The sequence below is a fragment of the Actinopolymorpha singaporensis genome, assembly GCF_900104745.1.
GTDB lineage: Bacteria > Actinomycetota > Actinomycetes > Propionibacteriales > Actinopolymorphaceae > Actinopolymorpha > Actinopolymorpha singaporensis.
Window position 1 is genome coordinate 1,254,846 of the sequence record NZ_LT629732.1, and the last position, 57,671, is coordinate 1,312,516.

Genomic DNA, 57,671 nt, shown 5'->3' on the forward strand with positions numbered 1-57,671 from the left:
TTCGACAGCGAGCCGAGCAGCGCGACCCGAGCCGGGTCGGTTCCCTGCAGCGTCCCCACCGGCCGGCGGTCGTAGCGGAACTCCGCGTCGTAGTCGTCCTCGAGCACGATCCCGTCGACCTGCCGAGCCCACGCCAGCAGCGCGGCCCGGCGGCGCGGCCCGAGCACCACCCCGGCGGGGAACTGGTGGGCCGGCGTGACCACCACCGCACGCACCCGAGGATCCCCGGCGAGCTCGTCCACCCGCAGGCCGTCGGCGTCGACGGGGATCCCGACGGGTTCCAGACCAACCCGCTCCAGGGCCTCCCGCAGCCGTGTCCAGCCCGGGTCCTCAACGCCGATGTGGGTGTGCCCCTCGGCGCGGAGCAGCCGGCCCAGCTGGGTCACCCCGTCGGTGACGCCCGCGGTGATCAGCAGGTCGCCGGTCCGCGGATGCGCGCCGCGGCAGCGGCGGAGGTAGTCGGCGAGTACCTGACGCAGTTGGGGGGCGCCGCCCGGCGGCGGATAGCCGAGATCGGTGTACGACACGGTGGCCAGCTGGGTGCGTACGGCCTCGGCCCACCGGCGGCGGGGGAACTCACGCAGGTCGGGCAGACCCGGAGCCAGGTCGTAGGGCGTGCCGACCGAGGCTCTCGCCGGCCCGGTCGCGTGACCCTGACCGCCCGGCCGGACGGTCGGCGGCTGGGCTGTTCGGTTGCCGTACGGGCGGGCTCCGTTCGACCCGGCCGATCCGCTCGATGTGCCGCCCCGCGTACCGTCCCCCGTGCCGTCCCGCGTGTCGCCCGGCGTACCGGCGGGCGCGTCCGTGCGGACGACGGTGGCCGAGCCGGTCCGGGCGGTGAGGTAGCCCTCCGCGACGAGTTGTTCGTACGCCTGGGTGACCACCCACCGCGAGCAACCGAGGTCGACCGCGAGGGCCCGGCTGGGTGGCAGCGCACTGCCGGGGCCGAGCCGCCCGGTCCGGATCGCGTGCCGCAGGGCCCGGGTCAGGCGTTCGTGCAGCGGGCCGGTGCCCTCGACGTCCAGGAGGGTGTGCCAGGCGAGTTTGGCTCGGGTGATCGCCATGATCAGGGATCGTACGCCCGAACCAATCTGCGGGCGATCCGCAGGCGGTCGGCGGCCGGGCCACTCGTCCCCGCAGCCGCCATCAACCGATCGGTTGATCGCAGGTCTGGCCGGTCGGGTGATTCGCCCGGCCCCGCACGACGGCCAGACTCGAAACCGCCAGAACCTCCCGCGGAACGATCCCGCGGACCCACCCGGCCGAGCGTCCGGCCTCCTACGACGAAGGGCGGCGCCATGCCGGTCATCGAGGTGTCCCACCTGCACAAGCGGTACGGCGACAAGGTCGCGGTCGACGACGTGTCGCTGACGGTGGAGGCCGGTGAGATCTTCGGCATCCTCGGCCCCAACGGGGCGGGCAAGACGACGACCGTCGAGTGTGTGAGCGGGTTGCGGACCGCCGACGCCGGTGAGCTGCGGGTGCTGGGGCTCGACCCGCGCCGCGACCGCGATCGCGCCGCTCTCCGCGAACGCCTCGGCTGTCAGCTTCAGGAGAGCGAGCTGCCCGATCGGCTGCGGGTGCGGGAGGCACTGGAGCTGTACGCCTCCTTCTATCGAGCCCCGGCGGACTGGCGGGAGCTGACCGAACGGCTCGGCCTGGCCGGCCAGCGCGACACGGCGTTCGCGAAGCTGTCCGGCGGGCAGAAGCAGCGGGTCTCCATCGCGCTTGCCCTGATCGGCAACCCGGAGGTCGCCATCCTCGACGAGCTGACCACCGGTCTGGACCCACAGGCGCGCCGGGACACCTGGAGCCTGATCGAGCAGGTCCGCGACAGCGGCGTCACGATCGTGCTGGTCACCCACTTCATGGCCGAGGCCGAACGCCTCTGCGATCGGCTGGCGGTGATCGACTCGGGCCGGGTGGTCGCGGTGGACACCCCCGCCGGCCTGGTGGCCCGCACAGGTGGCGAGCAGCGGATCAGGTTCCGGCCGTCGACGAAACTGCCCGACGACGTCTTCGCGGACCTGCCCGAGGTGACCGGTGTGAGCCGGACGGGCGACCTGGTGGTCGTCACCGGGACCGGTGACGTTCTGGCCGCCGTCACCTCCGCCCTGGCCCGGCAGCAGGTCCTCGCCCACGACCTCCGGGTGGAGCAGGCCAGCCTGGACGACGCGTTCGTCGAGCTCACCGGCCGGACCCTGTCGAACTGACCGTCAAGAGACAACGGAAAGAAAGAGGAACCATGTCCGTCCTGTCCGGCCTGGCCAAGCTCACCGCTGTGGAGGCCAAGCTGTTCCTCCGCGAGACCGGGATGGCGGTCCTGACCATCGCCTTCCCCACGCTGCTCCTCGTCGTCCTCGGCCTGATCCCCGCCCTGCGCAGGCCGGACGAACTGTTCGGCGGCATGCGCTTCGTGGACGTGTTCATGCCCTCGCTGATCGTTCTGGTGCTCGCCCTGCTCGGGGTGAACACGATGCCGACCCGGCTGGCGGGCTACCGGGAGAAGGGCATCCTGCGCCGGCTGTCGACCACGCCGGTGCACCCGCGCAACCTGCTCGCCGCCCAGCTCGTGGTGAACGCCGTCGTCGCGCTGGTCGCCGTCGGCCTGCTGATGCTCGTCGGGTACCTCGCCTTCGACGTGCCGATGCCGCGCCACCCGCTCGGCTTCGCCGCCGCCCTGCTGGTCGGCGGGGGCTCGATGTTCGCGCTGGGGACGCTGGCGGCGGCCACCGCGCCGACGACCCGCGCGGTCGCCGCGATCGCGATGCCGATCTACTTCGTGTGCATGTTCCTCGGCGGGGTGTTCCTGCCGCGGTACCTGCTGCCCGACCTGGTGGTGACGCTCGGTCGGTACGCCCCTCCGGGGGTGCAGGCGCTGCAGGACGCCTGGACCGGCGGCGGCCCGCAGGTGCTCCAGCTGGCGATAATGGCGGCGATCGCCGCGGTCGCGGCCGCGGTCGCCGCCCGGTTGTTCCGGTGGGAGTGACCCCGGCGACGCTCGCGGGAGCGCGGCGAGCGCGTAGGGCCGGTGGATCCCCCAGCGGCAGCGCCGTGATCAGGGAAGGAGGCGGTCCGATGGCCTCGTGGCGGTCCAGCCTCCGGTCGTGGGAGCGCTTGGAGAGCCCGGTCTACTCCGCTCTTCCGTACGTCCTGCTGGCCGTGTCCCTGGTGCCCACTGCCATCCAGGCAGGCGGCTCGTGGCCGACGTTGCGGATCTCGGTCGGCCTCGCCGTCCTGGCCGCCGCGTGGGTGTACGTGTGGCTGACCCGGCGGCCCACCCTGGCCGAGCGCCCGGCGTACGGCCGCATCTACTTCGCCGGCTTCCTCGTCCTGGCTGCCGCGCTGGTGGTGCAGAGCCCGTGGTTCGGGATCTTCGTCTGGGTCGGATACGTGCACGCGGGCGCGTTCCTGCGTGGCCGGTGGAGGTACGCCGGGATCGCCGCGACCGGGCTGCTCGCCGCGGCCTCCCAGGCCGGCGGCGGGCTGCCCACGCTGGACCCGGAGTACCTCGCGGCGGTCGGCGTGCTCCTGGTGGTCAACGTCGGTATCGCCGGCACGGTCACCTTCTTCGCCCTGGTCAACGAACGCGAGCACGAGGAACGCCGGCGGACCGTCGCCGAGCTGGCCGAGGCCAACCAGCGGCTGCAGGACGCCCTCGCCGAGAACGCCGGTCTGCACACCCAGCTGCTCACCCAGGCGCGCGAGGCCGGGATCCTGGACGAACGCCAGCGGATGGCCCGGGAGATCCACGACACCCTCGCCCAGGGGCTGACCGGCATCATCACCCAGCTCGAGGCGGCGGCCCTGGCGGGACCGGGCGACGCGGGTGCCGGTGCGCGTGCCGGTGCCGACGTCGAGGCGTGGCGGCGGCACCTGGACAACGCCACCCGGCTGGCCCGGGAGAGCCTGTCGGAGGCTCGGCGTTCGGTGCGGGCGATCCGGCCGGAGGCGCTGGAGACCGCCCGGCTGCCCGAGGCCCTCGCCGAGGTCGCCGGGCGCTGGTCGGCCCTGCACGGCGTGACCGCCGAGGTCACCACGACCGGCACCGCCCGCCCCCTGCACCCGGAGGTGGAGGTGGCGTTGCTGCGGACCGCGCAGGAGGCGCTGGCGAACGTCGCCAAGCACGCCCGGGCGACGCGGGTCGGGCTGACCCTGTCCTACATGGAGGACGTCGTGTCGCTGGACGTCCGCGACGACGGGATCGGGTTCGTCCCGGACCAGTTCGCCGGTCAGCTGCCGGTGGCCGTGCCGGCGCAGGTCGGCGGCCCGGTGCCGGACCGAACCAGCGTGCCCGCCACGAACGGCGAGGCCCCCTCCGGCGCCGACCCCGACACCGACCCCGACACCGACCCCGGCCCGGGCCACTACGGCCTGACCGCGATGCGGCAACGCATACAACGGCTGGCCGGACGGTTCGAGGTGGAGTCCGAGCCGGGCGCCGGCACCGCCCTGTCCGCCGTCGTACCCGCGATCGACGCAGGTGGTACGCCATGACGACCCGGCCCGCGCCGGCCCCGCCGCCGACACCCTCTGATCCGATCCGGGTGCTGATCGTGGACGACCATCCCGTCGTCCGCGACGGCCTGCACGGGATGTTCGGCGCCGATCCGAGGTTCGAGGTGCTGGGCGAAGCCGCCGACGGCGCCGAGGCGGTGCGCCTGGTGGCGCAGCTGCGGCCGGACGTCGTCCTGATGGACCTGCGGATGCCGGTGATGGACGGGGTCACGGCGATCACCCGGCTGGCCGAGACCGGTACGCCGGCCCGGGTGCTGGTGCTCACGACGTACGACACCGACAGCGACGTGGTGACCGCGATCGAGGCGGGCGCGACCGGATACCTCCTCAAGGACGCGCCCCGCGAGGAACTGTTCCGCGCGGTGGTGGCGGCCGCGCGCGGGGAGGCGGTGCTGTCCCCGGCGGTGGCGACGCGGCTGCTCGGCCAGGTCCGCCGTCCGACCGTGGAGCCGTTGAGTCAGCGGGAGCTGGAGGTGCTCGGCCTGATCGCGCGCGGCTCGACCAACCGCGAGGCGGCCGCCAGGCTGTTCATCAGCGAGGCGACCGTCAAGACGCACCTGCTGCACATCTACGGCAAGCTCGGGGTGAACGACCGGGCCGCCGCCGTGGCAGTCGCGTTCGACCGAGGACTACTCGGGCGTGTCACGCCCCCCGGGCGAAGCTGAGCGAGCGCCAGTTCGGCGGCCGTTCTCGCGCTGGCCATCGTCACCTCGCCGAGCATGCCCGGCGCGGCCACCTGGTCGCCGACGAGGAAGACGCCGTCGCCGCGGTCGATCGCCGGCCGGTCCCGCCAACTGGTCCCGGGCAGGTCCACCGCGCCCGTACGCCCGGACGCCACCGCGTCGCGGCGCCACGTCACCCGCTCCCGCCAGCCGGGCAGGGCCAGGTCGAGCGTCGACTCCAGCCGGGCGAGGCCGGCCGCCTTCGACTCACCCGGCCGCAGCGGCAGCTGGGCCTGGACCAGGGAGTGTCCGGCCGGGGCGAGGGAGGGGTCGGGGACGGTGACGCGTTCGACGAAGCCCGCCTCGTCCAGGTCGAACACGATGAACGGGTCACCTCGCCGATCACGCAGGCCCAGGTCGAGCAGCACCGCCCGGCCACTCTCCCAGGTCAGCGCGGGGTCGCGGAGCAGCCGCCGGGCCGCGGCCAGCGAGGTGGCCACGATCACCGGTGTCTTCGTCGGTACGGCGTCGACCCGGGCGCCGGTCTCGATGGCGACGCCCAGGTCACGGGCCCTCGCCGCGAGCCGGTCGACCAGTGCCTGCCAGCCGCCGACAACGTAGCGCGCGGCGGGCCGGCCGGGCCGGACGAGTCGCTGGAACCGTTCCCAGACGTACGCCGCGGACAGCCTCCCCGGATCGAAGTCGTACACCGTCACGCCGGTGGCGGCAGCCACCGCGGCCGCGGCCCGGTCACCGAACCGGCCGGTCGCCCAGCTGGTGAAGTCCTGGTCGACGGGTGCCCGTAGGCGCCGGTGGGCCGCGGCCGCGAGTACGCCCCGGGGCGGAAGCGCGCGCAGCCTGCCGTCGTGGCGAAACCGCAGCCGGAACGTCGCACCCAGCGGCGCCGGGCGAGCCGTGTCGGTCAGCCCGCGTTCGGCCAGCCAGGACCACTGGAGGCCGTCGCGGTAGAGGGCGTGCGGGCCGTCGTTCGCGACGTACGGCTCGTCCGTCGAACGCGCCCGGCCGCCCAGCGTGCGGTGGGCCTCGAGGAGCCGGACCCGGGCACCCTCCTCCGCCGCCGCGACCGCGGCCACCAGCCCGCCCAGTCCGCCACCGATCACGGTGAGGTCCGCGAGCTCGGCGCGGTCGGTCCGGTGCGTCATGGTTCCCCCTTCGTTGAGGTGCCGCCCGCGTGGCTTCGCGGGCGGACACCAGCACGACGGGGTACGCCGGCCGGACGTGACACGCCTCGTCAGGGCCAGAGGCCGACCGGGTCGCCGACCCGCACGATGTCGTGCAGGCCGTGCAGTTTGTCCGGGTTGACCTGCACGTGGATTGTGCTTACCCGGCCGTCCACGACGTCCAGCGAGAACACGCTGTGCGGCTCCCCGCGCGAGGTGACCACCAGCGCCAACCGCCCGTTGACGGATGCGAGGTAGGTGCGCGGCTCGGGTGGCGGCTTCTGGGCGATGCCGGCCAGGAAGCGGGCCACCTTGTCCGCGCCCTCGATGACGCGCAGGGCCGCCTTGGCAACGCCGCCGCCGTCGCTGTGCAGGGTGACGTCGGGGGCGAGGAGGTCCATCAGGCCGGCCAGGTCGCCGGAGTTGGCGGCCGCCAGGAAACGTTCGGTCGCGTCCCGCTGGGTGCTCCGATCTGTCTCGAACCTCGGCCGGCGGGCCTCCACGTGCTGACGGGCCCGCCGGGCGAGCTGGCGTACGGCATCCTCCGACCGGCCGAGCGTGCCGGCGATCTCGGCGTGGGAGAACCCGAACGCCTCCCGCAGCACGAACACCGCGCGCTCCAGCGGGGACAGCGTTTCCAGCACCACCAGCATCCCGAACGACACCGAGTCGGCCAGCGCCACGTCGTCGGCGATGTCGGGTGCGGTGAGGATCGGCTCGGGCAGCCACGGCCCGACGTAGGTCTCCCGCCGGTGCTGGGCGCTGCGCAGCCGGTCGACGGCGAGGTGGGTCACCACGCGGACGAGGTACGCGCGGGGATCCCGCACACTCGCGTGGTCCACCTCGCGCCACCGCAGCCAGGCGTCCTGGACCACGTCCTCCGCGTCGACCGCCCGGCCGAGCACGCGGTAGGCGACCCCGAACAGCAGGTCCCGCTGCTCGTCGAAGACCGCCGTCGGGTCGCCGGCGTCGACCGGATTCCCCGCCTGGGATTCGGTCTCGCCGGGAGGTCCGGGCTCGTGCGCCGTGGTCATGGCCATCTCTCCTGTCAGCAATCCCGCGCCGCCGCGCGTCGCGCGCCCGCGAGTTCGACCGTAGACGAGTCCGGTCCGGCGTTCGTGACATGCCGGCGGATCGGTCGCGGCGTTCGGCAGGTTGGCGTCCTGCGGTTTGATGGGGGTACGGCGGGAGCCACCTCGACGGAAGGACCACGCGTGAGCATCTACGACACCCCCGTACGAACGCTGGCCGGTGCACCCGGATCCCTGGCAGACCTGGCCGGGCGTGCCCTGCTGGTCGTCAACGTCGCGTCCAAGTGCGGCCTGACTCCGCAGTACACCGGTTTGGAGCGGCTGCACGAGCAGTACGCCGACCGCGGGTTCGCGGTCGTCGGTTTCCCGTGCAACCAGTTCGGCGGGCAGGAGCCCGGCACCGCCGAGGAGATCCAGGAGTTCTGCTCGACGACGTACGGCGTGACGTTCCCGATGTACGAGAAGGTCGAGGTCAACGGACCCAACCGGCACCCGATCTACGACGAGCTGACCGCCGTGCCCGACGCCGAGGGCGAGGCCGGCGACATCCAGTGGAACTTCGAGAAGTTCGTGATCTCACCGGACGGCAAGATCGTCGCGCGGTTCCGCCCCGGCACCGAGCCGGACGACCCCAAGCTGGTGGAGACGATCGAGCAGAACCTGCCGAGGTAGCCGCCGGGAGGGGGCGGGATGCCCGACTACGGACGGGATCTGGCGTTCGGGTACTTCCTGGTCCCGAACGCCGCCGACCCGCTGCTGGACACCGCCCGGGAGCTGGAGCGGGCCGGTTTCGACTGCATCGGAGTCCAGGACCACCCGTACCAGCGCCGGTACGTCGAGACCTGGACGCTGCTGGCGATGATCGCCGCCCGCACCGAGCGGATCCGGGTCTTCCCGGACGTGGCCAACCTCGCCCTGCGCCCACCGGCGGTGCTGGCCAAGGCCGCGGCCAGCCTGGACGTGCTCAGCGGCGGGCGGTGCGAGCTCGGCCTCGGCAGCGGTGCGTTCTGGGACGCGATCGAGGCGTACGGCGGCACGCGGCGCACCCCCGGCGAGGCGATCACCGGCCTCGGCGAGGCGATCGAGGTGATCCGGCTGCTGTGGAGCGGGCAGCGCGACCTGCGCTTCGAGGGCCGGTTCCACCGGCTCGCCGGGGCGACCTCAGGTCCGGTGCCCGCGCATCCGATCGGCATCTGGCTCGGTGCCCACGGTCCCCGTGCGCTCAGGTTGACCGGCCGGTCCGCCGACGGGTGGCTGCCCTCCCTCCGTGACGGTGACGTCGGCGCGCTGGTCGAGGGCGCGGCCCGGATCGACGAGGCCGCGCTGGCCGCGGGGCGCCGCCCGGCCGACGTACGCCGGGTGCTCAACGTCGCCGGAACGCTCACCGGCGGCCGGTCGGAGGGTCTTCTGCGCGGGCCCGCCGACCAGTGGGTGGACGAGCTCACCGACCTCGCCGTGGGGCTCGGCTTCGACACGTTCGTGTTGTGGGCGGAGGAACCGGAGCAGTGGCGGAGGTTCGCCGCGGAGGTGATCCCCGGCGTCCGCGCCCAGGTCGCGGCCGAACGCGCCTGAGCCCGGTCGCCACGGGGTGACGGTGGCTCCCCCGTTCGGGTGAACCTGCCTCCCCTCTCCGTCCAAGCACGCTCTCACCCCGGACGGCCGGCGTTACGTTGGCGGCTGTTGGCCACCGTGGCGGTCGTGGTGCCGGGCAGCCGTGCGCGGCTCGGGCGCCCCGCTCGGCGAGGGGAGCGGTATGGGCCTTCGAGACATCTCGGACCCGGCGTGGAGGCGTGGCCTGGGACCTCGGCTGAGGTGGACGCTGCGGCCGATGCTCGCGCCGTTCGGGCCGGGCCGGCGTACGCGGCGGGCGGTCGGCGCGGCGGCCATCCTGGCGGTGGCGGCGTTCACCGCGGTGGTGATCAGCCCGACGAACGGCGAACTGTCCTCGAACGGTCCCACCTGGCCGATGGCCGCGCACCCCACCACGGACAACCCCGTCTCGCGTACCAACGGTTTCTACGTCGACCCGCACGGCCAGCCCACGGCCTGGGTGCGCGACAACCCGCACGACCCGCGCCGGTCCCTGATCGCGGAGGGGATCGCGCAGCGCCCGGTCGCCAGGTGGTTCCTGGGCGGCTGGGACGACGCCACCTCGGCGCGGGAGTACGCCACGGCCGCCGCACGGACACACCGGCTGCCGATCCTGGTGGCGTACAACATCCCGCGCCGCGACTGCGGCGGTTACAGCGCGGGCGGCGCGCCCACCCCGGCGGCGTACCGCTCCTGGATCGACGGGCTGGCAGCCGGGATCGGCTCCCGGCCCGCGGTCGTGGTCCTCGAACCCGACGCGCTCGCCGGGCTGACCTGCCTCCCGGCGGCGTGGCAGCGGGAGTACGACCGGCTGATCGCGTACGGCGTGGACCGGTTCCGCGCGGCGTCACCCGGGACCTGGGTGTACGTCGACGCCGGGCACGCGGCCTGGGTACCGCCGGAGGAGATGGCCGAGCGGCTGCGCCGGGCGCACGTGGCGAACGCCCGCGGCTTCGCCCTGAACGTCTCCAACTACCGGTCCACGGACGCGAACGTCGAGTACGGCCACGCGGTCGCCGACGCGCTCGCTGAGAAGGGGATCTCGTCGCGGTTCCTCGTCGACACCAGCCGCAACGGCCGGCCGACGGAGGACGCGCAGTGGTGCAATCCACCCGGTCAGCGGGTCGGTCAGGTGCCGCGCCTCGGCGGCGCGAACGGGCTGGACATGCAGGTGTGGGCACGGCCACCCGGCGAGTCCGACGGGCAGTGTGGAGTCGGCGCGACCCTGCGGGCGGGCGAGTTCAGCCCTGCCCTCGCGTACTCGCTGCTCACCGAATCCGATCCGCCCGGCTGGCGGCCCGGCCTGGCGCTCGGTCTTCGCCGCGGGGCCGACCTGTGGGCGGTCCTGCGTACCAGTTGAGCCGGCTCTGCTCCCCGGCCCCCGGCCCCCGGCTGCCGAAAACCGGTCGTGGTCGCGAGCGCGGCCCCCTATCTTGTGCGCCGTGGCAACCCTGGGGCCCAGACCCGACCCGGAGTGTGATCCGAAGGAGGTCGTACGTCGCGGGTACGACGCGATCTCGTACGCCTACCGCGGTGACCATGGCGACGACCCGCGGTACGCGCAGTGGATCAGCGCGCTGACGGCCCGTGTCCCGGGTGGCGGCGCGGTGCTCGACCTGGGCTGCGGGTGCGGGGTGCCGGTGTCCAGGACGTTGAGCGAGGCGGGGTACGCGGTCACCGGTGTCGACCTCAGCGACGTCCAGATCGAGCGGGCGCGAGCCCTCGTTCCCGGCGCGACGTTCCTGCGGGCCGACGCGTCGGTGGTGGAGTTCCCACCCGGGTCCTTCGACGCGATCGTCTCCCTCTACGCGCTCATCCACATCCCGGTCGACGAGCAGCCGGCGCTGCTGGCCCGAATCGCGTCGTGGCTGCGGCCCGGCGGCTGGTTCCTCGCCACGACGGGCCACACTGCCTGGACCGGCTCGGAGGAGAACTGGCTCGGCGCACCCATGTGGTGGAGCCACGCCGACGCCGCTACGTACCGCGCGTGGCTGTCGCGGGCGGGGCTCACCGTCACCCGCGAGGAGTTCGTGTCCGAGGGCGACGGCGGGCACAGCCTGTTCTGGGCGCAGCGGACCTGACCGGCGTCCCCGGCCCCCGCCGGATTCTTCCGCGGAAGAATCCGCGCTCGCGACCAGGAACCCGCAGCACCGGTCAGCCGGACCGGGTGGGCAGGCCGGCGGCGGCCCAGGCGACGAAGCCGCCCTCGACGTCGGTGGCGCGGTGCAGGCCGAGATCCTGCAGCGCCGCCGCCGCGAGGCTGGACGTGTAGCCCTCCGAGCAGAGGACGAGAACCTCGACGTCGTACCCCGTCGCCTGCGGCAGCCGGGCCTCACTGGCCGGGTCGAACCGCCACTCCAGGACGTTCCGCTCGACCACCAGCGCGCCCGGCACCGCACCCTCGACGTGGCCCTCCCGCGCGCGCTGCTCGCCGGGGCGGATGTCGACCAGCACCGCGCCGGCCCGCACCCGGTCGTACGCCTGCTGCGGGCTGAGGCGGGTCAGCCGGGCGCGCGCCTGCGCGAGTACGTCGTCGATCGTGCGGCGGACGGGCGCGGCCCGCTCGGGCGTCGGGCGTACGGATGTGGTCACCAGTCGACTCCTGCGCGGTCGGAGGAAAGGACGGTCAGCCGCCGGTCCACCACGGCGTACCTCGTCATGGCGGTGAGTTCGGGCGCGTACGCGTGGATGCTGACGGCGGGCACGGCGCCGGAGTTGGCGACGTCATGGACATGCTCGTACCCGAAGCCGCGGACCTGACCCGCGGCGAAGTGCCGGCGGGTGGGACGTACGACGGTGCCGGGGCGGATCCCGCCACCGGCCGTCCCGCCACCGACCGTCGTGCCGCCGGCCGGGGTGACGGTGGCCGGGGTGACGGAGGTCTCGGTCAGCACGCCGCGCACCACCGTGAACGCGCCGAGCGCCTCGCCGTGGTCGTGCAGGCCGGTGCCCTGCCCGGGCAGCCAGCCGATCAGCCACACCTCGTGGTCGGGGTCGACGTCGAGGCGGGCGTACCAGCGTTCGTCGCCGTGACCGAACCGCAGCCGGTCCTGCCACAGTCGCGGCTCGGCGGCGATCCGGCGTACCAGCGCGGCGGCGGAGGCGACGCTGGGTACGTCGACGGTGAACCGCCCGCCCGCGTGGCGGCCGGCGGTGAAGGGGACGGAGGTGAAGGGGACGGAGGTGTCGCTGAAGTTCAGAGATGTCGCGGACATGGGTGTCTCCGGAGAACGAGTCGAGCCGACGGTGGGTTGCTCGAACCGCTGGTCCCACGCCCGTGCCGGGCACGTGCCTTTCGGTCAGGTCAGCAGGGTGGACCAGCGGCGCACCGACACCGCTGGTCGAAGTGGTCGCCCCGGCGCCCGTTCCAGAAGACGTCGAGCAGGGGCAGCAGGCGGCCGGTCACGGCCGGGCCTCGCGCTCGCACGGCGACGCGCCGCCGGTACCGGCGAACCCGCCCAGGGAGGTGATGCCGTCGGGACCGTCCGCCGTCACGCCCGCCCACTCCGGCACCGGCCGGGGATCGCCCACCGGCTCCCAGCGCCCGTCGACCACGGCGTACTCCCACCGCGACCCGGCCACCAGAAGGTTCTCGACCGCGTCGGCGAGCCGGTCGACGTCGGCCAGCGTGGTGCCCACGCCGAAGCTAGCCCGCAGCGTCCCGTCGGGAGCCCCCAGCCGGGACAGCAGCGGGTGCGCGCAGAACTTCCCGTCGCGGACGCCGATGCCGTGCTCGGCGGACAGGTACGCCGCGACGAGTCCGGGGTGGTGGCCGTCGACGCTGAACGCCACCACGCCGATCGCGTCCGGGCTGTCCCGCCAGATCCGGTGCCGGCGGACGCCGGGCAGGGCGTCCAGCCGGTCGACCAGGCGGGCCCGCAGCGCCTCCTCGTGCGCGGCCAGCGCGCCGTCCGGCAGCGCCGCCAGCGTCTCGCAGGCCTGGCCGAGTGCCGCCGCGCCGAGCACGTTGGGGGTGCCGCCCTCGTGGCGTTGCGGGGCGTCCGCCCAGGTGGTGCCGGTGAGGGTGACCTCCCGGACGGCACCGCCGCCGGGAAGGTACGCCGGGGCCGCGTCCAGCCAGTCACGGCGGCCGACAAGGGCGCCGGACCCGAGCGGTGCGTAGAGCTTGTGCCCGGAGAACGCCACGTAGTCGACGGCGCTGGCGGTCAGGTCGATCCGCCGGTGGGGGGCGAGCTGTGCGGCGTCCAGGACGACGCGGGCGCCGGCCTGGTGCGCGGCGGCGACGATCTCGTCGAGCGGAAGCACCTCGCCGGTGACGTTGGACGCGCCGGTGACCGCGACCAGCGCGGCCGGCCGGGCGGCGAGCTCGGCCCGCAGGGCGACCAGCGTGGCCCGCTGTGTCGTACCGGCGACCACGCACCGGTGCCGGCCGCGTCGCCACGGAAGCAGGTTGGCGTGGTGCTCGATGTCGAGGAAGAGCACGTCGCCGGCGTCCGAGGCGCCCGTGCCGTCCCTGTCGTCCCGGCCGCCGCCGGCCTCCTCGGTGCGGCCGGGCACGGACCGGGCCAGGAGGTTCAGCGCGTCGGTGGTGTTGCGGGTGAACACGACCACGTCGTCGGCGCGTGCTCCCACGAACGCCGCGACCTGGGCACGAGCATGTTCGTAGCGCGCGGTGCTGACCCGGGACGCATACCCCGCGCCCCGGTGCACGCTCGCGTAGTACGGCGCCACCTGCGCCAGGTGAGCGGCCACGTCGGCGAGGCAGGGTGCGCTCGCGGCGTAGTCGAGGTTGGCGTACGCCGTGGTCTCGCCGGTGACCAGCGGCACCGGGAGGCCGCCGCCCACCACGGGCAGCAGCGGAGCGGCACCCACGCCGGCCGCCGGAGCGGAACGAACGGCACCGGACGTCACCCGGTCGGCCGAGGACGGGAGCGGGATGTCGGGGGTACGGCGTTCGGGCCTGACGGCCACGGCACTCAGAAGAGTCACAACACACCTCACAGGTCTCCGGGGACCCGTGGGCGTGGGGTCCCGCGCTTGCCGCACCGGTCGGCGCGACCTGGTCCTCACCCGGGGCACCCCACCGCGGAGGAGGGTTGCCGGCCAGCAAGCCGGGGCTGGCGAGTCCCGCCCACCACGTGGCCGGCGCGGGTCGCGCGAGGGGCCGTGGTGGACGAGTCTCCTGCTGGCACTCGTGACCGGAAGTCACAGTAACGGCTGTCGGGAACGGCCGAAGATATGTCTCAGATACTGAAATCACAGTCTGCATTACGGACAAGCCGCGCTGGTGGGCTTCCGCGCACGCTTCCGACCTGGGCTTTCGTGGTCGGCGTCCTCGTCCTCACCGCGGCCGTCTGGGCGGCACTCCAGCCCTCGGTCCCCTACCTCGGGCACGACGAGGCGGTCTACGCGGCCAAGGCGCGGTCCTGGCTCACCGGCGCGCCGAGCGCGCAGTGGGGGCCCCATCGTGCCCCGGGACTGCCGGCGCTCGGGTTCGTCGCGCTCGCGGTGCACGAGAGCGTGGCGTCCGTTCGGGTCGTGGGGTTGCTGCTGGCACTGCTGGCGTTCGCGCTGTTCTGCTGGGCCGCAACCGGACTGCTCGGGCCCGCGCGCGGCATCGTGGCCGCCCTGCTCGTGCTGTCCGGGCCGGGTTTCCTACGCCGGATCCCGGAGTTCCTCACCGACATCGGGACCGCCGGGCTACTCGCCGGAGCGGCGTACTGCCTGCTCCGCGCCCAGGAAGGCGGCGCGGTGCCGGCCCGGCGTGCCGGACCCCATCGGGCGGGTGGCCGCGACCGGTGGGTACCGGCCGCGGCCGGGTTCGCACTCGGCGCGTTCTACCTGCGGTACGGCGCGCTCGCCGGCATCCTCGCCCTCGCCCTCGCCGCCGTCGTGGCCTGGGGACCACGAGCCTGGCTGGCCCGGTGGCGCGGTCTGCTCGGCGCGGCCGCGCTGCTGGCGGTCGGGCTGGCGCCGCACCTCGTCGCCGCCGAACGCGTTACCGGGTCGCGGGTCGGCATGGTGCGGGCATCCGTCGGCGCCGGTCACCCGGAGGGGCTCGGGGGCCTGCTCACCTACGTGCGGATGTTCCCCGTGAAACTTGCCGGGCCGTGGGGCGGGGTGGTGATGGCCGCCGGTCTGGTGGCAGGGATGCTCGCGGCATGGCGGCTGGCCCGGCGCCGACCACGACCAGAGGACACCCGGACGGTGTTCGTGGTGCTCGCGGCCGTCGCGCTCGTCGTCTCGCTCGGGCTGGCCGCACACGGCGAGCCGAGGTTCGTGTTCTTGTCGGTGTTCCTGCTGACGCTGGCCGGCGTGGCAGTCCTGGCCGAGTGGGCGGGCGCCCGCGCGCGGCTGCTGCTCGGCGCGCTCGCCGCCGGTGCGGTGGCGACGATGCCGGTGACCGGCCTGCTCGTCGCCCGCGGACTGCACGACGTGACCAGCCAGCGGAAGTCGCTGGTGGCGGCGGCCGCGGAGCTGGCGGTGCAGTCCGGCGGGGTGGTCGGCCACTCGACGGGGTTCGCCGTGCCGACCAGGCGGTGTGTGGTGGTGACCGGCTACCAGCCCGAGGTCGGGTGGTACTCCGGCTGCGCGACCGCGAGCCTCGAACAGGTGCGCTCGGGGGAGCTGCCGCCGAACGCCCCGGTGTCGTACCTCGTGTTCGCGCGCGGACGGGACCAGCTCCCACCGGCGCGGGTCCGAAGGCTCGCGGCCGACCGCTCCGTCCGGGTGGTCGAGTTGCCCGCCGTGGGCTCGCTGGGTGCGGGGCGGCTGCTCACCGTAGGGGGTACGCCGTCGCGGACACCGGCACGCGGCTGACGTGGGGGCGCCGGCGGGTGCCGGCGGACACCGGCGGACACCGGCTGGCGATCCGGGCAGGGTGCTGGCAGGCTCGGTCCGTGGCTTCGGATCATCCCGGCAACACCGGCTCCTCGTCCTCTCCCTATGCCGCCGCGTCCGCGGCCGGGTCCTCGGCAGCTTCGCCGCCCACCTCGCCCGGGTACACCGGCGACGTGCAGCGGTTCGTCGTGTACGGCGCGGGCGCGATCGGCGGCGTACTGGGTGCCCGGCTGCACGCGGCCGGCCACGAGGTCGTACTGATCGCGCGCGGTGCGCACCTGGCCGCGATCCGGGCCGGCGGCCTGCGGGTGGAGTCGCCCGACGGCAGCGAGACGTTGCGCATCCCCGCGGTCTCCGGTCCGGACGAGATCGACTGGCGCCCGGGCGACGTCGTGTTGCTCGCGATGAAGAGCACCGACACCGAGGCTGCCGTACGCGCCCTCGCCGCCGTGGCCGACCCTGCGACGCCGGTGGTATGCGTGCAGAACGGCGTGGCCAACGAGCCCACCGTCCTGCGGCACTTCGCCAACGTCTACGGCGTGCACGTGATGTTCCCCGCGACCCACCTCACGCCCGGTGTGGTGCAGGCCCAGTCCGCTCCGGTGACCGGGATCCTCGATCTGGGCCGCTACCCGCGCGGGGTGGACGGGACGGCGGAGCGGATCGCCGCGGCCTTCCGGTCCGCGACGTTCGCCTGTGAGCCGCGGCCGGACATCATGCGCGGAAAGTACGTCAAACTGCTCGGCAACCTGGGCAACGCCATCGACGCGCTGTGCGGCCGGCCGAACGCCGACGACACCGATGACGCCGACGACCCCGACGGCGGTGACCCGCGGGAGATCGTCGAGCGGCTGCGCGCGGAGGGCACGGCGGTGCTCGAGGCGGCCGGCATCGAGTTCATGTCCTTCGCGGAGGACCGGGCCCGGCGGGGCGACCTGATCCAGGTCCGCCCGGTCAACGGGCAGGCCCGCACGGGTAGCTCGTCGTGGCAGAGCCTGGCCAGGTCCACCGGGGCGATCGAGGCCGACCACCTGAACGGCGAGATCGTGCTGCTCGGCCGGCTGCACGGCGTACCCACTCCGGCCAACGAGCTCGCCCGGCGGCTCGCCAACCAGGCGGCCAGGGCGGGCGATCCGCCCGGTTCGCTCCGGGTCGCGGACTTCTGGAAGCTGCTGGCGGCAGCCGAGGCAGCGGAGTCGGATGAGGCCGTACTCCCCAGGTCGTAGCGAAGCCGCCCGCGCCGGACGGATGCCGACCGGCGGCCTGGTGACCTAGCGTTCCCTCGTGACCCCCGCACCCACCGACCAGCCGCCGGGCCGGCCCCGCCGCTCCCCCGGCCGGCCCTCCGAAGGGGCCGGCGACGGAGGCGGCCGCTGCCCGTGGACGGGCCGGCCGTCCTGGCGTGCGGTCGGGTCGTGGCCGGTCAGGTTGCCGATCGTGCTGGCGATCCTCCAGGTGGGCGGAACGCTCGGCGCCGCGCACAACCAGCCGGACACCAAGCCCGTCGACGCGCTCGCGATCGTGCTGCTGCTGCTCGGTCCGGCCGCCCTGGTGTTCCGCCGGGCCCGCCCGGTCGCGGTGCTGTACTTCGTGATGACGGTGTCGTTCGCCTACATCCTGCTCGGCTATCCGTACGGCCCGTTCTTCGTCTCCGCGATCGTGGCGTTGTTCGAGGCGGTGCGGTACGGCCACCGCTGGGCGGCCTGGCTGACCGCCGGCGCGGTGTACTTCGGCCACATCGCCTACCGATGGACGTCGGGCGAGGGGCCCGGCACCGTCGCGGCGATCGTGGTCGCCGGCTGGCTGCTGGCGGTACTGATCGGCTCGGAGCTGAACCGCATCCGCGAGGAACGCGTCAAGGAGAGCCGGCGGGCCAAGGCCGCCGAGGCCGCGGGCCGGGTCAGCGAGGAACGCCTGCGGATCGCCCGCGAGCTGCACGACGTGGTGGCGCACAACATCTCGCTGATCAACGTGCAGGCCGGCGTGGCGCTGCACCTGATGGACGCCCAGCCCGAGCAGGCCCGGACCGCGCTGACCGCGATCAAGCAGGCCAGCAAGGAGGCGCTGGTCGAACTCCGGTCGGTGCTCGGCGTCCTGCGCCAGGTCGACGAACCCGGACCGCGTCAGCCCGCGCCCAGCCTGCGCCGGCTGACCGAGCTGGCGGCGCGCACGCGGGCGGCCGGGCTCGACGTCCGGGTGGAGGTGGAGGGTACGCCGGAGCCGCTGCCGTCCAGCGTCGACACCGCGGCGTACCGGATCGTGCAGGAGGCGCTCACCAACGTCCTCCGGCACGCGGGCGCGCGCTCGGCCGTGGTGCGCGTCGCGTACGCCGACACGGCCGTGACGGTCGAGGTGACCGACGACGGGTGCGGTACCCCCTCCGGCGGAGGTGACGAGCTCGGCGGTGGCAGCGGCCTGCCCGGCATGCGTGAGCGCGTCGGTGCGCTCGGCGGGCGGTTGCACGTAGGACCATTGCCGGGCGGAGGATTCCGGGTGTACGCGGAGTTGCCGCGGGAGGGAGCACCATGATCTCGGTCCTGCTCGCCGACGACCAGGCGCTGGTCCGCGCCGGTTTCCGGTCCCTGCTGGCCGCCGAGCCCGACATCGAGGTGGTCGCCGAGGCCGCCGACGGCGCCCAGGCGGTGGAGTACGCGCTGGCGAAGCGTCCGGACGTCGTCCTGATGGACATCCGGATGCCCGACGTGGACGGGCTGGAGGCCACCCGCCGGATCGTCGCCGAACCCGAACTGGCCGGCGTGCACGTCGTCATCCTCACCACGTTCGACCTGGACGAGTACGTCTTCGAGGCGCTGCGCACGGGCGCGAGCGGGTTCCTGGTCAAGGACACCGAGCCGGTGGAGCTCCTGCGCGGCGTACGCGCGGTGGCCTCCGGGGACGCGCTGCTGTCGCCTGGAGTCACCCGGCGGCTGATCGCGGAGTTCGCCAACCGGTCGAAGGAGCCGGTACGCGGCGCGGACCTGGCGGCGCTGACAGAACGCGAGCGCGAGGTGCTCGCCCTGGTGGCCGAGGGGCTGTCCAACGACGAGATCGCCGCCCGGTTGGTGGTCAGCCCGGCCACGGCGAAGACGCACGTCAGCCGGGCGATGATCAAGCTGGGCGCGCGGGACCGGGCGCAGCTGGTGGTGTACGCGTACGAGGCCGGACTGGTGCGGCCCGGCTGGCTGGGCTGAGCACTCCGCTGAGCACTCGGCTGGGCTGAGCACGCGTCCGGGCTGTGAAACCGTTATCGCCTGGGCACCCACCCGGACTGCTGCGCGTCCGGGCGTTGCGTTCCCCGATGCCGCACGGGTGGTGCCGGGATCTCCGTCGCGGGCCCCGGCCGGACCAACGCCGCCGCCCTGGTCACGATCTCCTGGGCCGCGGCGAGGGTGCCCGGCGCGAGGTCGCCCAGCCGGGTCAGTCCGTCCGCGCGGATCACCTTGTCGTGGGGTACGCGTACGACGGCGGCGAGGCGTTCGCGTACCGGTGCGAGCTCACCGTCCATCCAGCGCGGCGGGTCGGTGCCCGCGACCTCGACCACCGCGGCCACCATGCGGTCGACGGCCAGGCCGTCGTGTTCGAGCACCTGGACCAGCCGAGCCAGGGCGGCCGCCCCGAACCCGCTCGCCGAGGTGACCAGCACGGGCACCGCGTCGGGCCGGCGGGCCCACTCGTCCAGGACCGAGGGCCGGGCGGCGTTGCGGGCGGCGACGTGCGCCAGCGCGAGCGGCGCCGAGGTGTCCACCACCCCGGCGAACCAGCCACCGGTCTCCAGCAGGTGGGCGTACCACCCCGGGTCCTCGGGCACCCCCACCGGCGGCCGCGTCCACGGCCGGGCGTCGGTGAGTACGTCGTACCCCGGTCCGTCGGCCGCGTCCGCGCCGAGGTCGGGCAGGTCGTCGCGGCGGCGCCGGCGCACCGGGACGGACCGGCGCAGGGCCGCGTCACGTATCGCGTCAGGATCGAGGGGACGACCGGGGGGAACGAGCGCTCCGGGCAGGCCGACCGCCTCGTCCCCGGCGACGTGGCGGGCGACACCGACACCGAGCCAGTCCGCCCACGGCGAGGCACCCCTGGGAACCGTGTCGACCAGCACCGTGCGGGTGGTCGGCGCGAGCACCTGGGCGAGCAGCCCGGCCAGCGCCGAACGTCCGGAACCGCCGTTCGCGCCCAGCACCGGGAGGAGTGCACGGACACCGCGCGGCAGCATGGCGCCTGCGCGCCGCCGGCTCGATCCACGCCACGTCACCGGTCGAGAATAGCCGCGCCGAAGGCCAGTCGGCCGCTCGCCCGACGTGACGGGAGCGGCCGGCGACGTCGTTGTCGCCGGCCGCTGCACGGACCGTCGTCCATACCTGCTCGCTACCCGGGCATGTGTCAACTACTGCTTGACAGCACCTGCCGCGAGGTCCGCGAGGAACTGCCGGGCGCCGAGGAAGAACACGATGATCAGCGGGATCACCGCGAGCAGCGTGCCGGCCATCACCATGCTGTAGTCGGTGTTGTAGAGGCCGTTCAGCTGCGACAGCGCCACCTGCAGGGTCTGGCGACCCGGGTCGATCAGCACCACCAGCGGCCAGAAGTAGTCGTTCCAGGCGTTGATGAACGTGAAGATCCCGAGGAACGCCAGCGCCGGCCGCAGCAGCGGAACCGCCACGTGCCAGTACTGCCGCCAGAAGTTGCAGCCGTCGATCCGAGCGGCGTCGAGCAGTTCCGAACTCACCGCGCCCTGGGCGTACTGCCGGAGCAGGAAGATGCCGAACGCGTTCACCGCGCCAGGCACGATCAGTGCCTGGAACGATCCCACCCAGCCGAAGTTCGCCATGATGACGAACGACGGCACCGTGGACAGCTGGGACGGGATCATGAACGTCACCAGCAGCACGACGAACAGCACGTTCTTGGCGGGGAACTCGAACTTCGCGAACGCGAACGCCGCGATCGAGTCGAAGAAGAGCACCAGCACCGTCGTCACCACCGCCACGAAGATCGTGTTGGCGGTGGAGCCGAGCAGGTTCACGCTGTCGAAGACCTTGCCGAAGTTCTCCAGCAGGTGGGTGCCCGGCAGTAGTTCCGGCGGGAACTTGAAGATGTCCTGCGTCGTCCGGCTGGCCATCACGAACATCCAGTAGAACGGGAAGATCGAGACGGCGACGCCGAGAAGGAGCAGCACGTGGGTGACGACGGACCACACGCGCCGGGCGGCGACCGCGTTCATGCGCGCACTCCCTTCCGCGAACCCCGGTTACCGGCGCCCTGCACCAGCCGCCAGTTGATCAGCGAGAACAGAATCATGATGACGAACAGGCCCCAGCCGATCGCGGCGCCGTAGCCGAACTGGTTGTTGATGAACGCCTGTTGGTAGAGGTAGAGCACCATCGTCGAGCCCTCCGAGCCCGGCCCGCCGCCGTTGCCGACGAGCACCTGCGGCTCGGTGAACAACTGCATGCCGCCGATGGTCGAGGTGATGACGGTGAACAGGATGATCGGGCGCAGCAGTGGCACCGTGATCCGGAAGAAGACCTGCCACAGGCTCGCGCCGTCGACCCTGGCGGCCTCGTACAACTCGGTCGGGATCGCCTGCAGCCCCGCGAGATAGATGATCGCGTTGTAGCCGGTCCATCGCCAGATCACCATGGCGGCGATGGCGATCTTGATGCCCCACGGCGTGTTCAGCCACTCCACCGTGTCGAGGTGCATGCCCTCCAGTGCGGCGTTCAGCAGGCCGAAGTTGTTGCTGAAGATCGAGCCGAAGATGATCGCGATCGCCACGATCGAGGTGACGTTGGGGATGAAGTACGCGATGCGGTAGGCGCTGCGGCCGCGGATCTGCTGGTTCAGCATGAACGCGATGACCAGCGCGAAGAACAGCATCGGGATCGTGGAGATGAACCAGATCTGGAAGGTGTTGACGATCGACTTCCAGAAGATCGGGTCCGACAGCATGAACTGGTACTGCGCGAGCCCGACGAACTTCATCGGTCCGATGCCGTCCCAGTTCTGGAACGACAGGTAGAGCGAGAACCCGATCGGGAACAACCCGAAGATCGCGAACAGGATGTAGAACGGCGAGATCGCGAGGTAGAGCGACAGCAGTTCGGACTTCGTGCGACCCGCGTGGGTGCCGGTGGAGCGGCGGTCGTCCGGGGCCTGCACCGGGGCGGTGATCGGCGTCGTGGTGGTCATGTCAGATCAACCCCAGGTGGGAGAGCTGTCGGTCGGCTTCGGCGAGCGCGTCCTTCCACGCCCGCTCCGGATCCTTGCCGGCACTCCAGATGTTGGTGATCTGGTCGCTGAACGCCGGCCCGATGACGTTGTCGTACGGGCTGAGGTAGACCGGTTTGACGTTCTTCGCCGAGGTGGCGAAGACCTCGTTGATGACCTGCCCGCCGTAGAACTTGTCCTTCACCTGTGCCCGCCGGTCCTCCAGCGAGGCGATCGCGGAGGGGTAGAGCTGCATCTCGTTCAGCCCGTAGATCAGCTGGTTCTCCGGCGACTGGAGGTACTTGATCACCTTGAACGCGGCCTCCGGGTCGCGGCACGACTTCGGGATGCCGAGGAACGAGCCGCCGCTGTTGCCGGCGCCACCGGGTGCCCGGCAGACCCGCCACTTGCCGGAGGTGCCGGAGGCCGCGTCGGTGAGGACCTGGCCCATCCACACCGCGCCGACGAACGACGCCACCCGGCCGGTACTCATGGCGGCGTTCCAGTCGCTGGTCCAGTCGTTGGTGTTGGAGGTGATTTTGCGGCGGTAGGCGTCCACCGCGAGGTCCCACGGCTGGCGCACCTGGGGCCCGTTGCCGATGAAGTGGTTCTTCTCGTCCATGTAGCGCTTTCCCTGCTGGGCCAGCGCCTGGCCATAGACCATGTCGACGTTGGGCATCATGTACGTCTTCGGCAGCTTCTTGACCAGGGTCGAGCCGGCCTCGAGGTACTTCTCCCAGGTGGACATCTGGGCGGCCACCTCGGCGGGCTCACTCGGCAGCCCGGCCCTGTCGAACAGGTCGTGCCGGTAGAAGAGTGCCGTCGGCCCGGTGTCCATCGGGAAGCCGACCATCCGGCCGTCGGGGGTGACCCCGCGCTGCCACTTCCAGTCGAGGAACTCCGACTGGACGTCCTTGGCGCCGATGTCGTACAGGTCGACGAACTGGTCGGCGTCGGGGAAGTACGTCGCGACGTCCTCGTTCAGGCCGACGATGTCGGGGATGTAGGCCTTGCCGGCCAGGCTGGTGAGGAACTTCGACTTGAAGTCGCCGCCGATCTTCTGTGGAACCAGTTTGACGCCGGTCGCCTTGGGCGTCTTCGCCAGCAGTGTGTCGCTGATCGAGCGGTTCCAGTACCAAAGGCTCAGGGTGCCTTCGGGGGTGAGGTAGGAACCCCGGGTGCCACAACCGGAGGTGCCGAGGAGAGCGGTGCCAAGGAGTCCAGAGGCCGCCGCGAGAAACGTGCGTCGGTTGGGCGCCATGTTCACCTCGTTTCGTGAGACGAGCATCGATGAGAACAGGCGCCTGCGGAGTCGAGAAGAGGCCGCGCACGCCCGGCTGCTTCGACGGCGCAGTGGGGGTGCGTCGAAGCGTTTCCGCAGCGTATGGCCTTGCGTGATCGGGCGGAAGACGCTTTCCGATTCCGGACTTTGTTCGGAATACCGAACGTTTGACGTTATGCCGAACGTCGAGGAGGAAGCTCACTCTGCGCGTACCGGCCCACGCGGTACGTCGCCACAGCGTCCACGACGGCACCGACTCCGCCGCCGAGGAGCGGGATCCGCCGGCCCACGGTGAGGCTCAGCCGCTTGCCGCCGACCTGGGCGGCGAGGATCGCGCCGAGCTCGGTCGCCACCCGGTGGTCGAGCTCGACGTCGTGCACCGGAGCGGTCGCGATCGCCAGCGGAGTGGACGGCAGCGAGCCCTTCTGCACCAGCTCGGTCACCGTGTCGTCGCCGAGCAGGCAGGCGGTGACCGCCGTCCGGATGCGGGGATCGCCCAGGTCGTACCCGCGCAGGTGGGCGATCGCCGCGACCATCCTGGCCTGCAGTACGGCGAGTCCGGTGATGTTGGCCGGCAGTGCGAGCGGGAGGATCGCGAATCCGCCGAGGCTGGTCACGAACCCCTGTGCGCCGGCCAGCCGGACGTGCTGCTCGACCACCTCGTCGGCGGCCCTGGTGTGGTCGCCCCCGGCGCGGGCCAGGTGGCGTTCGGCCACCGCCAGCGCACCGGGGAACCGGCCGCGGCCGTCGATGGCGGCATCCAGGACGTTGCGGAACAGTGCCGCCGCGGCCCGCGGCGTCACCTGGCGGGCCATCGGCCCCAGGCTGCGCGCGACCATCTTTCCTACGGCCATGGTCCACCTGTCCGTTCGACGAGAGATCTGTAGGAGATTTGTACGGATCCGATCGACGGGAGCGCCGGCCCGGGGACCCCTGGCCGGCACCGTCCTGGACGAGCGATCTGACGAAACGATACGTCGTGATGCCGGATTCCGCGCGGCTGGTCGGATCTCACCCCCTTCTGTCCCCATGCTGCGGGCCGGAGCCGACCCGCGGCCGGGACCACGGGCCGGGACCACGGGCCGGGACCACGGGCCGGGACCACGAGGCGGCGCCGCCCGAGCGGGGAGCCGCCGGCTTGGGCAGGATGGGTGCGTGCCCACCGAGCTGCCGCCCTCCCGCTGGGAGTTCCCCACACCCGACCTCGCCGGTGACGAGGACCTCGTGGGCCAGGGCGCCGACCTGGACCCGGCGACGATTCTCGCGGCGTACCGCAAGGGGATCTTCCCGATGCCGGTCCGGCGGTCCGCGCCGACCGCCTGGTGGTCGCCGGCCCAGCGGGGCATCCTCCCGGTGACCGGCCTGCGGGTGTCGCGGTCGCTGCGGCAGTCGTGCGCGCGGTTCACCGTCCGGGTGGACACAGTGTTTCCCGACGTCATCGAGGCGTGCGCCGACCCCGGCCGACCGGGCGGCTGGATCACCCCGGAGATCATCGCCGCGTACGTCCGGCTGCACGAGCTCGGCTGGGCGCACTCGGTGGAGGCGTGGACTCCGGAGGGTCAGCTCGCCGGCGGGTTGTACGGGCTGGCGATCGGCGGGTTGTTCGCGGGCGAGTCGATGTTCCACCGGGTCCGGGACGCCTCCAAGGTCGCCCTGGTCGGCCTGGTCGACATCCTCGCCAAGGAGCCGGACGCCGAGCGGCGCCTGCTCGATCTGCAGTGGCGTACGCCGCACCTGGCGTCGCTGGGTGCCATCGAGATTCCGCGCGCGGAGTACCTCGCCCGCCTCGATCAGGCGCTGCGGCTGCCCAGCCCGCCGGCGTTCGGCGGGCGGACCGAAGAACCTCGATGGGCGGGGAACGCCCGCGGCAGGTAGGACGGGTCCCGCGGCACCTCCTCGGCGGCGCCGATCCGCACGATCGTCTGGGTGATCGCGTCGTCGGCGTCCTCGGCGCCGGCGTAGCTGTCCAGCGAAGGGGACAGCGCACCGCCGGCGAGGATGTCGGAGAGCAGGTGCGCGTCACGCGGCCGCAGCCGGAACGACCCGACGCAGGTGTCGTCCCGCCACAACGACAGCACGACCAGACCCTCGGCACCTACCCGGGGATGCCAGTTGACCCGCAGAGTGCGGTCGTCTCCGCGTACGTCGAGGAAGACCTCGCCGTGAACAGGCAGCGGCGTGACGTCGGACATGCGTCGATCATGCCGCGATTTTCCCGCGGCGCCTAGGACAGACCCTCGGACCTCCCCCAGGTAGGCCGTGATCGCGGCACAGATCAACTGGTCCTGAGCCGGTGGCCCGGGGCAGGATGTGGGCATGCCCGAGTTGCCCGAGGTGGAGGCGCTGGCCGAGTTCCTGCGCGAGGAGGCCGTCGGCCGCACCGTGACGCGCGTGGACGCGGTGGCGATCAGCGCGCTCAAGACGTTCCAGCCGCCCATCACCGACCTCGCCGGGCGGACGATCGCGGCGGTCGGCAGGTACGGCAAGTTCCTGGACCTCACCATGCGCGCACAGGGCAGCACGGAGGGGAGCGCGGAAAGTGCCGACGACCTGCACCTGATCGTCCACCTGGCCCGGGCCGGCTGGCTGCGGTGGAGCACCTCGCTGGCGGAGAAGCCGCCGCGTCCGGGCAAGGGCCCGCTGGCGGTACGCGTCCACCTCGGCGACGGCGTGGGGTTCGACCTCACCGAGGCCGGCACCCAGAAGCGGCTGGCGACCTACGTCGTCACCGACCCCGCACTCGTGCCCGGTGTCTCCCGGCTCGGTCCGGACCCGCTGGCCGACGAGTTCACCGAGCAGACGCTGGGCGACATCCTCAAGGCCGCCGGGCGGGCCCAGCTCAAGGGCATCCTGACCGACCAGGCGCGCATCGCCGGCATCGGCAACGCCTACTCCGACGAGATCCTGCACGCAGCGCGGCTCTCGCCGTTCAAGCCGGCGAACGGGCTCTCCGCCGCCGAGACCGCCACGCTGTACTCCGCGATTCGATCCGTGCTCACCGACGCCGCGGTCCGTGCGCGGGGGCTGGCCGCCAAGGACCTCAAGGCGGAGAAGAAGACCAACCTCGCGGTGCACGGCCGCACCGGGCAGCCGTGTCCTGTGTGCGGCGACACCGTCCGTGAGGTGTCGTTCGCCGACTCGAGCCTGCAGTACTGCCCCACCTGCCAGACCGGCGGCAAGCCGCTCGCGGACCGCAGGCTGTCCCGCCTGCTGAAGTAGTTCGGGGGTTCGGCCCGCGCGCCGGAGGCCCGTGCGGACCCCAGGGCGACACCAGAGCGACGACAGTCTCAACATGTGTCCGAGCGGTCCGTGAAACCGTACGGACCGCGCCGCTGCAGGACCCATGGGCAGCACCGCACACAAAGGCCGCCTAGGGTGTGCCGCGGGGGTGGGCGCCGGTGAAGCGAGTGTCTCATCCGCGCGGGTCCGGCAAGGCGGAGGAGGCGCGTAGCGGTGTTCTACGCGTGACGACCACACCGCAGCCGGGCGCGATGCGGGAGACACAAGTCGGGCGGCCACCTCGCGGGACACCCTAGGGTGACCGGGCAGACGAGGCCGCCAGGCAGGCTACGTCGTCAGTGCAGTCGACGCAGTCGATGCAGTCGACGTGGTGCCGACGGCCTCCCACCTCACCACACACTTCGGAGGATGAGTGGTGCGCCACGCCGCACCCCGGCGGGGGAACCTGGGTTCGGCCATGGTCGCGCTGACCGCGGCCCGGCTGGCGTCCGTGGTCGCGCAGTTCCTGGCCGGTGTGGTCGCGGCCAGGCTGCTCGACCCGGCCGCGCTGGGCGTCTCCGGTGTCGGTCTCACTCTCGGCTGGGCGATCGCGATCGTCGCCAACGGCGGCCTGAACATCTCCGCCGTCTACTTCCTCGGCCGCCGTCCCGGTGAGCAGCGGGCCGTCGTCCGCGCCGTCCTCGGCCTCACGCTGGGGGCGCTCGCGGTCGGCGCGGTGCTCACCGCCGGAGCAGGCGCCGTGGTCGGCCCGCTCGTGGTGGGCCGGCAGGTCCCGCTGCTGATCGGCGCTGCCGCGGTGATCGCGCTGGCCACGGTGGGATACGAGGTGGTCGGTGCGCTGCTGCTCGGCCTGCACCGCCGCGGGGCCTACGTCCTCGCCGACGTGGCCCGCAGCGTCGCGACGTTCGGGTGCACCGTACTCATCCTCGCCGCTGTCAGCCGTACGGCGGAGGGCTACGTCCTGGCGACCGGGCTCGGCATCGCCGTCCCTGCGCTCGCCGCCCTGGTCGTGTTGCGCCGCGAGACGGGGACGATCCGGCCGAGGTTCGATCGGGAGTTCTCCCGGGACGCGATGCGGCTCGGCCTGACCGGACAGCTCGGCAACGTGCTGACGTTCCTCAACCTGCGGCTGGACCTGATGCTCGTGCCGGCCCTGCTCCGGCTCGACCTCGCCGGCGTCTACTTCGTCGCCACCCGGGTCGCGGAGGTGGTCGGGCAACCGTCGACGGCGGCGTCGTCCATGCTGTTCCCGCACGTCTCCGCCCAGACCGACCCGCGTGACACCGCGACCACCGAACGCACCTCGCGGCTCACCCTGCTGACCACGCTGGCGGCCGCGGCCGTCCTCGCCGCGGTGTCGCCGCTGGTGCTCGGACTGTTCTTCGGCCCGACGTACCGCAGGGGCACCACGGCACTGCTCCTGCTCCTCGCCTCGATGCTGCCGCTCGCGCTGGCCCGGATCCTCGCCGCCGACCTGAAGGGACGCGGCCGGCCGGGCCTGGTGTCGGTGGGTACCGGCGTGGGCGCGGTCCTCACGGTGGCCGCCGACGTGGCGCTGATCCCGCTGCTCGGCATCGAGGGCGCGGCACTCGCGTCGGTGATCGCGTACGCCGGGACGGCCGGGGTCCTGCTGGGCTGCTACCGCAGGGTGACCGCTGCCCGGCTGCTCGCTCTGGTGCCCCGGCCCTCCGACGTCGGCGACGTGGTGCAACTGGTACGCGGGCGGCTGCGCCGGTCCGGTGGTGCGCCCGCCACCACCTCTGCGGCCGGTGCCACCGCGGCGTCGGCCGACGAGTCCGTGTCCGGGTCGGGGTCCGGGTCCGTGTCCGGGTCGGCGCCGGTGCACGGACCGGAGTACACGCCGAGGCACGCGGCCAGGCCCGCGCCGGGGCCGACGTCGGACGCGGTACCGCACGAGATGCCCCCGGCAGACGCGGCCGAGGAGGCACGCCGGTCCGGCGCCACCCGAGATCCGGTATGAGGTTCCCCGTGAAACCAGCGCGGGTCGCGCTCGGCTGCTTACTCGCGGTCGCGCTCGTGCTGCCCGCGCTGGGGACGCGGATCCTCGCCGAGCACCGTTCGAACGCGGTGAACATCGCCGTCGTCGACTCCTCCGTGGGTAACTGGACCGACGGGCGGAGCACTTCCGGGACGGCAGACGTGCTGGACCGGGTACGCGGGAGCGGAGTCGGGTCGCTGGTGGTCGGCATGCGGTCGGTGCGCGACTACGTCGAATCCGGTGACCTCACGCCGGTCGACGTACGCCGGGCCGGGCGGGGCGAGATCCCGGCCGCGCTGGACCGGCCCGGGCAGGCCGTCGTCATCCGGGGCCGTCCGTACGATCCGGACGGGACGTTCGCGCGGGCGGTCGAGGCGCTGACCACCCGTTTCGGGGCCCGTCTGAGCACCGCGACCACGCCGGACATGGTGCCCTATCTCCGGGTCGCCGGAGCGCGCGACCTGGACGACTTCCCGGTCGGGTACGACCAGGGCCGGCTGAGGATGCTGTGGCAGGCCGGGTTCCACGTGGTGCTGGCGCTGCCCGCCCGGGTGACGTCCGGCCGGACCTGGCTGGAGGCCGAACTCGACGAGGCGGCGTCGATGGCGGGGAGCCGGACGGTTCTCGCGCTCGGTCCGCTGCCCTTCGCAGGCGGAAGCGCGGCCGACCTGGACGAGTTCACCGACTTCCTGCGTTCCCGCGACTTCGACCTCGCGCTCCCCGACATGTACTCCCCGGCGGGCGACGTGGCGTACGCGAGCCGGCTGTCCGGCCGGCTGATCCGTACCCACGTCATCTCCGTCACCACCGACTACGACCGGCACGCCGTGGTGGTGCGCGCCCACCGCGCCGAGAAGGAACGCGGCGTCCGGTTCGTCGTCCTGCGTGCCTCGGGCACCGATCCGCGGTCGCGGCTGCCGCTGAGTACCGTCCTGGACCTCGCACCGCCGCTGACCCGCGACCTTCCCGTTGGGCTGCACCTCGGCACGCCCGAGGCCCTGGCCGCCGTGGAGCCCGCTCAGTGGGCGCGGGCGCTGGTGCTCGCCGGTGGCCTGGTGCTGGTCGCGATGACCGGGTTCTGGTGGCTCGGCGCGATGGTGCGGCGCCGGGTGGCTGCGGCACTCAACGCCACACTGGTCGCGCTGACCGGCGCGGCCGGACTCGCGGCCCTGCTCACCGACCGGCTGCTGCCCTGGCAACTGGTGACGTTCGTGGTGGGGTCGGCCGGCGCGGTCCTGTCCGTCCTGGCGGCGATGAGGTCCGCGGCCGGCCCGGTCCGGCTGGTGGAGTTGGTGGGGTTGGCGGAGTCGCCGGAGCCGCCGGATGGAGTTCGGCGTGGGGGCTGGGGCCGGGCGTTCTCGGCGTACGCCCTCGGGATGTGGGTCGCGATGACCACCGGACTCGTGGTCGCCGCCTTCGGTGCCCGGAGCCTGTCCATGGTCGGGCTGGCACCGTTCGTCGGGGTGAAGGCGTTGCTGGTGGGCCCGCCCGTGCTGGTCGCGGTGTACGCCTTGCTGTACGCCCGTAGGCGCCGAGCCTCCGTGCGCGGTGCCGGCCCCCGCGCACGTGCCGCGTCGCGGGGAAGGCGCCTGACGCGGGTGGTGCGGGCGGTGCGGCCGAGGCACGTGTTCGTCACCGCGGTGGTGCTCGCCCTGGTCGGCTATCTGCTGCTGCGCTCGGGCAACTCCGGAGCCGCGCCCGGCTTCGAACTCTCGCTCCGCGACACCCTCGACGAGACGCTGTACATCCGGCCGCGGTTCAAGGAGGCGTTCCTCGGACTCCCCGCGCTGCTGGTGGCGCTGCTGCTGACGGCGCGCGGCGGGAGGTTCGGCACCGGCTGGGTGGCGGCAGTGGTCGCCGCGGTCGGTACGGCCAGCACGGTGGACACGTTCGGGCACTTCCACACGCCGGTGGCGGCGGCCCTGCTGCGCACTGTGTACGCGAGCGCCTGCGGCCTCGTGCTCGGTGCCCTGGTGGCGGGGATGCTCGCCTGGCTGACCGCGCGGCCGAGGTCGGGCCGGAAGCCGGGCGGGAAACGGTCGAAGTCGCGGGCGAGGCGGGCCGGCCAGTCGAGGCGATCGAGGCAGTCGGGACAGTCGAGACAGCGGGGACAGTCGGGGCAGGCAGGCGCACCCGGTGCGCGCATGAGGCAGGAGGACGTACACGGATGAGAATCGCGCTGCTCGGCTACTTCGGGTTCGGCAACGCGGGGGACGAGGCGATCCTCGCGGCCGAGATCGCGGCGCTGCGGTCGGCGTTCGCGGCGGAGGCCCCGGCTGGTCTCCCGGTCCGGGGGTCGCCGGGCGAAGCCGAGCCCACCTTCGTGGTGATCTCCGGCGACCCGGACCACACCCGGCGCACGCACGGGGTGGACGCGGTGTCGCGCACCGACGTCCGGGCCGTGCTGGCCGCCCTGCGCGGAAGCGACGCGCTGGTCGCCGGTGGCGGCAGCCTGCTCCAGGACGTCACCAGCGCCCGGCCGGTCGCGTTCTACGCCGGCACGATGCTGGCCGCGCGGGCGGTGGGTACGCCGGTCTTCGTGTACGCGCAGGGACTCGGTCCGGTGCGGCGGCCGGTCAACCGCGCCCTGACGGGGGCCGCGCTACGGGCGTCGCGGTACGTCGCGCTGCGGGACGCCGACTCGGCGGCGCTGGCCGATCGGCTCGGCGTCCGGGACGTCGACCTCGTACCCGACCCGGTTCTCGGTGTCGACCTGTCGGCCGGTCGCGTGCCGCCGCTCGGTGGCGAACGGCCCCGGCTGGCGGTGGCACTCCGGGCGTGGGCGGGCTCCGAGCGGTGGCTGCCCGCGGTGCGTTCGGCGCTGGTCGAGCTCTCGGCCGACGCCGACGTCGTACTCGTACCGTTCCACGCCGGCCAGGACGGTGACCTCGCCCGTGACCTGGCCCGTGACCTCGCCCACGACCTCGACGACGGCGTGGAAGTGGTTGCAGGCCGCCCGGCCGGTGCCGACGGGCACCGGGCCGCGCTGGAAGCGGTGGCCGGCGCCACCGCCGTACTCGGCATGCGGCTGCACGCACTCATCGCCGCCGCCGGAGCCGGCCGGCCGTTCGTCGCGTTGTCGTACGACCCGAAGGTGACGGCGTTCGCCGACCGGGTGGGACAACCCGTGGCCGCCACGCTGCCGGGCCCTTCGGCCGGCGACGCGGGCGGGGAGGAGTTGCGCGAGAACGTGGTGGCGGCCGTACGGAAGGCGCTCCAAGGGCCGGACCAGGCCTACCTCGACCGGCTCGCGGTCCTGCGTGCCGACGCCGCCCGCCCGGCGACCGTGATCGCCCGCTCCCTCATCGGCCACTGACGTCGCGATGTTCCGGTCCCGTCTGGCCCGTTTTGTCCGGAACTCCGGTAACCAACTCCGCACCCAAAGTGGTCGGGTGTGCAGGATTGGTACCGGCTCAGTGGGTGGGCGCGGCTGCTTTCCCGCATCGAGGGAAACCTCTCGAACACCCGACAATGGATGACCCGCGTTCGGACATCGCATTGCCCCACCGGGAGGCATTAGGGGGGTACGGACGCCTATCGTGACTACTACGGGCAAGTAGCCGAGAACAGTAGGGTCATGACAGAACCGAACGAACCGACCACACCGCTGGCGCGGATGCGGTTCTCCTGGCAGCGGGGCGCCGACGTCTCCGACGCGCCAGAGGCGGCGGACGACGACACCTCGGTCGACGACACCTCGGTCGACGACACCTCGGTCGACGACGCGTCTTCCGACGACGACGTCGCCCACGGGGCTGCCGCCGAGCCGGACGCCCTCGAGCGGGCTGCCGGCGGCGATCCCGACGACCTCCGTGCTTCCGGTACGCCGGAGTCGGCACCGGCCTCCGCGCCGCGGCCCGAGCATGCTCCGGCGGCCGGGCCAGGGCAGCCGGGCCAGCCGGCTCAGGACCGCCGGTCGGGTGAGGAATCCCGGTCGGGCCAGGAGCCCCGGCCGGCTCGGGAGGTTCGACCGACCTCGGAGCTGCCGGCGACTGCCGACTCGCCCCCGGCCGCCTCGTCCGCGGCGCCGGCGGCCCCATCGCCCACACCGGCCGCGCCGGCCAACGGCCACGCCGCCACCGGCGAGTCCGGCCCGGCCGTGTCCAGCCGCCGAGCGAGCGAGGAGGCCCGCAACCGACTGGACGAGTCGCGGTCGGGTCCACGGCCGGAGTCGCGACCCGAGCCCGATGTCGACGACCCGGCCTGGGCAGCCACCGACCTCGGCGAGCTCGACGACGCGGCTGCCGAGCCCGAGAGCAGGCGCCAACGGAAGCGCCGCGAACGCCAGGAGCGCAAGAGCCGGGCCACCCGGGCCGAGCAGGTCGGTGACGAACCGGTGGCGGTCGGCGAGGCGGTTCCCGCCGCCTCGCGTACCCCCACTGCACGGCCGAACGTCGCTCGTACCTCCGGCCGTCCCGGCGCCCGGCCGGTCGCACCACCCCCCGCGGCGACCGCCACGAAGCGGAGCCGGCGAGACCGCGGCGACTTCGACGTTCCGGCGCCCGGGCGCCGCTTCTCCGGCGGCCGGGCCGCCCACACCGGGCTGCGGGTCGCTCTCGTGCTCACCGCCTGCCTCCTGGCGCTCGGCGTCGTCGCCTATTCCGCGTTCGCGCTCGGGGTCTCCACCGGACGGGACAACTCTCCCCGGCTGAGCGGGGCCGACCTCGCGCGCTACCGGCTCACGGCGTTCCCGACCGCCGAGGCGGGCCAGTTCGCCGCCGACTACGCGCGGCTCTGCTTCACCCACGACCCCACGCCGGGCGCCAACGACGCTCGCGAGCAGCGACTCGCGCGGTACGTCTCGGGCGGCACCGACCCCCGCTGCGGTTGGAACGGCGAGGGTTCCCAGTCCGTCGTCGACGCGGCCTGGACCGGTGAGTCCGAGCCCATCGACGTACCCGGCCTGCAGGGCAACGCCAGGATGATGACCGTACGAGTGCTGACCGACTCCGGCAGCAGCCGGATCGTCACCGTCCCCGTCTACGTCGCCGACCTCGCCCACGCCAACGGCATGCGCATCGTCGGCGACATCGGCGAGATGCCCCAGCCCAACCTCGCGGCCCCGCCGGCGGTCAAGCCGCCGTCGGCGACGGACTCCCGGTTGAGCGAGGCACTCACCCAGGGACAGTTCTTCGAGCAGTTCTTCACCGCGTGGGGCGCCTCGGACCGGCCGGCACTGCAGCGGTTGGTGACCCCGGACGCCACCGCCCGGACCACGGCCGGCCTCAACCGCATCCTGGCCGGGCCGACCATCCAGGAAGCCAGGGTGTTCCTGCCGAAGGGCGCCGACCCTTCCACGCCGTACGACTGGAAGACGGGGCAGACCACGCAGGCCTGGGTGTGGGTGGTCTGGCAGACACCGGGTGAGGGGTCGAAGGCGACCGAGACCCGCGGCTACCGGCTCCAGTTGGTGAAGACCACCCAGGCGAGCAGCCCGACCCAGGAATGGGCGGTGCGCGACATCCAGGGAGGGATCCCCGACGTCAAGGGGGGATAGACGTGTTCGTGCGCGCTCGGGTGGCGAGTTCACTACAGTGCACGCGCCGCGTGCGGTCATCCGGGCAGCGAAGTACGACCCGGGACCACCGTGCGTCAACAACGACGGGCGTCGCAGACGTACGTCACCAAGGAACGAGGGAGGTGAGCCGAGGTGACCGGAATGTGGATTCTCGCGTCGGGGGGTTCCCAGCTCGACGCGCTCTTCGGCCGAATCGAACGGCTGCTGGCCGGGGTGGCGGTAGGCGCCCTGACGGTGGCCATCATCATCATCGGATTCAAGATCATGTTCGCGATCCGGCGGGGTGACAACTTCCGCGAGGCGATCCAGAACATGGGCGTGGTGGCGTTCGCCGCGCTGCTGATCGGTGGTGCGTCCGGGATCGCCTCACTGCTGAGCGCGATCGGCCGGCAGATCGGCGGCTAGGGCGGCGCGCCGGCAGGTGGTCGGTGTTCCCGTGGGCCGGACCGGGCACCGGGTGCCCGTGCCCGTCCACCGCGTCGAGGAGTCCCCACGAGTGACCCCGCGAGCGACCCGGAGGAGGTGAGCGATGGCAGACCCGCCCGGACAGTACGTCGCGTACGACCACACCGACCTCGAACGTCGGCGCAAGAAGTTGTGGAACCTCGCCGAGGGGGTGCCGCTGACCATCCTCGGCGGCATCGACCTGCGTGCCCTGGTGACGGGCGGCATCGCGTTCCTCGGCCTGCTCGGCGGGGTGATGCTGGCCGCGCCGGTGGTGCCCGGCCTGGCGCTGAACGTCTGGACGATCCTCGGCTGCCTCGCCATCGCGGTCACTCTGTACGTACTCTGGCCGAGACGGTGGCGCAACGGCCTGACGACCGAGCAGAACATCCTGGTCGCGGTCGACTACCTCTTCCTGCAGCCGCGCCGCATCCACGGACTCGCCGAGGACGTCGAGCCGGAGATCGTGCACTGGCGGGTCATCCTGTGGCGGCCGGTGCACCCACGCTGGTACCACGCGCTGGCGCGGGCCCGGGCGGAGCGGGCGGAGCGGTTGCTGCGACCGTGCCCCGCCGACCCGTACGACCCGTACTACCCGCACGACCTGCACGATCCGTACGACGAGGAACCGGACCCGTCCGCGTCGCCGACCACTTCAGCCACTTCCGACCGAGCAGCCGGCCCGGCAACCGACCCAGTCCGCGAGTAGGGGTCACCGACGATGAATCCGCTCTACTACCTCCTTCCGCTCCTCGCGCTCGCCGTCGTCGGCCTCGGCGCGGTGGCCATCTTCGTGTTCAACGTCGGCGGCGGTGACGAGGACGCGGCCGGGAAGAAGCCGAGGGAGCCGCGCGCGGAGCGGGAACGCCTGCCCTACCGCTACGGCGACGACGTCATCTTCGTCTGGGGCCGCTCGGTCTGGACCGGATTCTTCGTCGACACCACCACCGACGAACACATCTCCAGCGACGAACTCGTACCCGAGGCGCTGAAGCTGCCCAACCTGATGCACCAGCTCGGCCGGGAGTTCCACCGCCCGCAGTTCCAGGTAATGCTGGTGCCGCGCCGTCCGGACCTGACCGGCTGGGCGCTGGACCTGGTCGAACGCTCGTGGCGGCCCACCGACAACTACCGCAAGCTGATCCGCCGCGAGGCGGCCCGGGCGACGTCGAACGACCGGCTGGGTTCGCTGTACGACGTGGTGTTCCTGATGCGGATCGGTCAGCTCGGTGACGGCCGTGGCTCGGCGTCGGCGGCGGTGGCCGCGATCGCCGACCAGGCCACCGGCGTGCACGACGAGTACTTCGACCCGAACGTCGTCGCCGAGTGGCACGAGCGCGCCGACGAGGTGTACGCGGTCGCGGTCGACGCCGGGGTGGCCACCCAGCCGCTGATGCGCCGTGACCTGGTGCGCATCGTCCGCACCTGCCTGTTCGGGCACCTGCCGATCCCGGAGGACGGCGTGATCGACCGCCGCCCGTGGGGCGCGCACGAGTTCGAGCTGGCCGCCGACTTCCGGGCGCCCAACCACAAGAGCCGGCTCGAGGTGAGCGTCATCGACGACGACACCGGCGAGGACCGCAAGACGTACCTCACCACCCTGGTCGCCACCGGCTGGCCGGACGCCATCCGGTTCGCGAAGAACCGCGCGTGGGGGCGGACCCTCAAGCGGCTGGACTTCCCGGTGGTGGTGTCCTGGCGCGGCGTGCTGCTGCCGCCGGAGGAGTTCCGCGAACGCGGCAAGAAGATCCGGGACAACCTCGAGGACGAGGCGCGCGACATGGACCGGGCCAGCGCCCGGATCGACTCCCTGCTGGTGGAGCAGGTCGAACGCGCCAACCACCTCGTCGACGAGCAGGACAGCCGGCCGTTCCCCGGCATGGAGTCCCAGCTGCTGCTCACCATCGCCGCGTCCACGCCGGAGGAGCTGGAGAACCGCCGCAAGCGGATCGAGCGGCTGTTCGCGAAGACGCTGGACGCGACGGTGCTGCGGCCGAAGCGGCTGCAGTACCGCCTGCTCTACAACATGCTGCCCGGCGACGGCGACCGTTCGCCGGTGGGCCGGATCGCGCCGTTCCGCCGGCTGCAGGAGCTGGACCAGCTCGGTGTCGCCCTGCTCACCACCGCCACCCACGTCGGCGACCGCGCGGTCGTCGGCCGCGACGGGATCGCCAAGGGCTGGGAGGGGATGCTGGTCGGGCGTACCCGCGACGGCCACAACCCCGTGCACTACTCCGCCCACTCCGCGATCGCCCGCGAGAACGGCGCCGGTGTGGTGCTGGTCGGTGCCTCCGGCGGCGGCAAGACGACGCTGGCGCTGAAGATCTTCCACTACGAGTCCGAGGCCGGCGTGCGGTGCGTGTTCATCGACCCGAAGATCGACGCCGCGCGGATGGCGTACTTCCTGGCGTTCGGCTCGCAGGTGCTCGACCCGGAGTTCATGCGGCACGCCGGTGAGGGATGCCTGGGCCGGCCGGGGTGCCCCTTCCAGCCGATCAACGAGGAGTACTGGCGGGAAACCGAGATCATCGACCCGCTGCGCGGGCGGGCCGGCAACCTCGACCCGCTGCTCACCGCGTCGACGGTCACCGAAGGCCGGATGCACGCCCAGGCGATGCTGGAGATCTTCCTCGGCGAGGTCGCGTGGAGCCGGATCAGCGGGTACGTCGTGGAGGCGTTCTCCCGGACTGTCAACGAGTACGACCGGGAGGTGGCCGCCTACCGCGCCGCGCACCCGGGCGCCGCCAGGTCCGAGGTCGAGCGCGCGGTGCCCCGGCCCACCACGTGGAACGTCCTGCAGCTGGTCGTCGACGAGTTCGACCGGGTGAAGGACGCGGGCGTGGCCGACACGGAGGTACGCGACCTGCGGTTCGCGGCCGCGGTGCTGGAGGACCTGCGCAAGAACCCCTACGCCCGCGTCGCGTTCGCCCGCGAGGCCAGCGCCGTGGTCGACGACAGCGGCAAGCGGCGCACGATCATCACCCTGCGCGGACTGCCCCGGGCGCACGGCAACAGCTCCTCGGCCAACATCGCCCGCGGCATCATCTACCTCGTCACCCGGCTCGGGTTCCAGATGCTGGAGGAGACGACCGAACGCCACCCGGTCAAGGGCTGGCGGCCGCAGCTGCTGTTCGTGGACGAGGCGTACAGCGTGGCGAGCACCGGCGAGGGCCGCGACCTGATCAGCTTCGTGCTGAAGCAGGGCCGCGCGTTCAACATCGGAATCGTGCTCATCACCCAGCAGGCGGGCGACCTGGCCCGGATCGAGTCCGAGGACCTGGACGCCAAGGCGGCCGGCACGAACCAGATCCACACGGTGTTCGCGTTCCGGCACCACTCCGACGCCGACGCGGCGCAGACGCTGCCGCTGCTGAACCGAGCGCCCGCGGAGAGGTCGATGATCGAGACGCTGAAGTCGCTGCGGGACGGCGAGTGCGTGATGCGCGACGTGGACGCGGAACTGGCGAGTGTCGAGGTCGACCGAGCGTTCTTCGAGTTCGCCGCGGCGATCCAGTCCAACCCGCACCTGGAGTCGCGCTTCAAGGCGATCGACCCCTCGCCCGACGTGGACGAGTGGCGCTGGGTGGACGAGGCGTCGGTGCTCGTCGACGAGGCCCCGTCCGCCGCGTCGACCCGGCACGTGGTCGGCCCGCGCGACGACGAAGCGACCGAGGAGGAGGACTTCCTCACCGACCTCAGCCGGGTCGACTCCTAGGGTCGGATCAGCTGACGGCGTTCGGCGCGCCGGACCCGGGCGAGCTCGGGATCGAGGACGGGTACGGCGGCCAGCAGGGCCCGCGTGTACTCGTGCCGCGGGTCCTCGTACAACACCTCGGCGTCGGCGAGTTCGACCACCTCGCCCCGGCGCATCACCGCCACCCGGTCGCTGACCTGGCGGACGACGGCGAGGTCGTGGCTGACGAACACCACCGCGAAGCCGTACTCCGCCCGCAGTTCGTCGATCAGCTCCAGCACCTGCGCCTGCGTGGTGACGTCCAGGGCCGACACCGGCTCGTCGCAGACCAGCACCGAGGGACGACCGGCGAGCGCCCGGGCGATCCCGATCCGCTGCCGCTGGCCGCCGGAGAACTCGTGCGGGTAGTCGTTCGCCCGATGTGGGTCCAGACCGACCCGGGAGAGCAGGTCCGCGACCGTCGCCGTGACCTCGGCCCGCCCGGCGCCCCGGACGCGCAGCGGCTCGGCGATGCTGTCGCCGACCGTACGCCTGGGATTGAGCGAGGACGCCGGGTCCTGGAACACCATCGCCAGCTCGCGGCGGCGTTCGCGCAGCCGCCTGCCGGACAGTTTCGCCAGGTCGGTGCCGCCCAGCAGTACGTCGCCGGCGGAGGGCCGCAGCAGCCCGACCATCATCCGGGCCAGTGTCGTCTTCCCGCTTCCGCTCTCCCCGACCACGCCGAGCACCTCGCCGCGGCGCAGGTCCAGGTCGACGCCGGCGACGGCATGCACGACCTCCCGCCGCCCGGCCCGGCCGCGCCTGCCGGGGAAGTCGCGGTGCACGCCGCGCAGGGTCATCACCACGTCGTCGCCGGTCCGGTCGCCGTCGGCCGGCGCTTCCGCGCCGCCGGCCGGCTCCTCGGTCCGCGTAACTTCCGTCCGTGCGCGCTCGGGTGCCACGTCCACCCGGGGAACGGCCGCCAGCAGCCGACGGGTGTACGCCGCGGAGGGCGCGCGCAGCACCCGCGCGGTCGGCCCGCGTTCGACCTCCCGGCCGGCGCTCATCACCAGCACGTCGTCGACGCTGCCGGCGACCACGCCGAGGTCGTGCGTCACGAGGATCAGCGCCATCCCCGTGTCGGCCCGCAGTTCGGCCAGCAGGTCGAGGATCTGCGCCTGGACGGTGACGTCGAGGGCCGTGGTGGGTTCGTCGGCGACCAGCACGCGCGGCTCGCAGGCCAGCGCCATGGCGATCAGGGCCCGTTGCCGCATGCCGCCGGAGAGTTCGTGCGGGTACGCGTCCACCCGGCGGTGAGGGTCGGGGATGTGCACCCGGTCGAGCACCTCGACGGCGCGTTCGCGGGCGGCCCGGCGGCCGGCGCCGGTGTGCAGCCGGTAGACCTCGCCGATCTGGTCGCCGACGCGGTAGTACGGATCGAACGCCGACAGCGGGTCCTGGAAGATCATCGCGACCTCCGCGCCTCGCATCCGGCGTACCCTCTCCTCCGGCGCGGTGAGCACCGGAACCCCGGCGACCTCGACCTCGCCGGACACCTGCGCGTCGGTACCCCGGTGCAGGCCGAGCAGCGTCAGCGCGGTGACGGTCTTCCCCGAGCCGGACTCGCCGACCAGGCCGAGTCCACCGCCGGGCGGCAGGTCGAACGACAGCCCGTCGACGGCGGGCGGAGCACCGGCCGCGACCGCGCGGGGAAAGCCGATCCGCAGGTCGCGTACGGACACCACGGGCTGTAGGAGGTCGTCGGTCATGCGCCCCTCCGCCCCAGCCGGTCCTCGCCGAGGCTGACCCGAGGGTCGGCCACCGCGTACAACAGGTCGGCGACCGCGTTGGCGAGCACGATGAAGAAGCCGGACAGCAGCGTGAGCCCCACCACCACCGGCAGGTCGACCACCCGCACCGAGTCGACCAGCAGCTGGCCGAGCCCGGGCAGCCCGAACACGCTCTCGGTGATCGCCGCACCCCCGAGCAGGGCGCCGAGGTCGAGCGCCACCAGCGTCACCAGCGGGGTGAGCGCGCTGCGCAGGGCGTGCCGGCCGACGATCGAGCGTTCGGTCAGGCCGTACGCCCGGCCGGTGCGGATGTGGTCCTCGGCCAGCGTCTCCAGGATCGCGGTGCGGGTGATCCGGGTGTAGACCGCGGCCTGGACGATCGCGAGCGTCACCCAGGGCAGCACCAGGTTGGTCGCCCAGGCCACCGGGTCCTCGTGCAGCGGGACGTACGACGGGAACGGCAGCCAGCGCAGGTACGCGCACACCAGCATCAGCAACAGGATGCCGACCAGGAACGTCGGCGCGGACATTCCGGCGAGGGTGGTCACCGTCACCAGCCGGTCGGCGGTGCGGCCCCGGCGCAGCGCGGACACCACGCCCGCGGCGACGCCGACGACCAGCCAGATCACCAGCGCGCCGAGGGTGAGCGACATCGTCACCGGGAGCCGGTCGAACAGCAGCGCCAGCACGGGTTCGTCGGTCTGGAACGAGTAGCCGAGGCAGGGCGCCGGACAGTGGTCCACGGTGGGCCCGGCGCTGAAGTCGCGCCCCAGCAGCAGGCCCTGCAGGAAGTGCCAGTACTGCACCCAGATCGGCTGGTCGATGCCCATCTGGGCCTCGACGACCTTCAGGTGGTCCGGCGTACATCCCTTGCCGCAGGCCAGCAGGGCCGGGTTGCCGGGCGTGAGGTAGAAGATCGTGTAGACGACGGCGGACAGGACGAGCAGCACCACCAGGGCGCCCGCCAGCCGGCGCAGCAGGTAGCCGGTCACGAGGCCCGCCCCCGTCCCTGCCTCTGCCCCTGCACGCGGGCCTTCGCCCGCGGGTCGAGTGCGGTCCGCAGGCCGTCGCCCGCGAGGGTGAACGCCAGCACGGTGACGAACAACAGCACGGCCGGGATCAGCACGTACGTCGGGTCGCCGCGAAACCAGGTCGTCGCGGTGGACAGCATCTGCCCCCACGAGGACGTCGGCGGGCGTACGCCGATGCCGAGGAACGACAGCGCCGCCTCGGCCACGACGTTGCCGGGCAGCAGCAGTGCGGCGTACGTCAGCACCGGCGCGGCCAGGCCGGGCAGGATCTCCCGGCGGGCCACCCGCACCGGGTGCACGCCGGCCAGCCGGGCGGCCGCGACGTAGTCGGTCTCCCGCAGCGTCAGCGTCTGGCCGCGCACGATCCGGGCCACCCCGGCCCAGCCGAGGACGCCGAGGACGACCACCAGGAGCACCGGCCGCGGGAACGACGACGGCACGATCGCCAGCAGCGCGATGGAGAACACCAGCCCGGGGAACGCCAGGATCAGGTCGATGAACCGGCCGAGCACGCTGTCCACCAGGCGTCCGCCCACGCCCGCGGCCAGCCCGACCGTGACGCCGATCAGCACCTGCAGCACGGTCGCGCCGATCGCCACGCCGAGGGAGACCCGGGCGCCGAACACGACCCGGGCGAACAGGTCGCGACCGGTGGTGGGTTCCACGCCGAGCCAGTGGTCGGCGCTGATCCCGCCGAACGAGCCGAGCGGTACGCCACCACGACCGGAGTCGATCAGCGCGTCGTGGAACGTCGTCGGGTCCTGACCTTCCAGGGCGGCCAGCAGAGGTGCGAGCACCGCGACCAGGACGAGCAGCCCGACGATGCCCGCCGCCACGACCGCGGCGCGGTTGGCCGCGAACCTGCGCCAGACCGCCCGGCCGCCGCGCCCGCCCCGACCCGCGCCGGGGCCCGCGGGCGCCACCGCCCCCGCGTCCGGTTCGGGACCGGACGCGGGCGGCGGCGTGGAGACGGTGGCGCTCATCTGCGGCTCACCAGGGTGCTCACTTCACCGACAGCATCGCGACGTCGTACTTGCCGGTCCAGTCGCTGACGAAGGCGTTCTGGACGTTCTTGCCGTACATCACCAGGTCCTTGGTGGTGTAGAGCGGGACTGTCAACGCCTGCTTGCCCAGCTGGGCGTCGAGCTGGCCGTAGCGCTTCGCCGCCTGCGCCGGGTCGGTGATCTTCGCGATCTCGTCGAACTCCGCGTTCACCTTCGGGTCGTCGTACTGCGCGAGGTTGTAGTTGCCCTGCGGCGGGATCTGCCGGCCGTCGAAGATCGGCTGCAGGAACGGGAACCCGGACGGCCAGTCCGCGCCCCAGCCGAACAGCATCATCCCCGGCTCCTTCTTCGGGTCACCGGTCTGCTCGTAGAACGCGTCGGTCTCAAGGCCCTGCGGCTTGACGGTGATACCGGCCTTCTTCAGCGCGTCCTGGACCGCGGTGGCCGCTCCGGGGCCGGTCCCGTCCTTGGAGTCGGAGACGTAGGTGAGCGGCACGGTGATTCCGTTCGGGTGTCCCGCCTCGGCGAGCAGCTGCTTGGCCTTGGCCGGGTTGCCGTTCGTGCCGGCCGGGAAGTAGTCGTACTTCTGGTAGCCCATCGACTTCTGCGCCGGCAGGAACGTCGTGGCGGGGTCGGCGAGCGCGGTGCCGCCGACGGCGTTGATCACCGACGTACGGCTCACCGCGTAGGAGATCGCCTGCCGGATCTTCGGGTCGTCGAACGGCTTCTGCTTGAGGTTGAACGCGATGTAGTACAGGAACGGGAAGTGGCCCTTGGCGACCCGCTTGTCCAGCTCGGGGTCGTTGCCGAGCCGGGCGAGCTCCGAGGGGCCGAGGTCGGTGTCGGTGGTGACGGCGTTCGCGTCCTTGCCGGCACCGGTGAAGATCCGCTGGTTGATCACCGCGGCGTCCAGGCCGGAGGTGATCTCCACCCGGTCCGGGCAGGCGAGGCGGTTCTTGTCGACCGAGCGCGACCAGTGCGGGTTGCGGGTGAGCACCAGCTTCTTGTTCTTCTGGTACGACTCCACCTGGTAGGGCCCGCTGGACACCGGCTTGTTCTCGTACTTCACGCCGGTGTCCTTGGCCTTCGGCACCGGTGCGAACTGCGTTGCCGTGGCGAGGAACGGGAAGTCGCCCTCCGGCTTGCGCAGGTGGAACACGATCGTCTTGTCGTCCGGGGTCTCGATCGACTTGATACCGGCCGGGTCCTTGTAGACGCCCTGGTAGTCGGCGGCGCCGGACAGCCAGTCGCGCAGGTACGGCGCGCCGCCGGGAAGCTCCGGCGCGAACGACCGCTCGATGCCGTACTTCACGTCCTTGGAGGTGATCTTCGACCCGTCGCTGAACTTCAGGTCGCCCCGCAGCGTGTAGGTCCAGGTCTTCGCGTCGTCGCTGGCCACGCCGGTGTTGGTGGCGAGGTCGGGGACGACCTTCGCGCCCTCGGCTCCGCCCGCGCGGTTGCGGGTGGTGAGCGTACGGAACAGCAGCGAGGGGATGTTGCCGCCGCCGGAGGTGTACAGGCGGGCGGGGTCGAGGTGGGTGATGTCCTTCTGGTTCAGGACGTACAGCGTGCCGCCCTGGCACTTGGCCGGGTCGAACTTGCCGCCGCCGCTCGCGTTGCCGCCGCCGGCGCTGTCGTCACCGCCGCTCGAACCGCAGGCAGCGGCGACGGAGAGGGTGACCAGGGCGACGCCGACAGCCGCGGCCCGGGTGAGGAGAGGTGGAACGTGACGCATGGAGAGCCCTTCGGAAGGCACCGGTGGCCGGTCGGCTCAGCAGTCGGAGCGGGTCGGCCTGGTGAGGACACGAGCACCCGGGACGGCGTAAGGCGGTGTACGACGGCTGGTGTGACGTCGGCGCGCGGCGCCCGTCCCCGAATGCCCCGGGGAGGTCGGAGGCAGGAGTCAGCGACACAGCACGTCGGCGACGTCGTGTGCGTGGACGGCCAGCAGCGCGAGCACGTACCGGCGCGCCGGGGACTGGTCCCGGCGGGCGGAGAAGCTCGCGGATCTCGACACACTGCACGACACGAACGCAGATCGTACGTCCGGATCACGAGCGCGGGTCATCGGGTGCCGACGGCGGGGAGGTCGGTGTCAGGGCGTGATGAACCGGTCGCGGTAGGCCCGCACCACGGCCTGGGTGCGGTCGCGTACCTCCAGCTTGGTGAGCACCGAGGCGACGTGCGTCTTCACCGTCTCCACGCTGACGTAGAGCCGGCGGGCGATCTCGGCGTTGGACAGCCCTTCCGCGACGAGCGTGAGGATCTCCGCCTCCCGTGCGGTGAGCCGGTCGAACCCCGGGTGCGCCTCGTGGGCCGCCCCGGCCGACCCGAACATCGCCCGTACCTTCGCCGGGAACAGCAGCGACTCACCGCCGTGCACCGTGCGGATGGCCTGGGTGATCTCCTCACCCGACGCCCGCTTGAGCAGGAAGCCGGAGGCGCCGGCCAGCATCGCCCGGGTCACGTAGTCGTCGTCGGCGAACGTCGTGAGCACCAGCACCTTCACCCGGTCGGGCCAGCGGGCGGTGATGGTCCGGGTCGCCTCGATGCCGTCCACCCGGGGCATCCGGACGTCCATCAGGACGACGTTCGGCAGGTGCCGCCCGGTCGCCGAGACCGCCTCGGCGCCGTCGCCGGCCTCGCCGACGACGGCGATGTCGGGTTCGGGGGCGAGGATCGCCGCGAGACCGTGCCGGATCATCGGCTCGTCGTCGGCCACGAGAACGCTGATCTTCGTACTCATCTGGTCTGCTCCGGTGCCGGTGGGGTGGGTGAGGTCGACGCCGAGTCGGGGCCGGGGCCGGCAGCGGGGCCGGCTGCGCTTGCGGGCCGGGCGCCGGGGCGGGTGCGGGCCGCCGCCCCGGGGAGTTCGGCGCGCAGGCGCCACCATCCCGCGGCACCGTCGTCGGGTCCGACGGCGAGGGTGCCGCCGAGCAGGCTCACACGTTCCCGGATGCCGACCAGGCCGCGTCCGCCGTCCCGGCGGCTGCGGCCCGCCGAGCCGACCCGGTTGGCCACCTCGATCGTCAGCCGGTCCCCGGTGAGGGTGAGCGTGAGTTCGGTGGGGTCGTCGGTGCCGTAGCGGGCGGCGTTGGTCAGCGCCTCGGCGACGATGCGGTAGCCCTCCCGGCTCACCGGTTCCGGCACCGATCCGACCGCCGCGGGCACGCCGCCGTCGATCCGCCGCCCGGCCGACCGCAGCCGCTCCAGCAGCGTGTCCAGGTCGGCGAGCGTACGGGCGTCCGCGTCCCCTCCGCCGGAGCCGGATCCGGATCCGGCGCCCGGCCCTGAGCCTGAGCGTCCTTCGGTACCGCTGTCGGCGTCGGACCCGGGTCCCGAGTCGGCGCGCAGGACGCGCAGTGCCTCGTCGAGATCGGTCAGCGCCGACCGGGCGACCCCGGCGATGTCCTCGCAGTACGCGCGCACCGCGCTCTCCTCCGGCGTACGTACGGCGGCAGTGGCCAGCACCGAGATGATGCTCAGGTTGTGGCCCACCGAGTCGTGCAGGTCGCGGGCGACCCGGTTGCGTTCGGCCGCCCGGGCCGCCTGGGTCGCGGTGATCGCCATCAGCTCCCGCGGCGACGGGCCCAGCATCACCTCGGCCGGCCAGGTGGCCACCAGGGGCAGGCCGACCACGACCGCCGCTCCGACCAGGAGCGCGACGGCGCCGGCGACGACCACAACCCAGTCCGAACCCGTTCCGAGCAGGGGAAGTACGGGCATGCCGAGCGGGTGGGTGCCCGCGGTGCCCGTCCATGGCGCGCCGACGAGCCCGATCCCGACCGGAACCGCCACCACGCCGGCGAGGAGCACGGCCGCGCCGCCCAGCAGGTGTGCGGTGAACCACAGGGAGGTGCGGACGCGTTCGACCCGCCCGGCGTGCTGCTGGCGGTGCCACCCGTCGGGGAACCGCGCGCCGAGCAGGGTCTCGGCCAGGACGACCTCGGTCCGGCGGGCCGGGATGAGCAGGCCCATGGCCAGTGCGAGCACCAGCGCCGTGGCGCCGGCCAGGGCGACCCGGGTCCATGCCGGTTCGAGGTTCAGGGTGACCGGCAGGGTGAGGAACCACGCGCACAGCCCGACCGAGCTGGCACCGCCGGTGCCCACGAGCAGGAACAGCACCGCCCGGCCCCAGGCCCGCAGCCGGGCCGTCGTACCGGCCGGGACCGTAGTCCTCACCGCTGCTCCCCCGCGGACAGTGCTCATCGCGCTACCCTTCGCCGCCCGGGCCGGCGCCGGCCAGCCCGGCGAGGATCTTCGCGGCCTGCCCGGGCCTGATCAGGAAGCCGACGTGGCTGCTGTCCAGCGAGTGCACCTGGAAAGGGTTGTCGGGAGTGAGCGCGTCCGCCTCGGCGATGAACCGGTCCTGCAGGGCGACCGGGATGGAGCGGTCCTCGGTCAGCCGGACGTACGTACGCGGGATTCGGCCCCACGTCGCGGCCTGGGCGCGGTCGTCCGGGTCGCCGGCGTCCAGGCTCTCGTCCGGTTCCAGGGTGTTCAGGAAGGAGTGGAGATCGTCCCCGGTGCCGTCCGCCAGCATCGCCGTGCGCAGCGCGGCCAGCAGGCCGGGGTCCGCCGTGCGCCAGTTCATCCGGATCGCGCCCAGCGTCATCGGGTCCCCGACCAGCAGGCCCATGGTGCCGCCGAGGGCACTGCTCGCGTACTCCGGCCCCCGCATGTACTCACCGGGCGTGAGGTCGACGCAGCACCACGCGGACATGTAGACGATCCGGTCGACAAGGTCCGGAACGGCGTTCCCGACGGCGGTCAGAGTGACCCCGCCCCGGCTGTGCCCGACCAGGATCACCGGCCCGTGCTCGGCGGCCCGCCGCAGGACTCCGGCGACGTGGTCCACGTTGTCGGCCAGGGTGACGCCCGCCATCGCCGACGGTGCTGTGGCCAGCGCTGCCAGGTCCTGCGGCGCCTGGTAGGCCGCCGGGAAGGTCGCGCCGAAGCCGTGCCCGGGCAGATCCACCGCCAGGCTGCGGTGGCCGAGCAGGGCGAGCTCGCGCTGCAGGGCGGACCAGTTGGAGGCGTTGCCGTTGGAACCGTGAACGAGGACAAACGTCGGGGTCATGGTGGTCATGGGCGTCATCCTGACATCCGCCCGCAGTGCCGGCACCGGCCACGGGTTCGGTGGTTGTACGCGACCACGGACGCCAGCACCGCCGTACTCCACAGCGAACCACGCCAGGGCAGCCGCGGTGTAGGCGGCGAACGGGACCAGTGCCACCGTCGGCGCGTGCCGCGGCCAGTCGAACCCCGGCCGGCGCAGGGCCCGGCCCGCGGACGTGACGGTACTCATCGGTCGGCCACACCTTTCACCAGTCGCACAGGGTTCATGGGTCGCACCGCCTCTGGGTCGAAGAGGGCCGCGGGTTCGAGGGCCTGCATCGCCTGCGGGACCTTCTCCGTGGTGGGGCGGCGGGACCGTCACGGCCGTCGCGGCGGTCCCGCCGCATCGTTCGGCACCCAGAACTCTCGTCGCGGCCCGGCCGGCGGCCATCCCTCCCGGGAGGCATCCGTACTCACACCGAGGGGTGAGCCGGGTTTTGCCGGGGCAGGTCCCGGCCTCGTTCCGGGCACCCGGCACCGAATGTCCACATCCGGCGGTCTCCACACGCACAAAGCCGACGTGGGCGCCTATCGTGACTAGGGCGCACCAACGCGCCACCAACCGGCCACAACCTGAACACACCGGCGATGAGGGACAGCCGGGCACACGGGGGGAAGCGATGACACTGGTGACAGTAGGGACGACACCGGGCAGATGAGAGTCCGCAACGAATCGGTCACGCCACCGGCGCCCCGTCGGGCGTCGGCCCGCAGGCGGTGTGCCCGGACCCGTGTCGACCGCGGGGAGTCCCTGCTCGCCGTCCCGGCCGCCGCGGCCGAGCCGGTCGGGGGTGCCGGTCCCGCCGGTGCCCGCCGGCGTACGGCCTGGCGGGCGCGGTGGCTACGCGCCGGCCGGTTGCTCGCCGCGTTCGGTGTGGTGGCCGGAACCCTCTTCGGGGTCACGGTCGCGATGCGACCGGCGAGTGCCGCACCGTGGGACTGTCCGTTCGGCAGCGGCAACATCACCAACGCCGGCCCCGAGCACGGCGGCTCCGGGATGACGGCGTGGATCCCGGTCATCGCCAAGGAGGACGTCGAGCCCGGCGCCGACCCGGACAAACAGAAACGCGGCCGGCAGGCGAACCCGTCCGACCACACGCTCCTGGAGGTCGCCGGACCACGCGGTCTGCTCTGGTCGTACACCCCCAAGGCGCTCAACACCGACGTACGCGACGGCAAGCAGAAGTTCGCCACCTCCGACCCGGAAAGCAACTTCGAGACCCAGTGCTCGGTGATGGACGCCTCGGCCACCGGCATCGCGCAGATGCTGTTCTCCTTCGGGGGCTTCTTCGGCGGCCTCACCATCGGGATGAAGCAGCTGGCCAGCAACGAAGCGCCGTTCGCGACGTTCTACGACGCCCAGCAGAGCCTGCTCACCAACCTCAACGACAAGATCGGCGTACCCGCGATCGCGCTCGCGGTGGCGGTCACCGGCCTGTGGGTGCTCACCCGCATCCACCGCCGCGCCGACTCCCGGGAGACCTACGCGGGGGTGATCAGCTCGGCCCTGATCGTGGTCGCCATCACCGCGATCCTCACCGGGAACAACTACGTCAAGCTGACCGGGGCGGTGGACAGGTACACCTCGGAGTTCAACTCCGCGGTGATGGACCTCGCCATCATCAACCGCAACACCGACGCGTCCAGCGCGTGTTACCTGCCCACCGTGGCCACGCCGAGTCAGGCCAACGCCCCGGGCATGCGGCCGCCGCAGGACACCCCGCGCGCACTGACGTACAACCTCGGCAAGCGGGTCTCGTCCTGCATGCTCTACGAGGTGCTGCTGTTCCAGCCCTGGGTCAACGGCCAGTTCGGCACCGAACGCCAGCTCAAGGTGGACGACCTGAAGGTCGGCTCGCAGAACTACTGTCCGAACAGCCAGGCCCCCCTCTACCAACGCCCCAAGGGCGTCACCAGCATCGAGTACCGCTGCGACGACCGCCCGGTCGCACCCGGCCAGGACAGGCCGAGGATCAACCTCGCCGTCCAGCAGGTGGTGGCGCAGTCGCTGTCGCGCAACCAGACCATCGACGAGGCCGACGGAAAGCGCGTCGACACCGGCCAGAACTACTTCCTGTGGAAGGGCGTGCAGTACAAGATCGCGCAGGTCTACCCGCAGAACTACGAGTTCTGGGAGGGGACCCAGCCGACCGGGCGGATGGCCACCGCGATCGCCGCGTTGTTCGTCAATCTGATCGCCTTCGTCTTCGTCGGCCTGCTGGCGCTGCTCACCATCTTCTGGCACGCGGTGTTCCTGATGGCCTGGATCTTCCTGCCGGTCATCGGGGCGATCGCGGCGTTCCCACCGGCACGGCGGATCGTGCGGATGATGGCCGGGGTGATGGTGCAGGCGGTGTTCCTGCGCTGCGTGTTCGGCCTGGTGCTGGCGATGCTGCTCGCGGTGCTGAACATCCTGCAGGTCGCCGAGGGCGGCATGGTGATCAAGATCTTCCTGATGCTCGTGGCCACCGCGGCGATCTGGAAGATCCTTTCCGCTCTGCGCACGGGTGCGCTCGCGCCGCAGGTCGTGCAGGAGGCCGCGCAGGCAGGCGTGGTGCCGGCCGACACGGGTGCGACTGCCCGCACGCGCGCGGCGGTCGGCGGTGCGTATCTCATGCAGCGCGGCGTACGCAGCGGTGCCCGCTCCGGCGCGATGGCCGGCGCGGAGGCGGCCGAGGGGCTCGGCTACGAACGCGGTTCGCGGCAGTGGCGTACGGAGGTACGCCGGGGCCGGATGCAGGGAGCCGTCGCCGGTGGGCGGATGACGACGCAGGCCGGACGGGCGCAGACCTTCGCCGCTGATCAGGGCCGGATGACCGTGACCAGGACGCAGGCTCCCGCACTCCGCCGGCGGCGGGAGGAAGCCGCGGAGCAGCGCCGGATCGAGGACTGGAACCAGGCCGAGGGCCGGCACGAGGAAGTGCTCGAGGCGCTGAAGAACCCCGGCGGCAAGCCACCGCCTGACAGAGAGGGCTGAGGTGGCGGTACGCCGCCTGTTCAGGGGCGTCGCGGTCGCGTTCGGACTGTTCCTCGTGGTCGTCCTGGCGCTTCGCGACGGTGTGACGATCGCGCTGGCGGCGGCGGGGCTCGTGGCCGCGGGATTCGTGTGGTGGGTGCGGCGAAGCCGCGACGGCGCGCTGACCATCCTGTCCCTGCTGCTCGCGTGCCTGGTCACGTCGCGGGTGACCCAGGTAGTCGGTGCCGGACTGGGCGCGGGAGCCCCGCTGTGGCTCGGCACGGTGTTCTGGACGTTCCTCGGCGTGGTGACCCTCACCGCCTGGCTGACACCCCACCCCGGTGCGGACCGATCAGGCGGCCGACTGTCCACCGTGGTGGGCGCCCACGCCGTCCTCACGGCGGCGAGCTTCCTGACTTTCCTCGCACCGTCCGCGGTTGCGGTCGCCGGGTTCGCGGTGGCGGCGGTGTTCGTCGTCCTCCGCTCACGGGGCCGACTGGCCTTCCGCGGTGAGAGAGGGCGGCGCGTACCGGCCGAGTCGGCCGGCGCGGTTGCGCTCGCCTCCCGTGGAGCAAACCGGACCGCGGCGGTGCTGGCCTCGCTGCCGAAGGACTGGACGGTCGTCGACCGACTCACCCTGCCCGGTGGGCTGGTCGCCGAGCACCTCGTGACCGGGCCGGGCGGGGCGTACGTCGTGGAGTCCCGAACCTGGGAAGGCTCCCTCGCCCTCACCTCCGTCGACAAGGGGACCGGCAGGGTCGACGCCTACGGCCTGGACGGGAACACCGCTGAGCTGGCAGCCCGGCTGCGTCCCGTCGGCGAACTCCTGACGGCTGCCGGAGACGCGCCCGGGTTGGCCGCCCCGAATCTCGAGGCGGTGGTGGCACTGTGGGGATCGGCCCGTCCCGACACCCCGCTGGAGATCGCCCTGGTCAGCCCGCGCGGCAACGCCACCCGGGCGGTGGTGCACCTGGTCGCGGGCGACCAGCTCGCGGACTGGTTACGTGCCCGGCCGGCGCCGGCTACAGCGGCGCGATTGCCCGGATCCGTTCGGTCGAGGCGGCGACCCGCTCGGCGTTCGGGTTGAGCACGTGCTCGATCTCGAAGGTGCCGACCAGTTCGCCGGTGGTCAGGTCGCGCACCCGGACGAAGATGATCTGGTTCGCGTCGTAGGCGAGCGTGACCTCGAACGGCGCTCCTTTCGGATACGGCCCCACCGAGAGAACTTCCTTGCCGAGTACGCGAACGTGCGCGGGGTCGGTGTCGTCCCCCTCAGTGATGCTGACATCGAGGTCGGACTGCTGCTCGTAGCGGGTGTAGCAGACAGCCGTCTCCTCCGCCGGGATCGGGGTGTTGCGCGGAATGATCACCCGATTGACGAGGATGTCGGTATCGCGTTTGAAGACGATCTCGCCGAGCCCGTGTGACGTCACATCGTGCACGGCGAGCCGGATGGACGTCGAACCCGCCGTGGGCTCTTCGGAATCCTCGGACTTCTCGGAGCGCTCCCGCTGCCGGAGCCCGAACCGTGCCATCGACCGGAGCCGGGAGGAACGCCCACGCGGCGCGGACTCGGGTGGGCGTTCGGCCTGTTCCAGCAGGTGGGCCATCCGAGCGGCGCCGAGGGCCACCACCTCGTCGGGGTTGGCGGTCGTGTCCGGTGCCCGGCCCGAGATCTCGGTCAGCATCCGGCGCACCATCGGCATCCGGGTGGAACCCCCGGCCAGCACGAGCCGGTCCACCGCCGGCCACGTCAGGCCGGCCTCCTCGACCACCTGCTCGGTGGTGTCGCGGGTACGGCTGAGCAGGGCGGAGGTGAGGTGTTCGAAGTCGTCCCTCGTCACGGTGACCGAGCGCGTGAATCCGTCCGCGGTCAGGTGGGCGACCGCCTGATCGACGCTTGTCAAGGTGTGCTTGACAAGCTCGGCGCGCTCGCGGAGGTCCACCTCGGTGGTGTCGTCGGCCAGCAGGCTCGGCCCGCCAGCCGCGCGGAAGCGTTCGTCCAGCAAGTGCATGAGCGCGTTGTCGAAGTCGAAGCCGCCCAGGTTGCGGTCGCCGGCGGTGGCGAGCACGTGCACCGCGCCCGGCCCGACCCGCAGCGCGGTGACGTCGAAGGTGCCGCCGCCCAGGTCGTACACCACCAGCGATCCTGCCCAGTCGCCGGTCGGTCCCGCGGCGAGTGCCGCCGCGGTGGGTTCGTTGACGACCCGGCGTACGATCAGCCCCGCGATCGTTCCCGCGGCGATCGTCGCCCGCCGGGCCGCGTCGTCGAAGTACGCCGGCACGGTGATCACCGCGTCGGTCACCTCGCGGGCCAGCGCGCGTTCGGCGTCCTCCTTGAGGCGCTTGAGGATCAGCGCGGAGATCTCCTCCGGCCCGTAGCCGGTGCCCCGCGAGGTTTCGAACCGCCAGCTCGGATCACCCATCGCCCGCTTGACGAAGCGCACCGCGTCCAGCGGCGACGTCGCCACCGACCGGCGCGCCATCGTCCCGACGAGAGGTTGCTCCCCGTCGAAGAACACCACCGAGGGCGTGGTGCGCTCACCGTCCCGGTTGGGCAGCACGGTGGCCCGGCCGAACTCGTCGGCCCGGGCCACCGCCGAGAACGTCGTACCCAGGTCGATGCCGACCCAGCAGCCGGGCCCGGGCGCCTGCCGGCCACCCATCGCGTCAGTCGACGAGGTCGTCGATCAGGATGGCGGCCAGCCGGCGGACGGCCTCCCGGGTCTGTGGGCGCAACATCTTGTTGACGGCGTTCGGGTCGCGGAACGGGATCTTGCCGCCACCGTCCAGCGCGGGGTCGTACGGCACCACGACGAGTTCGCGCACGTGCTCGGCGAACGCCCGCTCGATCGCCCGCACCTTCACCGGGCTGGCGGTTTCCTTCGCCACCACCGCGAGCACCACCCGCCGCCGCATGTCCGGGAACCCGTTGTCGGTGAGGAACTGCAGCGTCTTGCGGGCGAGGTTGGCGCCGTCCTTGGTGTTGTCGGTGACCAGCACCATGCCGTGCGCGACCCGCAACGTGCCGAGCATCGCCTCGTGGGTGATGTGCGTGCCGTTGTCGAGGATCGCGAAGGAGAAGAACGGCGCGAACAACTCGGCGAGGAGCTCGACGTCGGCCATGCTCAGCTGGTGCCGGATCTTGCGGTCGGTGGAGGCGGCCAGCACCCGGACGTTCATCTCCGGGACCTTCTCCATGAAGTCGTGCACGTGGTAGCGCCACGGAATCTCGTCCACATGGGCGAGCAGGTCACGGATCGAATGGGTGGGGCGGACACCAAGCCGGTCCGGCAGTGTCCCGAGGTCGGGGTTGAGGTCGGCCACGCCCACCGACTCCCGGCGTCCCTCGGCGATCTCGGCGGCCAGCAGCGCCGCCAGCGTCGTCTTGCCGACGCCACCCTTCTCCGAGGCGATTCCGATGTAGCCGCAGTAGCCGCGGGTACGCCGAAGCTGGCGGTTGAGGCGTTCCCGCAGGTCCATGTCCGCGCGGTCCCGCCGGCTCGGGCCGATGTTGATCCGGGTGAGGCGGTACAACGCGCCCTGCCAGCCGAAGCGCGGCACCGGCCGGCGGCGCTGGGTGGACAGGTCGCGGATGAACGCCTCGTCCTCGTCGTCGCTGAGCGGCGGCACGTCGAGAACCAACTCCTTTCCGCGCGCCGGGGTGTCGTTGCGGCCCGGCCGGCCGAACCTGCTGACTCCACGAACCGTGGCCGCCGAACCGGTCTCAGGGCCGCCGCGCGCGTGGTCGCCCGCCCGTGGTTCGGCGGGACGGGGCTGGCCGGTGCGGCGTTCGCCTGCAGTGCGTTCGCCGGTGAGGCGTTCGTTGCCGTCCCGGTCAGGCGCGGCACTGTGCCGGGGCTGACCCCCGGCCTGGTCCACCGCGGTGCCCTCGTTGCCGATGCCGTTCGTGGTCAGGGACTCCTCGCCCCGGCGCCTGGCCACCGGAGACGGCGGTGGCGTCGAGGGGGACGCCGACCGGGCGCCGCCGTTGGGTTCGGCCGGGCCTGCCTGGCCGGCCGAACCGGACCGTGCGGGCTCGTACGTCGATCCTGCCTGCGCGACCCGTTCCTGGGACGCGGCCGGTCGTGGCGAGCGTTCGGGGTCGGCGTCGGCGGTACCGGTCGGCTCGGCTCCGGTCGGCTCGGCTCCGGTCGGCTCGGCCGTGCTTCGCCGTCCGCCCTGGCTCCTGGCCGGCGGCGACCAGCGCGACGGCGGCTGAGAGGAGATCGGCCCGAAGCCGAGGCTGAAGCCGGCGTCGTCGCCGCGCGCGGGGGCACTCGTCGCAGCCTCACCCGTGTACGACTGCGGCGAGGCGCCGGGACCGGTGTCGTCCGCCGGGTCGCTTGTGGCCGGGTCGCTGCTCGCCGGGTCGGCCAGCGCGCCGGAGTCGGCCGCCACACCTGCGTCGGTGGGGTCCGTGGTGTCTGTCGTGCCGGCGGCGGCGTGCTCCACCTCGTCGGGGTGGTCGGAGCCGGGAGCGCCGGCAGGGTCGGCAGTCCCGGACGCGGCCGTCGAGGTCGCGTTGCCGTTCCCGTTGCCGCCTCCGGTCTCGTCCGCGGGTACGTCGTTCAGACGTTCCGCCCGTGCAACGTCGTGACCCTCCGACGTGCCCGACCGCTCGCCGGCGTCTTCGCCCCCCAGGTCGCCCCCGGGGTAGTCGTCCCGGCGTTGCTGGGCCCACGACGGCACTGAACTGAAGAACCACTGAGACGGGGGTTCGTCCTGCCCGGACCCGTAGCCCGACCCGAGGTGTGACCCGGAGGAGTCGTCGTCGGCCTGGGGCCGCGGTGGCCGTTGGTAGGGACGTCCGACCCCGATGTGTTCCTCGTAGGCGCCGGGATCGACGTCGAACACGCTCTCGGGGCGTTGCTCACCCTGGCGCTCCTTGACCCGCTCCGAACCGGTGCCGGGCTCGGCGGAGGCGTTCCCGGCGCCGGGGCGGGGGCCGCTTCCCGAGCCGTTCCCGGAGCCGTTGTGCGGCCCGTCGAACGACGCCGGTCGCTCGCCCGACGTGGCGTCGTCGGTGTGCATGTCGTCGTCGTGGGGCTGCTGGTCACTCACAACTTTCTCCCTGCGGTGGGGGCTTGCTCCCGGCGGGGCTGAGCACGCTCTGAGCACGCTAACGAGTGAAGAGGGATGCGAGGAATCCGATCAGGACGAACAGCACGGCACCGCCGATGATCACCATCCTGCCTCGGCCGGCGTCGTTCCACAGCCGGGCCACCGAGGCGCTGCCGGTCGCGAGTCTGGCGGCGTTACCGACCTGGCGCAGTGCGCCGGGGCGTTCGTCGAGAGGGGCGCCGGCCTCGCCGTCGAGAACCGGTGCGGGCTCGGCGCCGAGCGCGGCGCGTTGTGCGTCGCGGACGGCGATCAGCCCGGCGAGCAGGTGGTCCAGGCTTCTCGGGGTCAGTGGAAGGACGGTCGCCACGGTCTCGTTCTCCACGCACAGAACGGCGTTCCACGGATCGGCGGGATCGTAGCCCTCCACCCCGAACGCCGTCGCCGGCTCCAGCCGAAGATCGGCGGGCCGGCCGGCACCGTCGGCGGCCGGCGAACTCGACGTCGTGGTGTCGGCGTCGGCGAACTCCGGGCCACCGGAGAGCCGCTCCCCGTCGTAGTCGAGGCCGCCGTGGCCGGTACCGCTGCGGTCGGTGCCGCCGTGGTTCGTGCCGCCGTGGTTCGTGCCGCGCGCGCCGACGGACTCGGCATCGTGGAACTCCGAGCCGGCGAACTCCACGTCCGCCAGTTCCGAATCCGGCAGGCCTGGATCCGGCACCGCGCCGGTCGGTGGCTCGACCCTCGGCGCGCCCACCTCCGGGGAGTTCACGCCGAAGCGGTCGGGCCGGTCAGGCGCGGACGAGCCCGCACCGGAGCCTGTCGTCACCTCGCTCGCCCCCTCCCGAAGCGCTCGCCACTCCATCATGACGCTCACGACGTCGGCCTTGCACGCGCCGACGCGTGTTCGGCGTCCGTGGTGTGTTCCTCGCGAACAGTAGTTCCTCGGCGCGGATGTGCAACCTCGCCGGACAGCCTGCCGGCTGCTCAGCCGTGCGCCCTGCCGTACGCCCTGTCGGATGCGCTGTCGGCCGCTCAGTCGGATCACGGCGGAACCCCGTGCCCGGACAGCCACACTTCCGGGTCCTGGAGCTGGCCGTTGACCCGGACCTCGAAGTGCAGGTGAGGTCCGGTGGTGTTTCCGGTCGAGCCGACCTCGCCGATCATCTGGCCCGGGATGACATGCGCGCCCAGCACGTTGGGCGCGAACCTGCTCTGGTGCGCGTACATGGTCTGGACGCCGTTGCCGTTGTCGATCTTGATCATGTTGCCGTACGCGCCGTTGCGTCCGGCGAAGATGACCGTTCCCGCGGCGGCCGCCCGGATGGGCGTGCCCGTCGGCGCGGCGAAGTCGAGCCCGGTGTGGCAGTTGGCCCAGTGAGCGCTGCACTGGCCGAACCGCGCGGTGAGGTGGTACGAGCCCGGCGCGACCGGCAGCACCCAGGCCCCGGTGGCGGGCAGGGTGGCGGCGTTGCCGAACACCGACACGTGCACGTGGTCGTAGTGCAGGCAGGTGTCGCTCGTGCATCCGGCGTAGTGCGTGTAGTCGCGCCAGCCCTCCTTGTCGCGGTTGATCGACCAGATCTTCTTGTCGAAGATGACGTAGTGCACGCCCAGGCGAGCCTGGTTGGCGCGCACCCAGTTGGCCACCTGCCAGCCGAACGCCTTCGCCGGCTGGGACTTGTAGTCGGGGAACGGCAGCATCGCGTCGACCGCGCGGCCGTGGGCGTGGTCGCCGTCACCGCCGGCCGGGCGCTCGCCCACGCCGTACATCGTCGTGAACTGCGGGAACTGCTGGTGCAGGCAGCGGATCACCTTCAACGCGTCCGGGGTGAGTCCGGCCTCCGACGCGGGCCAGGGCGTGGGCGGGCAGGTGGTGCCGGGCGGGAAGCCGCAGTCGCCGGGTGCCTCGCCACCGCCGCCGTACTTCGCCACCAGAGCGCGGGCGAGGGGTTCGTCGTCGGCGTACGCACTGGGGAACGCCGACACCTGCACCGCCTGGGCGGCGTCGGTGACGGTCATGTTCTGCCAGCCCCTGATGTCCAGCAGGCCGGGCTGGCCGCCGTGCCCGCCGGTGTAGAACATCGTGGCGGACACCATCGGGTTGGTGCGGTCGGCATAGGAGCCCCATCCCGACCGCTGCTGGAACAGGCCCACGGAGTCCCGGTCGCCGTAGGTGAGGTTGTGCAGCCCCGACTCCTGCAGCGCGGTGGCCAGGGCGACCACCCAGCCGTACTCCGGTACCTGGGACTGCTTGCCCGCGGCGATGATCGACTTGGTGTTGGCGATCTGGTCCGCGTGAAGCTCCGACGGGTCGCCGGCCACCACGCCGACATGCGAACCCGAACCCGGGCCCGCGCCGGAGGTGTCCGGCGCCGCCAGCACGCCGGTCGGCCCGCACTGCATGGAGGTCTCGGTGTCGGTCGAGCCCAGCGGCGCGAACAACGCCAGGCCGAGCGAGCCGACCAGCCCGACCATCAGCACCGGCAGCAGCAGGACGGCCAGACCGAGCCCGACGTAGAGCGTGCGGCGGTGTGGCGCGCGCCCGAGCCGCCCGCCAGTGCCGCGCCG

General features: G+C 72.6%; 47 protein-coding genes and 1 riboswitch (2 of these 48 cut by a window edge). Of the genes, 23 read left to right on the plus strand and 24 right to left on the minus strand.

What is annotated here, in order from left to right; translation table 11 throughout:
• A protein-coding gene (gene pdxR / locus BLU27_RS05745; RefSeq protein WP_241827801.1) for a MocR-like pyridoxine biosynthesis transcription factor PdxR crosses the window boundary here: on the minus strand, positions 1-1,064 show its 5' portion. The gene continues 481 nt to the left of window position 1, outside the view; 1,064 of the gene's 1,545 nt are visible here — the first part of the coding sequence; it begins with the start codon at positions 1,062-1,064; its stop codon lies off the left edge, out of view.
• Between the two features lie 234 nt (positions 1,065-1,298).
• Between pdxR and BLU27_RS05750 the strand changes: the two genes are divergently transcribed.
• The 4 genes from BLU27_RS05750 (at position 1,299) to BLU27_RS05765 (ending at position 5,183) form a co-directional block, all read left to right on the plus strand.
• The gene (locus BLU27_RS05750) at positions 1,299-2,213 is read left to right on the plus strand and encodes an ABC transporter ATP-binding protein (protein ID WP_092651245.1); all 915 of its coding nucleotides are present in this window, start codon (positions 1,299-1,301) and stop codon (positions 2,211-2,213) included.
• Positions 2,214-2,245: 32 nt separating this feature from the next.
• Positions 2,246-2,989: an ABC transporter permease gene (locus BLU27_RS05755; RefSeq protein ID WP_241827802.1), complete on the plus strand. Its 744-nt coding sequence runs from the start codon at positions 2,246-2,248 to the stop codon at positions 2,987-2,989.
• 89 nt (positions 2,990-3,078) lie between these two features.
• Positions 3,079-4,497, plus strand: a complete 1,419-nt coding sequence (locus tag BLU27_RS05760; RefSeq protein WP_092651247.1) for a sensor histidine kinase — start codon at positions 3,079-3,081, stop codon at positions 4,495-4,497.
• Positions 4,494-5,183, plus strand: coding sequence for a response regulator (locus BLU27_RS05765; protein ID WP_092651249.1), 690 nt, complete (start codon positions 4,494-4,496; stop codon positions 5,181-5,183). The genes BLU27_RS05760 and BLU27_RS05765 overlap by 4 nt, the downstream gene beginning before the upstream one ends.
• Here BLU27_RS05765 and BLU27_RS05770 read toward each other — a convergent pair.
• Complete coding sequence (locus tag BLU27_RS05770; RefSeq protein WP_092651251.1) at positions 5,087-6,343, minus strand: NAD(P)-binding protein; 1,257 nt, start codon at positions 6,341-6,343, stop codon at positions 5,087-5,089. The two genes, BLU27_RS05765 and BLU27_RS05770, sit on opposite strands and share 97 nt — an antisense overlap.
• An 89-nt stretch (positions 6,344-6,432) precedes the next feature.
• Positions 6,433-7,395 carry an RNA polymerase sigma factor SigJ gene (gene sigJ, locus BLU27_RS05775; protein ID WP_092657228.1) on the minus strand — a complete coding sequence of 321 codons (963 nt, stop codon included), beginning with the start codon at positions 7,393-7,395 and terminating at the stop codon, positions 6,433-6,435.
• A 180-nt stretch (positions 7,396-7,575) separates the two neighbouring features.
• Between sigJ and BLU27_RS05780 the strand changes: the two genes are divergently transcribed.
• From BLU27_RS05780 to BLU27_RS05795, 4 genes are all read left to right on the plus strand, one after another.
• The gene (locus tag BLU27_RS05780; RefSeq protein ID WP_092651258.1) at positions 7,576-8,064 is read left to right on the plus strand and encodes a glutathione peroxidase; all 489 of its coding nucleotides are present in this window, start codon (positions 7,576-7,578) and stop codon (positions 8,062-8,064) included.
• A gap of 18 nt (positions 8,065-8,082) precedes the next feature.
• Complete coding sequence (locus BLU27_RS05785; protein ID WP_092651261.1) at positions 8,083-8,964, plus strand: LLM class flavin-dependent oxidoreductase; 882 nt, start codon at positions 8,083-8,085, stop codon at positions 8,962-8,964.
• A gap of 256 nt (positions 8,965-9,220) precedes the next feature.
• Positions 9,221-10,342, plus strand: coding sequence for a glycoside hydrolase family 6 protein (locus BLU27_RS05790; RefSeq protein ID WP_157728255.1), 1,122 nt, complete (start codon positions 9,221-9,223; stop codon positions 10,340-10,342).
• Between the two features lie 82 nt (positions 10,343-10,424).
• On the plus strand, positions 10,425-11,063 hold the full coding sequence (locus tag BLU27_RS05795) for a class I SAM-dependent methyltransferase (protein WP_241827803.1): 639 nt from the start codon (positions 10,425-10,427) through the stop codon (positions 11,061-11,063).
• 73 nt (positions 11,064-11,136) lie between these two features.
• Here BLU27_RS05795 and BLU27_RS05800 read toward each other — a convergent pair whose 3' ends face one another.
• The 3 genes from BLU27_RS05800 to BLU27_RS05810 all read right to left on the minus strand — a co-directional run bounded on the left by BLU27_RS05800 (position 11,137) and on the right by BLU27_RS05810 (position 13,932).
• Entirely contained in the window at positions 11,137-11,574 is a 438-nt protein-coding gene (locus BLU27_RS05800) for a rhodanese-like domain-containing protein (protein WP_197681699.1), read from the minus strand.
• Positions 11,571-12,197 carry a cysteine dioxygenase gene (locus tag BLU27_RS05805; RefSeq protein WP_092651270.1) on the minus strand — a complete coding sequence of 209 codons (627 nt, stop codon included), beginning with the start codon at positions 12,195-12,197 and terminating at the stop codon, positions 11,571-11,573. The genes BLU27_RS05800 and BLU27_RS05805 overlap by 4 nt, the downstream gene beginning before the upstream one ends.
• Before the next feature lie 187 nt (positions 12,198-12,384).
• Positions 12,385-13,932, minus strand: a complete 1,548-nt coding sequence (locus BLU27_RS05810) for an aminotransferase class V-fold PLP-dependent enzyme (RefSeq protein ID WP_241827804.1) — start codon at positions 13,930-13,932, stop codon at positions 12,385-12,387.
• 39 nt (positions 13,933-13,971) lie between these two features.
• Positions 13,972-14,087: riboswitch (SAM riboswitch) on the minus strand.
• 178 nt (positions 14,088-14,265) lie between these two features.
• Here BLU27_RS05810 and BLU27_RS30240 point away from each other — a divergent pair.
• The 4 genes from BLU27_RS30240 (at position 14,266) to BLU27_RS05830 (ending at position 18,974) form a co-directional block, all read left to right on the plus strand.
• Positions 14,266-15,762, plus strand: a complete 1,497-nt coding sequence (locus tag BLU27_RS30240; RefSeq protein ID WP_241827805.1) for a hypothetical protein — start codon at positions 14,266-14,268, stop codon at positions 15,760-15,762.
• Between the two features lie 80 nt (positions 15,763-15,842).
• Positions 15,843-17,009, plus strand: coding sequence for a ketopantoate reductase family protein (locus tag BLU27_RS30245; protein ID WP_241827806.1), 1,167 nt, complete (start codon positions 15,843-15,845; stop codon positions 17,007-17,009).
• A gap of 58 nt (positions 17,010-17,067) precedes the next feature.
• A complete protein-coding gene (locus BLU27_RS05825) occupies positions 17,068-18,312 on the plus strand; it encodes a sensor histidine kinase (protein ID WP_092651279.1) in 1,245 nt (414 codons plus the stop codon).
• Positions 18,309-18,974, plus strand: a complete 666-nt coding sequence (locus BLU27_RS05830) for a response regulator (protein WP_092651282.1) — start codon at positions 18,309-18,311, stop codon at positions 18,972-18,974. Before BLU27_RS05825 ends, BLU27_RS05830 begins: the two co-directional genes overlap by 4 nt.
• A gap of 53 nt (positions 18,975-19,027) precedes the next feature.
• Here BLU27_RS05830 and BLU27_RS05835 read toward each other — a convergent pair whose 3' ends face one another.
• The 5 genes from BLU27_RS05835 to BLU27_RS05855 form a co-directional block, all read right to left on the minus strand.
• Positions 19,028-20,032: a hypothetical protein gene (locus tag BLU27_RS05835; RefSeq protein ID WP_157728256.1), complete on the minus strand. Its 1,005-nt coding sequence runs from the start codon at positions 20,030-20,032 to the stop codon at positions 19,028-19,030.
• Between the two features lie 132 nt (positions 20,033-20,164).
• Positions 20,165-21,001, minus strand: a complete 837-nt coding sequence (locus BLU27_RS05840; protein WP_092651286.1) for a carbohydrate ABC transporter permease — start codon at positions 20,999-21,001, stop codon at positions 20,165-20,167.
• On the minus strand, positions 20,998-21,969 hold the full coding sequence (locus BLU27_RS05845) for a carbohydrate ABC transporter permease (protein ID WP_092651288.1): 972 nt from the start codon (positions 21,967-21,969) through the stop codon (positions 20,998-21,000). The genes BLU27_RS05840 and BLU27_RS05845 overlap by 4 nt, the downstream gene beginning before the upstream one ends.
• Before the next feature lies 1 nt (position 21,970).
• Positions 21,971-23,248 carry an ABC transporter substrate-binding protein gene (locus BLU27_RS05850; protein WP_092651291.1) on the minus strand — a complete coding sequence of 426 codons (1,278 nt, stop codon included), beginning with the start codon at positions 23,246-23,248 and terminating at the stop codon, positions 21,971-21,973.
• A 194-nt stretch (positions 23,249-23,442) separates the two neighbouring features.
• Entirely contained in the window at positions 23,443-24,123 is a 681-nt protein-coding gene (locus BLU27_RS05855) for an EcsC family protein (protein ID WP_241827807.1), read from the minus strand.
• A 301-nt stretch (positions 24,124-24,424) separates the two neighbouring features.
• Here BLU27_RS05855 and aat point away from each other — a divergent pair, with 301 nt between their 5' ends.
• Positions 24,425-25,144: a leucyl/phenylalanyl-tRNA--protein transferase gene (gene aat, locus BLU27_RS05860; protein WP_092651293.1), complete on the plus strand. Its 720-nt coding sequence runs from the start codon at positions 24,425-24,427 to the stop codon at positions 25,142-25,144.
• Here aat and BLU27_RS05865 read toward each other — a convergent pair.
• Positions 25,060-25,461, minus strand: a complete 402-nt coding sequence (locus BLU27_RS05865) for a hypothetical protein (protein WP_092651296.1) — start codon at positions 25,459-25,461, stop codon at positions 25,060-25,062. The two genes, aat and BLU27_RS05865, sit on opposite strands and share 85 nt — an antisense overlap.
• 124 nt (positions 25,462-25,585) lie before the next feature.
• On the opposite strand from BLU27_RS05865, the gene BLU27_RS05870 reads away from it, so the two are divergent.
• The 8 genes from BLU27_RS05870 to BLU27_RS05905 all read left to right on the plus strand — a co-directional run bounded on the left by BLU27_RS05870 (position 25,586) and on the right by BLU27_RS05905 (position 38,185).
• Positions 25,586-26,488 (plus strand): Fpg/Nei family DNA glycosylase, encoded by a 903-nt coding sequence (locus tag BLU27_RS05870; protein WP_092651299.1) that lies wholly within the window; start codon positions 25,586-25,588, stop codon positions 26,486-26,488.
• A gap of 436 nt (positions 26,489-26,924) precedes the next feature.
• Positions 26,925-28,490 carry a lipopolysaccharide biosynthesis protein gene (locus tag BLU27_RS05875; RefSeq protein ID WP_092651302.1) on the plus strand — a complete coding sequence of 522 codons (1,566 nt, stop codon included), beginning with the start codon at positions 26,925-26,927 and terminating at the stop codon, positions 28,488-28,490.
• 8 nt (positions 28,491-28,498) lie between these two features.
• Positions 28,499-30,679: a DUF5693 family protein gene (locus tag BLU27_RS05880; protein WP_157728257.1), complete on the plus strand. Its 2,181-nt coding sequence runs from the start codon at positions 28,499-28,501 to the stop codon at positions 30,677-30,679.
• Positions 30,676-31,824 carry a polysaccharide pyruvyl transferase CsaB gene (csaB, locus tag BLU27_RS05885; protein ID WP_092651308.1) on the plus strand — a complete coding sequence of 383 codons (1,149 nt, stop codon included), beginning with the start codon at positions 30,676-30,678 and terminating at the stop codon, positions 31,822-31,824. The genes BLU27_RS05880 and csaB overlap by 4 nt, the downstream gene beginning before the upstream one ends.
• Positions 31,825-32,085: 261 nt before the next feature.
• On the plus strand, positions 32,086-34,005 hold the full coding sequence (locus BLU27_RS05890; RefSeq protein ID WP_092651310.1) for a conjugal transfer protein: 1,920 nt from the start codon (positions 32,086-32,088) through the stop codon (positions 34,003-34,005).
• A 162-nt stretch (positions 34,006-34,167) separates the two neighbouring features.
• Complete coding sequence (locus BLU27_RS05895) at positions 34,168-34,431, plus strand: hypothetical protein (RefSeq protein ID WP_241827808.1); 264 nt, start codon at positions 34,168-34,170, stop codon at positions 34,429-34,431.
• A 124-nt stretch (positions 34,432-34,555) separates the two neighbouring features.
• Positions 34,556-35,179 (plus strand): PrgI family protein, encoded by a 624-nt coding sequence (locus tag BLU27_RS05900; protein ID WP_092651317.1) that lies wholly within the window; start codon positions 34,556-34,558, stop codon positions 35,177-35,179.
• 12 nt (positions 35,180-35,191) lie between these two features.
• Positions 35,192-38,185, plus strand: a complete 2,994-nt coding sequence (locus tag BLU27_RS05905; RefSeq protein ID WP_092651320.1) for an ATP-binding protein — start codon at positions 35,192-35,194, stop codon at positions 38,183-38,185.
• Here the strand turns inward: BLU27_RS05905 and BLU27_RS05910 are convergent.
• From BLU27_RS05910 to BLU27_RS05940, 8 genes are all read right to left on the minus strand, one after another.
• Complete coding sequence (locus tag BLU27_RS05910) at positions 38,182-39,912, minus strand: dipeptide ABC transporter ATP-binding protein (protein WP_092651323.1); 1,731 nt, start codon at positions 39,910-39,912, stop codon at positions 38,182-38,184. The two genes, BLU27_RS05905 and BLU27_RS05910, sit on opposite strands and share 4 nt — an antisense overlap.
• Complete coding sequence (locus BLU27_RS05915; protein ID WP_092651325.1) at positions 39,909-40,925, minus strand: ABC transporter permease; 1,017 nt, start codon at positions 40,923-40,925, stop codon at positions 39,909-39,911. Before BLU27_RS05915 ends, BLU27_RS05910 begins: the two co-directional genes overlap by 4 nt.
• On the minus strand, positions 40,922-41,947 hold the full coding sequence (locus BLU27_RS05920; RefSeq protein WP_092651327.1) for an ABC transporter permease: 1,026 nt from the start codon (positions 41,945-41,947) through the stop codon (positions 40,922-40,924). Before BLU27_RS05920 ends, BLU27_RS05915 begins: the two co-directional genes overlap by 4 nt.
• Before the next feature lie 19 nt (positions 41,948-41,966).
• Positions 41,967-43,703, minus strand: a complete 1,737-nt coding sequence (locus tag BLU27_RS05925; protein ID WP_092651330.1) for an ABC transporter substrate-binding protein — start codon at positions 43,701-43,703, stop codon at positions 41,967-41,969.
• A 168-nt stretch (positions 43,704-43,871) separates the two neighbouring features.
• The gene (locus BLU27_RS30785; protein WP_277869283.1) at positions 43,872-43,997 is read right to left on the minus strand and encodes a hypothetical protein; all 126 of its coding nucleotides are present in this window, start codon (positions 43,995-43,997) and stop codon (positions 43,872-43,874) included.
• 66 nt (positions 43,998-44,063) lie between these two features.
• Entirely contained in the window at positions 44,064-44,714 is a 651-nt protein-coding gene (locus BLU27_RS05930) for a response regulator transcription factor (protein WP_092651333.1), read from the minus strand.
• Complete coding sequence (locus BLU27_RS05935) at positions 44,711-46,177, minus strand: sensor histidine kinase (protein WP_092651336.1); 1,467 nt, start codon at positions 46,175-46,177, stop codon at positions 44,711-44,713. Before BLU27_RS05935 ends, BLU27_RS05930 begins: the two co-directional genes overlap by 4 nt.
• Before the next feature lie 4 nt (positions 46,178-46,181).
• A complete protein-coding gene (locus BLU27_RS05940; RefSeq protein WP_241827809.1) occupies positions 46,182-47,276 on the minus strand; it encodes an alpha/beta hydrolase in 1,095 nt (364 codons plus the stop codon).
• A gap of 465 nt (positions 47,277-47,741) precedes the next feature.
• On the opposite strand from BLU27_RS05940, the gene BLU27_RS05945 reads away from it, so the two are divergent.
• Both BLU27_RS05945 and BLU27_RS05950 read left to right on the plus strand, forming a co-directional pair.
• Entirely contained in the window at positions 47,742-50,063 is a 2,322-nt protein-coding gene (locus tag BLU27_RS05945; RefSeq protein WP_092651338.1) for a hypothetical protein, read from the plus strand.
• A 1-nt stretch (position 50,064) separates the two neighbouring features.
• Positions 50,065-51,129, plus strand: coding sequence for a nuclease-related domain-containing protein (locus tag BLU27_RS05950; RefSeq protein ID WP_092651340.1), 1,065 nt, complete (start codon positions 50,065-50,067; stop codon positions 51,127-51,129).
• Here the strand turns inward: BLU27_RS05950 and BLU27_RS05955 are convergent.
• The 4 genes from BLU27_RS05955 to BLU27_RS29785 form a co-directional block, all read right to left on the minus strand.
• Complete coding sequence (locus BLU27_RS05955) at positions 51,065-52,708, minus strand: Hsp70 family protein (RefSeq protein WP_092651343.1); 1,644 nt, start codon at positions 52,706-52,708, stop codon at positions 51,065-51,067. The genes BLU27_RS05950 and BLU27_RS05955 overlap by 65 nt on opposite strands.
• A 4-nt stretch (positions 52,709-52,712) precedes the next feature.
• Entirely contained in the window at positions 52,713-55,106 is a 2,394-nt protein-coding gene (locus tag BLU27_RS05960; RefSeq protein WP_092651346.1) for a nucleotide-binding protein, read from the minus strand.
• Positions 55,107-55,164: 58 nt separating this feature from the next.
• The gene (locus tag BLU27_RS05965; RefSeq protein ID WP_157728258.1) at positions 55,165-55,977 is read right to left on the minus strand and encodes a hypothetical protein; all 813 of its coding nucleotides are present in this window, start codon (positions 55,975-55,977) and stop codon (positions 55,165-55,167) included.
• 167 nt (positions 55,978-56,144) lie between these two features.
• Positions 56,145-57,671 carry the 3' portion of a M23 family metallopeptidase gene (locus tag BLU27_RS29785; protein ID WP_092651352.1) on the minus strand. 99 nt of this gene lie beyond the right edge of the window, so the window shows 1,527 of its 1,626 coding nt (coding positions 100-1,626); its start codon lies off the right edge, out of view — the gene reads right to left on this strand; it ends in the stop codon at positions 56,145-56,147.

Excerpts from the sequence above, each read along its gene's own strand:
- BLU27_RS05750 (WP_092651245.1), top strand. The coding sequence starts at position 1,299 with ATGCCGGTCATCGAGGTGTCCCACCTGCACAAGCGGTACGGCGACAAG.
- BLU27_RS05755 (WP_241827802.1), top strand. The coding sequence starts at position 2,246 with ATGTCCGTCCTGTCCGGCCTGGCCAAGCTCACCGCTGTGGAGGCCAAG.
- BLU27_RS05760 (WP_092651247.1), top strand. The coding sequence starts at position 3,079 with ATGGCCTCGTGGCGGTCCAGCCTCCGGTCGTGGGAGCGCTTGGAGAGC.
- BLU27_RS05765 (WP_092651249.1), top strand. The coding sequence starts at position 4,494 with ATGACGACCCGGCCCGCGCCGGCCCCGCCGCCGACACCCTCTGATCCG.
- BLU27_RS05770 (WP_092651251.1), bottom strand. The coding sequence starts at position 6,343 with ATGACGCACCGGACCGACCGCGCCGAGCTCGCGGACCTCACCGTGATC.
- sigJ (WP_092657228.1), bottom strand. The coding sequence starts at position 7,395 with ATGACCACGGCGCACGAGCCCGGACCTCCCGGCGAGACCGAATCCCAG.
- BLU27_RS05785 (WP_092651261.1), top strand. The coding sequence starts at position 8,083 with ATGCCCGACTACGGACGGGATCTGGCGTTCGGGTACTTCCTGGTCCCG.
- BLU27_RS05790 (WP_157728255.1), top strand. The coding sequence starts at position 9,221 with ATGCTCGCGCCGTTCGGGCCGGGCCGGCGTACGCGGCGGGCGGTCGGC.
- BLU27_RS05805 (WP_092651270.1), bottom strand. The coding sequence starts at position 12,197 with ATGTCCGCGACATCTCTGAACTTCAGCGACACCTCCGTCCCCTTCACC.
- BLU27_RS05830 (WP_092651282.1), top strand. The coding sequence starts at position 18,309 with ATGATCTCGGTCCTGCTCGCCGACGACCAGGCGCTGGTCCGCGCCGGT.
- BLU27_RS05840 (WP_092651286.1), bottom strand. The coding sequence starts at position 21,001 with ATGAACGCGGTCGCCGCCCGGCGCGTGTGGTCCGTCGTCACCCACGTG.
- BLU27_RS05845 (WP_092651288.1), bottom strand. The coding sequence starts at position 21,969 with ATGACCACCACGACGCCGATCACCGCCCCGGTGCAGGCCCCGGACGAC.
- BLU27_RS05850 (WP_092651291.1), bottom strand. The coding sequence starts at position 23,248 with ATGGCGCCCAACCGACGCACGTTTCTCGCGGCGGCCTCTGGACTCCTT.
- BLU27_RS05855 (WP_241827807.1), bottom strand. The coding sequence starts at position 24,123 with ATGGCCGTAGGAAAGATGGTCGCGCGCAGCCTGGGGCCGATGGCCCGC.
- BLU27_RS05865 (WP_092651296.1), bottom strand. The coding sequence starts at position 25,461 with ATGTCCGACGTCACGCCGCTGCCTGTTCACGGCGAGGTCTTCCTCGAC.
- BLU27_RS05870 (WP_092651299.1), top strand. The coding sequence starts at position 25,586 with ATGCCCGAGTTGCCCGAGGTGGAGGCGCTGGCCGAGTTCCTGCGCGAG.
- csaB (WP_092651308.1), top strand. The coding sequence starts at position 30,676 with ATGAGAATCGCGCTGCTCGGCTACTTCGGGTTCGGCAACGCGGGGGAC.
- BLU27_RS05890 (WP_092651310.1), top strand. The coding sequence starts at position 32,086 with ATGACAGAACCGAACGAACCGACCACACCGCTGGCGCGGATGCGGTTC.
- BLU27_RS05895 (WP_241827808.1), top strand. The coding sequence starts at position 34,168 with ATGTGGATTCTCGCGTCGGGGGGTTCCCAGCTCGACGCGCTCTTCGGC.
- BLU27_RS05900 (WP_092651317.1), top strand. The coding sequence starts at position 34,556 with ATGGCAGACCCGCCCGGACAGTACGTCGCGTACGACCACACCGACCTC.
- BLU27_RS05905 (WP_092651320.1), top strand. The coding sequence starts at position 35,192 with ATGAATCCGCTCTACTACCTCCTTCCGCTCCTCGCGCTCGCCGTCGTC.
- BLU27_RS05910 (WP_092651323.1), bottom strand. The coding sequence starts at position 39,912 with ATGACCGACGACCTCCTACAGCCCGTGGTGTCCGTACGCGACCTGCGG.
- BLU27_RS05920 (WP_092651327.1), bottom strand. The coding sequence starts at position 41,947 with ATGAGCGCCACCGTCTCCACGCCGCCGCCCGCGTCCGGTCCCGAACCG.
- BLU27_RS05925 (WP_092651330.1), bottom strand. The coding sequence starts at position 43,703 with ATGCGTCACGTTCCACCTCTCCTCACCCGGGCCGCGGCTGTCGGCGTC.
- BLU27_RS05930 (WP_092651333.1), bottom strand. The coding sequence starts at position 44,714 with ATGAGTACGAAGATCAGCGTTCTCGTGGCCGACGACGAGCCGATGATC.
- BLU27_RS05935 (WP_092651336.1), bottom strand. The coding sequence starts at position 46,177 with ATGAGCACTGTCCGCGGGGGAGCAGCGGTGAGGACTACGGTCCCGGCC.
- BLU27_RS05940 (WP_241827809.1), bottom strand. The coding sequence starts at position 47,276 with ATGAGTACCGTCACGTCCGCGGGCCGGGCCCTGCGCCGGCCGGGGTTC.
- BLU27_RS05945 (WP_092651338.1), top strand. The coding sequence starts at position 47,742 with ATGAGAGTCCGCAACGAATCGGTCACGCCACCGGCGCCCCGTCGGGCG.
- BLU27_RS05955 (WP_092651343.1), bottom strand. The coding sequence starts at position 52,708 with ATGGGTGGCCGGCAGGCGCCCGGGCCCGGCTGCTGGGTCGGCATCGAC.